This window comes from Chitinophaga sp., assembly GCF_039596135.1.
Classification (GTDB): Bacteria; Bacteroidota; Bacteroidia; order Chitinophagales; family Chitinophagaceae; genus Chitinophaga.
This window is the reverse complement of the sequence record NZ_JBCNKH010000042.1, coordinates 1-57,671: the sequence shown is the minus strand read 5'-3', so window position 1 is coordinate 57,671 and position 57,671 is coordinate 1. Positions and strand designations below refer to the sequence as shown.

50 protein-coding genes (1 of these 50 running past the window's edge) are annotated in these 57,671 nt (G+C 45.7%); 16 read left to right on the top strand and 34 right to left on the bottom strand.

The genetic code is table 11. The features are described from left to right. From ABDW16_RS21580 to ABDW16_RS21555, 6 genes are all read right to left on the bottom strand, one after another. Positions 1-565: the 5' portion of a biotin/lipoyl-binding protein gene (locus ABDW16_RS21580; protein WP_343672603.1), read on the bottom strand. 380 nt of this gene lie to the left of the window's left edge; 565 of the gene's 945 nt are visible here — the first part of the coding sequence; its start codon is at positions 563-565; the stop codon falls past the left edge of the window. A 15-nt stretch (positions 566-580) separates the two neighbouring features. Further along, positions 581-1,960 (bottom strand): TolC family protein, encoded by a 1,380-nt coding sequence (locus ABDW16_RS21575; protein WP_343672601.1) that lies wholly within the window; start codon positions 1,958-1,960, stop codon positions 581-583. Positions 1,961-2,047: 87 nt separating this feature from the next. After that, a complete protein-coding gene (locus tag ABDW16_RS21570; RefSeq protein WP_343672599.1) occupies positions 2,048-2,818 on the bottom strand; it encodes a rhamnogalacturonan acetylesterase in 771 nt (256 codons plus the stop codon). After that, positions 2,818-3,450: a DUF6250 domain-containing protein gene (locus ABDW16_RS21565; RefSeq protein ID WP_343672597.1), complete on the bottom strand. Its 633-nt coding sequence runs from the start codon at positions 3,448-3,450 to the stop codon at positions 2,818-2,820. The genes ABDW16_RS21570 and ABDW16_RS21565 overlap by 1 nt, the downstream gene beginning before the upstream one ends. A gap of 4 nt (positions 3,451-3,454) precedes the next feature. After that, on the bottom strand, positions 3,455-6,136 hold the full coding sequence (locus ABDW16_RS21560; protein ID WP_343672596.1) for a hypothetical protein: 2,682 nt from the start codon (positions 6,134-6,136) through the stop codon (positions 3,455-3,457). Then, positions 6,123-7,985 carry a rhamnogalacturonan lyase gene (locus ABDW16_RS21555; protein WP_343672595.1) on the bottom strand — a complete coding sequence of 621 codons (1,863 nt, stop codon included), beginning with the start codon at positions 7,983-7,985 and terminating at the stop codon, positions 6,123-6,125. The genes ABDW16_RS21560 and ABDW16_RS21555 overlap by 14 nt, the downstream gene beginning before the upstream one ends. Before the next feature lie 302 nt (positions 7,986-8,287). Between ABDW16_RS21555 and cysC the strand changes: the two genes are divergently transcribed. From cysC to ABDW16_RS21540, 3 genes are read left to right on the top strand one after another with little or no spacing between them, the layout of a single operon-like run. Next, positions 8,288-8,845 carry an adenylyl-sulfate kinase gene (gene cysC, locus ABDW16_RS21550; protein WP_343672594.1) on the top strand — a complete coding sequence of 186 codons (558 nt, stop codon included), beginning with the start codon at positions 8,288-8,290 and terminating at the stop codon, positions 8,843-8,845. Positions 8,846-8,851: 6 nt separating this feature from the next. Further along, complete coding sequence (locus ABDW16_RS21545) at positions 8,852-9,682, top strand: hypothetical protein (protein WP_343672593.1); 831 nt, start codon at positions 8,852-8,854, stop codon at positions 9,680-9,682. Positions 9,683-9,710: 28 nt separating this feature from the next. Next, complete coding sequence (locus ABDW16_RS21540; protein ID WP_343672592.1) at positions 9,711-10,973, top strand: Na+/H+ antiporter; 1,263 nt, start codon at positions 9,711-9,713, stop codon at positions 10,971-10,973. 1 nt (position 10,974) lies between these two features. Here ABDW16_RS21540 and ABDW16_RS21535 read toward each other — a convergent pair whose 3' ends face one another. The 5 genes from ABDW16_RS21535 to ABDW16_RS21515 form a co-directional block, all read right to left on the bottom strand. Beyond that, positions 10,975-11,817 (bottom strand): glycoside hydrolase, encoded by an 843-nt coding sequence (locus tag ABDW16_RS21535; RefSeq protein WP_343672590.1) that lies wholly within the window; start codon positions 11,815-11,817, stop codon positions 10,975-10,977. A gap of 168 nt (positions 11,818-11,985) precedes the next feature. Beyond that, on the bottom strand, positions 11,986-13,002 hold the full coding sequence (locus ABDW16_RS21530; protein WP_343672589.1) for an MBL fold metallo-hydrolase: 1,017 nt from the start codon (positions 13,000-13,002) through the stop codon (positions 11,986-11,988). A 30-nt stretch (positions 13,003-13,032) separates the two neighbouring features. Further along, positions 13,033-14,262 carry a sigma-70 family RNA polymerase sigma factor gene (locus tag ABDW16_RS21525; protein WP_343672588.1) on the bottom strand — a complete coding sequence of 410 codons (1,230 nt, stop codon included), beginning with the start codon at positions 14,260-14,262 and terminating at the stop codon, positions 13,033-13,035. Further along, the gene (locus tag ABDW16_RS21520) at positions 14,255-14,611 is read right to left on the bottom strand and encodes a YciI family protein (protein WP_343672586.1); all 357 of its coding nucleotides are present in this window, start codon (positions 14,609-14,611) and stop codon (positions 14,255-14,257) included. The genes ABDW16_RS21525 and ABDW16_RS21520 overlap by 8 nt, the downstream gene beginning before the upstream one ends. 208 nt (positions 14,612-14,819) lie before the next feature. Continuing rightward, positions 14,820-15,530 carry a thioredoxin family protein gene (locus ABDW16_RS21515; protein WP_343672584.1) on the bottom strand — a complete coding sequence of 237 codons (711 nt, stop codon included), beginning with the start codon at positions 15,528-15,530 and terminating at the stop codon, positions 14,820-14,822. Between the two features lie 71 nt (positions 15,531-15,601). On the opposite strand from ABDW16_RS21515, the gene ABDW16_RS21510 reads away from it, so the two are divergent. Beyond that, positions 15,602-15,817 carry a YwbE family protein gene (locus tag ABDW16_RS21510; protein ID WP_072357996.1) on the top strand — a complete coding sequence of 72 codons (216 nt, stop codon included), beginning with the start codon at positions 15,602-15,604 and terminating at the stop codon, positions 15,815-15,817. A 99-nt stretch (positions 15,818-15,916) separates the two neighbouring features. On the opposite strand, the gene ABDW16_RS21505 is transcribed toward ABDW16_RS21510, so the two are convergent. From ABDW16_RS21505 to ABDW16_RS21470, 8 genes are all read right to left on the bottom strand, one after another. After that, on the bottom strand, positions 15,917-17,437 hold the full coding sequence (locus tag ABDW16_RS21505) for an alpha-L-arabinofuranosidase C-terminal domain-containing protein (protein WP_343672576.1): 1,521 nt from the start codon (positions 17,435-17,437) through the stop codon (positions 15,917-15,919). Between the two features lie 32 nt (positions 17,438-17,469). Then, the gene (locus ABDW16_RS21500; RefSeq protein ID WP_343672574.1) at positions 17,470-18,300 is read right to left on the bottom strand and encodes a universal stress protein; all 831 of its coding nucleotides are present in this window, start codon (positions 18,298-18,300) and stop codon (positions 17,470-17,472) included. Position 18,301: 1 nt separating this feature from the next. Then, positions 18,302-20,062 (bottom strand): DNA polymerase III, encoded by a 1,761-nt coding sequence (locus tag ABDW16_RS21495; protein ID WP_343672572.1) that lies wholly within the window; start codon positions 20,060-20,062, stop codon positions 18,302-18,304. Between the two features lie 81 nt (positions 20,063-20,143). Further along, positions 20,144-22,057, bottom strand: coding sequence for an amylo-alpha-1,6-glucosidase (locus ABDW16_RS21490; RefSeq protein ID WP_343672571.1), 1,914 nt, complete (start codon positions 22,055-22,057; stop codon positions 20,144-20,146). A gap of 103 nt (positions 22,058-22,160) precedes the next feature. Continuing rightward, positions 22,161-23,207, bottom strand: a complete 1,047-nt coding sequence (locus ABDW16_RS21485; RefSeq protein WP_343672570.1) for a class I fructose-bisphosphate aldolase — start codon at positions 23,205-23,207, stop codon at positions 22,161-22,163. 176 nt (positions 23,208-23,383) lie between these two features. After that, entirely contained in the window at positions 23,384-24,661 is a 1,278-nt protein-coding gene (locus tag ABDW16_RS21480) for a TlpA disulfide reductase family protein (protein WP_343672569.1), read from the bottom strand. Between the two features lie 500 nt (positions 24,662-25,161). Then, positions 25,162-25,635, bottom strand: a complete 474-nt coding sequence (locus ABDW16_RS21475; RefSeq protein ID WP_343672568.1) for a molybdopterin-dependent oxidoreductase — start codon at positions 25,633-25,635, stop codon at positions 25,162-25,164. 227 nt (positions 25,636-25,862) lie between these two features. Beyond that, complete coding sequence (locus ABDW16_RS21470; RefSeq protein ID WP_343672567.1) at positions 25,863-26,453, bottom strand: nucleotidyltransferase family protein; 591 nt, start codon at positions 26,451-26,453, stop codon at positions 25,863-25,865. 581 nt (positions 26,454-27,034) lie between these two features. On the opposite strand from ABDW16_RS21470, the gene ABDW16_RS21465 reads away from it, so the two are divergent. From ABDW16_RS21465 to ABDW16_RS21455, 3 genes are all read left to right on the top strand, one after another. Beyond that, positions 27,035-27,199 carry a hypothetical protein gene (locus tag ABDW16_RS21465; protein ID WP_343672566.1) on the top strand — a complete coding sequence of 55 codons (165 nt, stop codon included), beginning with the start codon at positions 27,035-27,037 and terminating at the stop codon, positions 27,197-27,199. 74 nt (positions 27,200-27,273) lie between these two features. Then, positions 27,274-28,209, top strand: a complete 936-nt coding sequence (locus ABDW16_RS21460) for a hypothetical protein (RefSeq protein ID WP_343672565.1) — start codon at positions 27,274-27,276, stop codon at positions 28,207-28,209. A 25-nt stretch (positions 28,210-28,234) separates the two neighbouring features. Further along, positions 28,235-28,654, top strand: coding sequence for a MauE/DoxX family redox-associated membrane protein (locus ABDW16_RS21455; RefSeq protein WP_343672564.1), 420 nt, complete (start codon positions 28,235-28,237; stop codon positions 28,652-28,654). Positions 28,655-28,831: 177 nt separating this feature from the next. Here ABDW16_RS21455 and ABDW16_RS21450 read toward each other — a convergent pair whose 3' ends face one another. Next, a complete protein-coding gene (locus tag ABDW16_RS21450; RefSeq protein WP_343672562.1) occupies positions 28,832-29,188 on the bottom strand; it encodes a DUF779 domain-containing protein in 357 nt (118 codons plus the stop codon). Positions 29,189-29,251: 63 nt separating this feature from the next. Then, positions 29,252-30,784 carry an aldehyde dehydrogenase family protein gene (locus ABDW16_RS21445; RefSeq protein ID WP_343672561.1) on the bottom strand — a complete coding sequence of 511 codons (1,533 nt, stop codon included), beginning with the start codon at positions 30,782-30,784 and terminating at the stop codon, positions 29,252-29,254. Between the two features lie 293 nt (positions 30,785-31,077). Here ABDW16_RS21445 and ABDW16_RS21440 point away from each other — a divergent pair, with 293 nt between their 5' ends. Next, on the top strand, positions 31,078-32,001 hold the full coding sequence (locus ABDW16_RS21440) for an AraC family transcriptional regulator (RefSeq protein WP_343672559.1): 924 nt from the start codon (positions 31,078-31,080) through the stop codon (positions 31,999-32,001). A gap of 118 nt (positions 32,002-32,119) precedes the next feature. Here the strand turns inward: ABDW16_RS21440 and ABDW16_RS21435 are convergent, their stop codons facing one another. Together ABDW16_RS21435 and ABDW16_RS21430 are read right to left on the bottom strand one after the other, a co-directional pair. Next, on the bottom strand, positions 32,120-32,890 hold the full coding sequence (locus ABDW16_RS21435) for a hypothetical protein (RefSeq protein ID WP_343672557.1): 771 nt from the start codon (positions 32,888-32,890) through the stop codon (positions 32,120-32,122). Between the two features lie 22 nt (positions 32,891-32,912). Beyond that, the gene (locus ABDW16_RS21430) at positions 32,913-33,206 is read right to left on the bottom strand and encodes a hypothetical protein (protein ID WP_343672555.1); all 294 of its coding nucleotides are present in this window, start codon (positions 33,204-33,206) and stop codon (positions 32,913-32,915) included. Positions 33,207-33,309: 103 nt separating this feature from the next. Here ABDW16_RS21430 and bla point away from each other — a divergent pair, with 103 nt between their 5' ends. Continuing rightward, a complete protein-coding gene (gene bla / locus ABDW16_RS21425; RefSeq protein WP_343672554.1) occupies positions 33,310-34,020 on the top strand; it encodes a BlaB/IND/MUS family subclass B1 metallo-beta-lactamase in 711 nt (236 codons plus the stop codon). A 269-nt stretch (positions 34,021-34,289) separates the two neighbouring features. Here bla and ABDW16_RS21420 read toward each other — a convergent pair whose 3' ends face one another. Further along, entirely contained in the window at positions 34,290-34,748 is a 459-nt protein-coding gene (locus ABDW16_RS21420; RefSeq protein WP_343672553.1) for a YhcH/YjgK/YiaL family protein, read from the bottom strand. A gap of 155 nt (positions 34,749-34,903) precedes the next feature. Here ABDW16_RS21420 and ABDW16_RS21415 point away from each other — a divergent pair, with 155 nt between their 5' ends. Both ABDW16_RS21415 and ABDW16_RS21410 read left to right on the top strand, forming a co-directional pair. Next, positions 34,904-37,309 (top strand): ABC transporter permease, encoded by a 2,406-nt coding sequence (locus ABDW16_RS21415; RefSeq protein ID WP_343672551.1) that lies wholly within the window; start codon positions 34,904-34,906, stop codon positions 37,307-37,309. Positions 37,310-37,496: 187 nt separating this feature from the next. Further along, the gene (locus ABDW16_RS21410; protein ID WP_343672549.1) at positions 37,497-37,994 is read left to right on the top strand and encodes a cytochrome P460 family protein; all 498 of its coding nucleotides are present in this window, start codon (positions 37,497-37,499) and stop codon (positions 37,992-37,994) included. Here the strand turns inward: ABDW16_RS21410 and ABDW16_RS21405 are convergent. Together ABDW16_RS21405 and ABDW16_RS21400 are read right to left on the bottom strand one after the other, a co-directional pair. Continuing rightward, on the bottom strand, positions 37,984-39,108 hold the full coding sequence (locus ABDW16_RS21405; protein ID WP_343672548.1) for a DUF5009 domain-containing protein: 1,125 nt from the start codon (positions 39,106-39,108) through the stop codon (positions 37,984-37,986). The genes ABDW16_RS21410 and ABDW16_RS21405 overlap by 11 nt on opposite strands. Before the next feature lie 334 nt (positions 39,109-39,442). Next, positions 39,443-40,969 (bottom strand): AAA family ATPase, encoded by a 1,527-nt coding sequence (locus ABDW16_RS21400; protein WP_343672547.1) that lies wholly within the window; start codon positions 40,967-40,969, stop codon positions 39,443-39,445. 269 nt (positions 40,970-41,238) lie between these two features. Between ABDW16_RS21400 and ABDW16_RS21395 the strand changes: the two genes are divergently transcribed. Together ABDW16_RS21395 and ABDW16_RS21390 are read left to right on the top strand one after the other, a co-directional pair. Continuing rightward, complete coding sequence (locus ABDW16_RS21395) at positions 41,239-42,714, top strand: family 43 glycosylhydrolase (RefSeq protein ID WP_343672545.1); 1,476 nt, start codon at positions 41,239-41,241, stop codon at positions 42,712-42,714. A gap of 210 nt (positions 42,715-42,924) precedes the next feature. Further along, the gene (locus ABDW16_RS21390) at positions 42,925-44,433 is read left to right on the top strand and encodes a serine hydrolase (protein WP_343672544.1); all 1,509 of its coding nucleotides are present in this window, start codon (positions 42,925-42,927) and stop codon (positions 44,431-44,433) included. A gap of 34 nt (positions 44,434-44,467) precedes the next feature. Here ABDW16_RS21390 and ABDW16_RS21385 read toward each other — a convergent pair whose 3' ends face one another. From ABDW16_RS21385 to ABDW16_RS21375, 3 genes are all read right to left on the bottom strand, one after another. Then, positions 44,468-45,007, bottom strand: a complete 540-nt coding sequence (locus tag ABDW16_RS21385; protein WP_343672542.1) for a hypothetical protein — start codon at positions 45,005-45,007, stop codon at positions 44,468-44,470. Between the two features lie 419 nt (positions 45,008-45,426). Continuing rightward, positions 45,427-46,149, bottom strand: a complete 723-nt coding sequence (locus tag ABDW16_RS21380; RefSeq protein ID WP_343672541.1) for an SDR family NAD(P)-dependent oxidoreductase — start codon at positions 46,147-46,149, stop codon at positions 45,427-45,429. 131 nt (positions 46,150-46,280) lie between these two features. After that, positions 46,281-46,580, bottom strand: coding sequence for an immunity 53 family protein (locus ABDW16_RS21375; protein ID WP_343672539.1), 300 nt, complete (start codon positions 46,578-46,580; stop codon positions 46,281-46,283). A 300-nt stretch (positions 46,581-46,880) separates the two neighbouring features. Here ABDW16_RS21375 and ABDW16_RS21370 point away from each other — a divergent pair, with 300 nt between their 5' ends. Both ABDW16_RS21370 and ABDW16_RS21365 read left to right on the top strand, forming a co-directional pair. Then, entirely contained in the window at positions 46,881-47,060 is a 180-nt protein-coding gene (locus ABDW16_RS21370) for a hypothetical protein (protein ID WP_343672538.1), read from the top strand. 296 nt (positions 47,061-47,356) lie between these two features. Further along, on the top strand, positions 47,357-48,097 hold the full coding sequence (locus ABDW16_RS21365; protein ID WP_343672537.1) for an SDR family NAD(P)-dependent oxidoreductase: 741 nt from the start codon (positions 47,357-47,359) through the stop codon (positions 48,095-48,097). Between the two features lie 46 nt (positions 48,098-48,143). Here the strand turns inward: ABDW16_RS21365 and ABDW16_RS21360 are convergent, their stop codons facing one another. The 5 genes from ABDW16_RS21360 to adhE all read right to left on the bottom strand — a co-directional run bounded on the left by ABDW16_RS21360 (position 48,144) and on the right by adhE (position 56,219). After that, positions 48,144-50,114: a beta-N-acetylglucosaminidase domain-containing protein gene (locus tag ABDW16_RS21360; protein ID WP_343672535.1), complete on the bottom strand. Its 1,971-nt coding sequence runs from the start codon at positions 50,112-50,114 to the stop codon at positions 48,144-48,146. Positions 50,115-50,216: 102 nt separating this feature from the next. Beyond that, positions 50,217-51,251 carry a histidinol-phosphate transaminase gene (locus tag ABDW16_RS21355; RefSeq protein WP_343672533.1) on the bottom strand — a complete coding sequence of 345 codons (1,035 nt, stop codon included), beginning with the start codon at positions 51,249-51,251 and terminating at the stop codon, positions 50,217-50,219. A gap of 48 nt (positions 51,252-51,299) precedes the next feature. Further along, complete coding sequence (locus ABDW16_RS21350) at positions 51,300-52,496, bottom strand: OFA family MFS transporter (protein WP_343672531.1); 1,197 nt, start codon at positions 52,494-52,496, stop codon at positions 51,300-51,302. A gap of 12 nt (positions 52,497-52,508) precedes the next feature. After that, positions 52,509-53,528 carry a hypothetical protein gene (locus ABDW16_RS21345; protein ID WP_343672530.1) on the bottom strand — a complete coding sequence of 340 codons (1,020 nt, stop codon included), beginning with the start codon at positions 53,526-53,528 and terminating at the stop codon, positions 52,509-52,511. Positions 53,529-53,588: 60 nt separating this feature from the next. Next, entirely contained in the window at positions 53,589-56,219 is a 2,631-nt protein-coding gene (gene adhE / locus ABDW16_RS21340) for a bifunctional acetaldehyde-CoA/alcohol dehydrogenase (protein ID WP_343672528.1), read from the bottom strand. Positions 56,220-56,407: 188 nt separating this feature from the next. Here adhE and ABDW16_RS21335 point away from each other — a divergent pair, with 188 nt between their 5' ends. Further along, the gene (locus tag ABDW16_RS21335; RefSeq protein WP_343672526.1) at positions 56,408-57,298 is read left to right on the top strand and encodes a phosphatase PAP2 family protein; all 891 of its coding nucleotides are present in this window, start codon (positions 56,408-56,410) and stop codon (positions 57,296-57,298) included. The last annotated feature ends 373 nt before the right edge of the window (positions 57,299-57,671 follow it).

Sequence of the window (57,671 nt, the reverse complement as noted above, 5' to 3'; positions counted from 1 at the left end):
AATAGGCTACTTCCACTTCCTGTAGTATACCGCCTGCCTGTTCCTGCTGACCACTGGTGGCAATCTTCGTTTCGTACCGGGTGCCTGTTTCCGCTTCATTCAATTCTGCTGCTACTGCATCCAGCTGTGCTTTTGCACTCTGATACCGGGCATAGGCTTCATCATGCGCCTGCGGAGACAGCAGGCTGTCTGCAAACATCGCATTGGCCCTTTTGTATGACTTACTGGCAAAATCAAACTGTTCCTGCATCATTGCATATTTAGCCCGCAGCTGTTTCAGCTGGTTTTGTGTAGGTCCGTTATCTGCCAGTAAGTGCTGTGCTGACACGGCTTTGTATGCCCCTTTTGCCTGCGCAATTTTGGCGCTTACTTCCGGCACATCCAGCATGGCCAGTGTATCGCCGGGTTTTACCTGCTGCCCTTCCTGCACATATATTTTCAGGATCCGGCCGGTCACTTTCGGTGAAAAACTAATGGTCTCCCGTTTTATCTTCCCGGGTAAGGTCGTTATCTTTTTATGATTGCAGGCGCACAATACCAGCATACACACTATAAGTATCCTCATACGATTATGATTATTTTATTGCAACGATTGAATGGTGAGATGACCAGATGCTTTCAATAAAGAGATGGCAGCCCTGCGCTGATCGTAGATAGCCTGTATGTAGCCAAGGGCAGCCTGTTCATAATCTTCCTCCGCATCTATGAGCTGACCGGATTTGATTAACCCGGTACGGTATTCGCTGGTAGCCTGTTTCAGCGCGTTGTATGCCGTCTCCTGCTGAGATTGACTTAATTGCAACTGTGCTTCGGCTACGATGTACTCTGTACGACACTTCTCCTGGTTGAGCTCCAGTTTTTCTATGACTTCGTTTTTATTATTAACTGTTTTTTTCAATTCAATGGTGGCACGCTGCACTTCCCGGCGGCCTTCCTTACCGTCAAACAGATCCCACTTCAAACCAATGCCGATGTTATACATGGGCAGGACATTGAAATTGGGAAGACTGGAAGAAAGTTTACTGCCACCGGGCAATAAAGGGTCGCTACTGCTGATATGGCCTGCCAGCAGACCGATATACCCCAACGAGGAAGCCAGTTGTACTTTGGGCACAAACCAGGTATTGGCGGCTTTGATTTTGTATTGATTCGCAACGATTGCTGCATCCAGTGCTTTTATTTCTGCCCGGTCTTCTATGCCTGTTTGCGCTGTAATTGCAGGCAGGACTTTTAATGGCACCATGATGGTGGCCAGTCGTTCTCTCGATATATTTGTAAGTTGAAATAAACGGGTAAGCAGTAATTCATGCTTACCATCATAAGCGACTACCTTAGCCTGTAGTTGCGCCTGGGCAACGGCTATCTTCTGGTGTTCATAAGGTGTGATGAGACCGTAACCGAGGGCTTTATCTGCCGTTTTCATATTCTCCGCCAGCCGGCGGGTACTTTCATCCAGTACAGCCCTGACCTGCCTCAGTAAGGCTAACTGGTCGAATGCTGTGACAACGTCGCTGATTATTTCCTGCCTGTCTTTTTCGAGCAGGGCTGTCTGTCCCCTTTCCTTTGCCGCCAGGGCACGTTTCAATTGCGGCACCTTGCCACCCGAATAGAGTAACATATGTGCCCCGATATCAGCCGTCACCAGGTTCCCGGTAGTAGTAAAACGGTTATGCCCTTCTTTAATATCGATATTGAGTTGGGGGATGCTGATAGCTGGCGATTTGATACCAAAAGAAGAAAGTATAAAAGCGTCTTTAGCGGTAAAGTCTACACGTGGAAGATAAGCTTCCTTTAATTGCTGCTGATCGGTTTGCGTGAGGGAAATTTCAAGCTGCTGATCGATCAGCCCATAGTCTTTGTGAAGCGCACTGTCAATCAGCTCCTCCAGTGTAGGAGAAGCCGATTGTCCAATCGCGCAAAGAGGAAGAAAGAAGATAATGAATAACCAGTTTTTGACCATCTGAATGCCAATTGCTTACAGGGCCAAAGGTCAATCATTTCAGGAGGTAAGGGAATTGACAAATGATGATAAAACTTGTACAATTCATTAATTCAGGTATTTATTCAAAGAGAGTTTTTTGGCGCCTTTTATCCCTGCTACCACTTCTGCCGCATTCAGCTTCGCCCCCGCTGCTATCGTATGCGTATGATCTTTTGTACCAAAATAAGTACCTGCTACTTTCGCCTCACCTTCCTGGTCATATACATCCGCAATCAATGTATTCAGATCGATGAAAGCAACACCTTCTTTCTCTGCCACCTGCTTTGCCCACAGTCCATAATCATTGTTGTTCCGCGCTACTTTACCATCCTTCCATACATTGCGTGGAATAGGTGAGCATACTACCGGAACAGCACCCTTTGCCTTCGCTTCCCTGATAATCTGTGTCAGGTACCAGCCGTAGCTATGCACCACTTCCCGCTGCTTTGTAATAGGATTATAGATCTCCTTCTGATCATCGCCGATACCTTTGATTGTACCCCTGGCCCGGGCCGTATCATCCAATGGTGCGCCGTCGTTGTGCCCAAATTGCATGATCACATAATCACCAGGTTGTATTTTTGCCAATACAGAATCCCAGAGACCTTTCGTTCTGTAAGTGCGGCTGCTGGTGCCACCCAGGGCACGATTGACCACCTTGATCTTTGTGGTATCAAAATAGTCGCCTATAAAATGGCCCCATCCCCAAAGGTCTCCATCTCCTTTATCCTTCCCGTTTTTGACAGTACTATCACCTATCAGGTACAGGGTAGGTTTATGCGGCGCGGCGCTCATTAAAAAAGCAGCTGTGATGACAGTTAACAACAGTTTGTACATTATTGATAAATTTTAAAATCACTAATTTCCTGCCGGGACCAGGTAGACCTGAACCCGAAATAACCTTTGCGTAATGGCTGAGGATCAGCATATACAAAATACTGCACCCCATCTACAAAAAAACTGGTAGTACCGTCTTTTACCACAATCCTGATGGTGTAAGTATGATTGGGTTGCAGCAGATGCGCGCTGTCGGAATATTCCTGTATAAGCCTTCTTTCTCCCGTGCCTTCATATTTTCTAAACCGGGTGGTACTATTAGTATTGCCACCCATGCCTACATAATACAATTGCAGGGAATCGTATTCTTCCAGTACCCCATGGCGGTGAAAACCCGGGTGTTGTACCATCCAAAACATGTTCAGGTCAGAGAGACGATCATTGGCACCACCCTCTACAACCACCCTTCTTTTGTATTCAATGGTGAAGTTGCCACTCAGCTCTTTATTGAGCCAGACCGTCACACCACCTTTGGTGTCCAATACCAGTTTGCCGTGTGATGTGTACACGCGGGAACCTGGCTTGGGTGCTATTTCTGCTTTCCACAAAGTAGTATCCAGTGGCGATGTAAAGTTAATTTTCTGCGCTACGGCTATTTGAGAAAAGCAGAGTAAAATCAGTAGTTCCTTCATTGTTTTAATCATTGTAAGCATTACCTGCCAGGTCTAACATTGCCATGGCCGTTAAGCCCCATTGTGCCACCGCATTTGTACTTACACCGGGGGCTTCTTCAATAGGGTTTAATACAGCCGGGCCATTTACAGGGTCCATTTTTACGGACATCTTTTTAATCCCGGCTTCGCCCCCCAGGAATTCTTCCCATGCCCGGGCTGCCAGTTTTTTATCCTGTTTTACACGGGCTGCAAATGCCGTAAGGCGGGCATGTCCCTGTCTCAGGTTTAGTTTGCCCAGTGATTTACCTAATGCAGCTGTTTGCTCCTCAGGAGTAGCATTGTATAAGGTACAATAATCTAACCATGCTTTTTCAAATGAAGGCATTTTGATCAATGCCACCAGTTCCATACAAATTTCAGGTAAACCAAATACGGCGCTCAGGTGAGAAACAGAAATTTTACCTGCCGGTGCGAGTTGGAATTTGCCGGTAGCGAGTTCCATATCGCCAGACCCGGTAAAGAATCCATGTGGCTGTGCGGCGATGGTCTGCATACTATTGAGCAACCGTTCCTTTGCCACAGGTGTACCATGCCGTTCCCATTCTGTAAGCCATGCAGCCGCCAGTGAGCCCCAGTCAGTACCAAATGAAACACCTGCATACTTACCATCCGGATCGCCAACGGGCTGGCCTATTTTACGACCAGGCACAATGGTGCGCAGTGTGTAGGCAGCATCTACTTCTGCCTGCATCAGGTCTCCTACCCTTTCGTCTGCCGTGAGGTAATAGTAGAAACGGCGATTGGCAACAGTGGAGATGCGCAATTGCTTCGCACTACATCCCCAGTGCTGTACATTATGGCGGGAGCCCAAAGGCGCAAACCGGCCTATGTGGTGAACATCTACTTCGCCGGTATGCCGGGTCATGGCTTCTGCCATGCGGAAGGCGTCTTTGCGGCCGGAATGCAGGTAATAATACCAGAGCCAGAGGTCAGTAGACAGCTCGGAGTTATCCCAGGCAAAACCGCCTACATCATAGCGCCATACATGCCTGTCGCTATCGTAGGAATGCATTACATCGCCGTAGTTCCAGAAGCCATACCAATGCCTGTCTTCTACCTGCTGGTGATAGTAGTCGAAATAAAAATCCAGTTGTTTCAGCATCTGCTCTTTGGTGGGAGACGGTGTAAGGGCCTGGCTCCAGCTGCCACCAAATACGCCGGCCAGCTGCCATTGATTCGTGGCGCAGGTAATGGTATCCGGATCCTGGATGTAGCTGGCGATCTGGCTTAAATATGCATTACCGGGTGTAGCTGATAATACCCATACCTGTGCTTCACTGGTGCGGGCTACCCCCATCGGCGTACCAAAGCCCGGCTCATAATCTTCGTAGGTAATGTCTAAACCTTCCCGTTGTTTTTCGAAAGTATCCTGCCCCATGCCATCGTGGTAAAAACGCAGGTCCATGGGGTTTGCTTTGGGTGCCCATAACCACATGGTAATCGTTGCTTCGGGGGTATGCGCATTGCGGATATCCAGCTGTGCAGGATGGCTTTGCCAGAAATTGCGGATGCCAAAAGCAAGTCCCCCGGCAGGTGTGCCTATATAGCCCGTGCCGGAAGCACGGCGGCCGTAGGCAGATTGAATCCAGCCATAGCCTTCCCGGGTACGTTTCTGAATTTCAAACGCATCGGGCGTGGGCTGGAATAAGGTATAATCCCCGAAATCGGGAATGTATTGCAGCCTATCGCTGATGGCGGATACATCTGTTACCATTTTCCCGGCAATTTGAGCCTGTCTGGCGGCTTCTCCCGGGTCACGGCGTAGACCTGTCAGTCCTTTGATTGCCTCGGCAAATACGCCTTCTTTTTCGCCTGTAAAACGAATATGGCGGTTGTATGTTTCGCCCTCTAAAGGAAGGCTGAACCGGATGCCTAATCCACTGATAAAATCTTTCTGTTCATCTCCATCATAAATAATCGTGTGCAATATGCGGATCGCCTCACTACCTTCATAGAAATACAGCCGCACAACAAAGGGGAGTAAATTGCGTTGGGTGGCATTGACATGATGACCGGTGATTTTAATAACTGCTCTTACAGGCCCGGATTGTTCCACCACCACTTCTGTGACCTGCGACTCATAGTGATCATGGATCGTGGCTGCTTCCGGTGCATTTTGTACCTGCAATACCAGCTTACCATTCGTGGCAGCTATCTTTCCGTTCCTGCGAATACTACTCATTAACACCGCGCCACTTTTTCGGATTGTGCATTGCAACAGGCCATTGTCTACGATATATTGATCCGCTTCTTCTTTTACAAATGCGCTTCCACTTACCTGCTTCACCACGCTTTTCAATACCAGCTGATCTGTCAATCCCTTATTCGCTCCTATCGCGTGGCCCGTCCACTTCAGGGATCCATCCGGCCAGTAAGCCAGCGGCCAGGATTGCAGGTTCACGGGTTGTCCGTTACTTTCCAGTATAAAACCATTCTCTTTTTTCACCGCACCCTGTGGCCATGGCACGCCCCAGGTAGCCCCTATACTCATTTGGGGCACCTTATCTCCCAGCCAGTGCAAAGGCATATTATCCTGCACCCCGCCTGGCATCCACGATTGCAAGGATGCTGCCACGGGAAGACCTGCACTTATAATCATCGATTGTTTCATAAATTCCCTGCGGGAAAGATTACCTTGTTCCATTTATTATAATATTCGGTCTGACGGGTGTATGCATACCAGCTCCAAAATAAAATCCGGGATGGGGAGGCTGGTTGTAACTAACATTCTGCCAGGCTATCGCCAGGCGGTATTGGGGATCCTGCATCCAGGTAATATACCTGTAAGATGTAGGAATCGTGGTAGTATAAATACGTAATGCACTATTATCTTCCGTACGCCAGATCACCTCCTCCCGCCAATCTCCCAAAAGATCAGCACTCAGGCAGGGTGTTGCTTTCGTGCCATTATTGGCTACACAACCTGCAGCTGTTAATAAGTTAATCGTTGTATCGTTTTTCCAGTCCCATTTATCAATCCGGTTCTTATCCAATAGCTCACGTGTCAGATCGCCATCCCACCAGATCACAAAGTTGGTAGAAGAAGGTGTTTTCGCTGTAATGGTTTTACCATGTACATCTCTTAACCCACCGGGACCGCCCCAGTTTTCAAAACCGGGATGTGTGGGATCAATATCAGCTGCTACACCACGGCCTACATCCGCACCGGGTCCAAGGCTCCACAATATTTTCCCTGTAGCAGCGTCAAACATGGCTACACCGGGCGTTTGCAAAGCAATAGTCCTGTCTTCATTTTCATGAATCCCGAATACTTCCATACCGGGGTGTTCAGGATCCATGTCAGTTAAATGGAGCGCATCACCATGTCGCAAACCTGTTGTATACAATCCTTTGCCATTATCATCCACCGTCATTGCACCGATACAGATTTCATCCTTCCCATCTCCGTCTACATCTGCCACACTCAGGCTATGATTGCCCATGCCTGAATAAGGATTGTTGCCATCATGGGTATCGAATACCCAACGACTGCTTAGTTGTCCATTGCGATAATCCCATGCAGCAAGTACAGAACGGCCATACCAACCTCTTACAAAAACCACACTCGGATGCACCCCATCCAGGTAGGCAATACCCGCGGTAAACCTGTCTGCCCGGCCACCGGTGCTGTCATTGCCACCATTACCGCCTATACCACCCCAGCCATCCAGTGGGTAACGGTCAGGAATAAAGGTAGTAGTTGCCGTCGCAGCCCCCGTTTGTCCGTTGAATACGGTAAGGTATTCAGGTCCATCCAGGATCTTTCCATATTGTGCACCATGTTCATCGGTGAGCCGGCGCCAGTCTTTAGTGACATCACCAATCACGGTGCCCTTTCCGTCAATAGTGCCATCGGCCGTCTTGCATACCAGTTCTGCTTTTCCATCGCCGTCCAGGTCATACACCAGCATTTGTGTATACGCGGCACCAGACCTGATATTTTTACCCAGGTCTATGCGCCAGAGAAATTTTCCATCCAGTGTATAGGCATCTATCAGCTGATTGTCTGTCAGTCCTGGCTGCGGCGGATTCTTTGCATTGGCAGGATCCCATTTCAATATAATCTCATAACGGCCATCGCCATCCAGGTCGCCTACTGTCGCATCATTTGCACTATACTTACCGGCAGGGCGTTGCAAAGGTATATTGAGGTATTGCTGCACCGGGGTATGTGCTTTTAACAAAAAATTATCGTTCTCAGCAAGCTCACGCCCATTGATCACAGGCACAATCGTCCATTTACTATCTGTGGCAGTATCTGCCAGCGGCGTCGCAAAACAGGTTGCCTTGCGTAAAGGCTGCCTGTTCTGTAACTGATGATCACGATAAATATTAAAGGCTACCTGCTCAGGGTCCGTCGCTAACAGGCGCCAGCTGAGGAATACGCTATCCCGCTGATGACGTACTACCACTATCCCCCTGTCCAGGAATTCCATTCTTCTTTGCCCCAAAACCGTGGAACACAGGCATAACAATACAATAAGCTTATACATCTAAGTAAAAATTACCGGAAGTGGTGGTGGTAAATCGGGCGTAAATGTATAAAAAATGTGCCAGTGACACTATACCATAGAGCATTTCTAATTACCGTTTGTCGATACTTTTTAAAAATCTATCGTATCCAAGAATGATTTATGAAGAATTTTATTAATTTACATGACCATATCCAATATAGCTGAAGGATATTGATTGCGAACTATCATCTATCTGTCCCCTACCATCTGCTATTTACCCGCCATGTAACCTTTTATTCCATTATCTGCGGCTTATTGTCAACCTGTAAATTCAATATGCGATGATTATTCAACTATGCGGACTTTCCGGAGCGGGAAAAACTACAATTGCCACCAGTGTTAAAAGGAAGGCAATGGCGTATGGCACACCCATTGAAATCATTGACGGAGACAACTACCGGGAATTCTTATGCAAAGACCTGGGCTTTTCCAAAGCAGACCGTTGCGAAAATATACGCAGACTGGGGTTTGTGGCCAGCCGCCTCTCCGGGCACGGCATTATTTGTATTATCAGTGCGATCAATCCATACCGCACTATGCGCGAGGAACTGACTAACGCTTATGAACAAGTGAAAACGGTGTTTGTGGATTGCCCTGTGGCAGAACTCGTACAACGGGATACCAAGGGACTCTACAAACGGGCCATGCTGCCGGATAACCATCCTGACAAACTGCGAAACCTGACCGGTGTAAACGATCCTTTCGAAGCACCGCTATCGCCAGACCTGCACTTAAAAACCAACGAAAAAACAGTGGCAGCCTGCACCAATGAACTGTTCAATTTTATCCAGGCATCTATTCAAACACAAACCAGACGTTACCAGGCAGTAACAGTATAAGCAAAGATGAATAATAAAGTTTTAGTGATTACCGGTATGCACCGGTCCGGTACCTCATTGATTACCCATTGGCTGTACAAGTGTGGCCTGCACCTGGGTGAGCAGTTTTTAGGCGCCGGCATCGGCAATACAGACGGGCATTTTGAGGATCTTGATTTTGTAGAAGCACACCGGCACATCCTGCTGGATCTATTTGGATCCGGAGACGGAACTATCGACACCCCTATTTGTTCTATCAGTGAAGAGCAGCTGGATTCATTACGCACACTGGTCCAGAAAAAACAACAGGCACAACCACAATGGAGCTGGAAAGATCCCCGTACCTGTCTGTTCCTGCGTACTTACAGGGAATTGCTACCCGGGGCAAAATACCTTGTCATACTCAGGGATTACCGGAGTGTAGTGAGCTCACTCATAAGCCGGCACCATAAAAGTACAGCTCTGAAATATGCTGCCATAGGCGGCATTCGGCAACTCATCTGGAAATACTACAGGAGCGATATCCGCAAAAAGAAATTACTGCAACAGTATAGTGAATCCTATCTGAAAACATGGATTCTCTATAACCGGGAAATACAACAGCATTTACTGATACAACCAGCGGGCACTTGCCTGGTCGTAGATCAATCCCGTTTATCCGCTACCAGTCAGGAAGTTTTTGATCACCTCACCAGCCAATGGCAACTGGACTTAACCTACCATGATTTCGCTAAGGTGTACAAGGAAAAATTGCTGAGTGAAGTATGGGATGTGGCTACGTATGTGAAAGATAAAAGGCTGCTGGAAGAGGCAACAGCCCTGCAGGCCAAGTTATTATTACATGCCTTATTAAAATAAATTGTTATTTTGCCGGCTTTAGCGCCACATGGAAAATTACAGTATCGTCATGCTTATCCTGGGTGTCATGATGGCACTCTCAGCATTTGCAGATAAACTCAAGAGACCTTATCCCGTATTGCTCGTCACGGCTGGTATTGCACTGGGTTTTGTACCCGGCATGCCACAGATCACGATCAGCCCGGAAATCGTATTCCTGATCTTCCTCCCTCCTATGCTGTATGATGCAGCATGTAATATCTCCATGCAGGAGTTTAAGAACAATGGCAAAACTATCAATACGCTGGCTTTTACAGTGGTGTTCATCACGACCGGGGGCATTGCATTACTGGCACACTATCTCATGGGTATGCCATGGCCACTGGCATTCGTGCTGGGAGCCGTTTTATCTGCTACAGATGCGGTAGCTGCTACCAGTATTACCAAAGGGCTGGGGTTGAACCACAAGACATTGACCATACTGGAAGGCGAAAGCCTGATCAATGATGCCTCCGGTCTGATTACTTACCGCTTTGCTGTAGCGGCAGTAGCAGGGAGTTCTTTTATCTGGTACAAGGCGGGCGGACAGTTTATCCTGCTCATTGCCGGTGGGGTACTATTAGGCTTTTTAGCCGGAAAGTTGCTACAATTTATCCTGCATCATACCAGGCAAAATGGCATTGTATCCATCAGCTTTACATTACTGTTTCCTTTTGTGACTTATTCACTGGCAGAAGACCTGCATGTATCTGGTGTGATCGCAGTTGTGGTATTAGGCGTCTTTACGGCCCGCCTCACCTCCATGTACTTCCCTGCAGCTACCAAAGCCCAGTCCAAAGCCTTCTGGGATATCATCGTCTTTATCCTGAATGGGCTGGTGTTTATCCTGATAGGATTGGAATTTCCCTACGTTATTCATAATGTAAAGAGTATACAGATCCTGCCGCTCATCGGGTACAGTTTCCTCATTGTATTTGTGACCATAGCTATCCGGGTGCTACGCATCTTTATAGAAAGCCGCAGGCACTATCTCACTTTCCGTAAAACCGGTACGGACAAGCATAAAAAGGCATTGCTGGACTGGAAAACCTGTCTCATACTGGGCTGGTCTGGTATGCGCGGTATCGTATCGCTGGCCACCGCACTGGCGCTGCCGGAGAAACTGGATAGCGGGGAGCCTTTCCCACAGCGGGATACCATTATTTTCATTGCGGTCCTGGTGGTAGTGATCTCACTCGTTATGCAGGGGCTCACGCTCCCGCTGTTAGTAAAATGGCTGAATGGGCATAAGCACAGGTCACAGGTAGCGTGAATTAATAAGTACGGGTTCGTCCTATATAAATATTCTTTGCATACAGGTACGTATCTGCCGTAGGGCCGGGTGTTCCACTGGATCCTTCCATTTGCATGTTAATGATCACATACAGTGGTTTGCCTACAAAGTTGGCATTGTGTACAGCCTTCCATACACCATCTATATAGTAGTGAATGTCTACATTGGTATCACTTACCTTCGTAATCCATGCCCGGTAAGTATGCCAGCTACCCGGCGAAGACACCGTGGTCAAAGTACTGGATACATCGGAGGATGTTCTGAAAGTATTCTGCCAGTTGGTAGCGCTGCCCTTGAACTCCATGATGTCGCTTTCGGGTGGCCAGCTGTTCACACCGGTGAGCCAGAACGCTGGCCAGGAACCGGTAACAGTAGGTACCTGGAAATCGCATTTTACTTCCCAGTTGGGAAACTGGTCATTGACCAGTATATGTTCCTTTGTATTGACAGCACCTGAGTGATAGTGAATAGCCAGGTGGGGAGTGGAAGTGCTGGTGCCCTCGTCCCAGGTGATCTTTGTCGCCTTGATGGTGAGCACACCATTGTTCAGGTAAATGTGGTTGTGATCCGTACTGCTGCCATACATACGTGCAGTACCGTTATGATCAGAGCCCCATGGATACAGGTAGTTCCATGCGGCTTCAAAAGCAGTGTAACTGGCAAATGAATTGCCATCTAATACCGTTTCCCATGTTTCGGCAGCTTCGGCAGCGGCAATGGATTTGGCGCTGACGGCGGCAGGGACTTTCTCCTGCCATTGCTTACCACAGAAAGAAAAAAGAGGGATGCCGATGGCTAGCAGTGCTACAGTTAAGAGTTTCATAGAGTGGAAAGGTTTATGGATGAACAAAATGCTCCTGTGACCTGTACCATTCAATGATACGGCATTTTCCCCGGGTGGGATAGCAGTATTATAACCCTGATTACTTAAATATGAACCAAATGAAAGCGGCTTACAACACCGGGGATTCGCTACTTCCCTTCTGATTACTTAAATATGAACCAATTGAAGGGCTTCCCCAATGCGGAGCGGCTTAATACGTTTTTCCAGCCCATGCTCCGTAGCTATCTGTTTAAACACTTTCAGCGGCAGGTCCAGCGGCTCGTCAGACAAGTCGAAGGTACCAAAATGCATAGGAATGGCATAACTGGCATTCAGCTCTTCCGTGGCTTTGATAGCCAGTGCCGGCGACTGATGTACCGGATGCATGAACCATTCCGGCTCGAAAGCACCAATGCCCAGCAAGGCATAATCAAACCCACCAAATACTTCCTGTAACTGCTGATAATGGGTATCGTATCCACTGTCGCCACCAAAGTAAATGCGCCGGTGAGCCGACTCTATTACAAAGCCCCCCCATAATCGGCGGTTGGTATCGAAAGCCCCCCGCTTACCCCAGTGACGTGCAGGCACGTACGTGATCTTTATACCTCCGGTAAGGTATTGCTGGTACCAGCCAGCTTCCTGGATCAGCTCAGAACCGGTAAACTCTTTCAATAAAGGCTCCATGCCCAGGCCGGCGAGATAGGTGGCTTTGGGATTGTTTCTCGCTAATCTTTGCAAAGTAGGTTTATCACAATGATCACGGTGATCGTGCGAGAGCAGGATGTAATCCAGCTTGGTTAATAAGATCGGGTTGACAGGAAACGGGGTGACTCTTTTTACAGCGAGGATATCGCCAAATACCGGATCGGTCAGCAGGCGAACACCGCCTATACGAATGAAAAAGGTACAATGCCCCAGCCATGCAATCACATCATCATCTCCATTCAGCCAGGCAGCATCTGTAAGCACGTCTGGCCTCCAGCGCAGTTTTTCCTTTTCCGCTTTGAAGGGGTTATCTTTCATTTTCCAGCGGATGACTTCCATAAATGATGGGGAGTATGGATGCTGCAGATTTACAAAACGTCCACGCGCATCAACCGGAGTTCCTTTCCAGTTTTCATCTTTGATAATAGTTTCCAATGCTGCATTGTTCACGTAACCAGCTGCCATGATTGCTTCCATAAATCTTAGTAATATCCCTAAAGATAATATCTACAAATTTAACTTTGACAACATCTTCCTGATATAATTTACTTCTGCTGAAGACCTTGCCTGTGTAAGGGTCCTGGAAAAGTATACAGCGGCCTGTGCATGATCGCCCTCCTGCATGTACAGTTTGCCAAGTGTGGCATTCAGCAGGTAATAACTATTCATAAATGGGGAGCGCTGCAGGCCGGCCAGCAATTCAAAAGCACTGTCCACCTCGCCGGCATAATACAATGCAATGGCATAATTTAATTCTACAAATGGATTTGGCAATAACTGTTTATATAACTGCGCGATCTTCTTCCAGTCTGTCGTTGCGAAAGAAGTTGCCGTACTGTGCAGGTAGGCAATGTATGCTTCCACATGATAGGCAGACAGCTGTGTACCTTTTGACTGATTAAAATAATAATAACCGAGCCTGATCAGGTCCTGGTTCCACAATGAACGATCCTGCTGTTCCAGGTCTATTAATTCTCCATTTTCGTCAAAACGAGCCTTAAAACGGGCCGAATTGAACAACATGAGACTATATAAGGCACAGGTATCAATATTGCCCATATGGCTATCCAGAATCGCTTTATTGAGAATCAGCGCTTCTTCACACAACTCCTCCCTTAAGAGTGTTTTCCCTTCGGCAGAAGTATGGCCTTCATTAAAAATGAGATAAATTATTTTATGAACGATGGGCAGGCGTTGTTGCATAGCATCGGGGGCGGGTGTAATGAGCAGGATCTTTTCTTCCTTTATTTTCTGTCTTGCCCGCAGTAATAATTTATCTACCCCATCGATGGTCATACCCAGCAGACTGGCGATAGTTGCTACTTTGAAGTTAATAACATATTTCAGGGTAATCACCACCTGTACCTTTGGGGCCAGGTCCGGATGTGCGCAGGCAAATAGTAAACGGAGTTGTTCATCGTCCGGGAAATCAGCAGAAAACGTCATGGCCGGCGATGCTGGTTCCGGTGCATGATGCAGGCGGAGGAACTTTTTATCGTCTCTCAGTTTGTTCAATGCCTTGTTTCTGCATACACTGAAGATCCAGCCTGCCGGGTTATCCGGCAGCTGTACCTCCCAGTGGCACAATGCAGCGGCAAAGGCATCCTGCACCAGGTCTTCTGCCGTTTCCAGGTCTATTTCTTTTGAAAAGCGCAACAGGGAAGCGACCATTTTGCCATAGTGTTGCTTGTACAATTGGTCTATTTCCTGTTGCACTTTATTATGTAGATCAGCCATTCGGGAAATCTGTTACCATGATGGGTCTTACTTCTATTTCCAGCTCCCCGCGCTGCAATATGGGGCAGGTCTGTGCCAGGGCGGCAGCCTGCTCCAGGTTCTCTGCACTGATCATAATATAACCGCTTACCCCTTCTTTCGCTTCTATGAAAGGCCCGTCAGACACTATTTCGTTTTTGGTCACATACCGGCCCTCTGACCATAAAGGCTCACCGCCTATAAAGTTGCCGGTCACGGCGAGCCCTTCCACCCATTCCGTCATTTCCTTTATACCATGGTTTCTGTCTTTGTCTGTATATTCTTTCAATTTTTGCAGGTCTTCCCTGATGAGGAGCATGAATTTTTCCATAACTGAACTGTACTTTTAAATATAAGATAACAAAGGGAAACAACACATATTGCAATCAATCCCCAGCGAAGCCAGGCAGCCACAGTAAACGAAATACCAATACCGGTACCGAGGGCGATCCAGGCAGCCAGGCAAAGGGGGCACTTGGGGATTAATAAGAGCAGTATGCCTGGCAGTAGCATACGGGCGGGGCGGCAATTACACTTCATCAGTGACAGCATTTATGTTCGCTCACTACCTCGTATTTATCATGATGCCGTACCCAGTCCTGCAGGCCATTCTCTTCGTTCCGGCCCTTAGGCATGAGGTCCAGGATCACATAAGTGCCCAACAGGTTTTCGTTACCCCTTGCATAAGAGGAATAGGTATGAAAGATCTGCCCGCTTTCATCCTTGTAAAAAACACTGATACCCGGCAATTCCTCACCCCCAAATTTACTGTTCTCGTAATTGTAATATACGGTATCCTCTTTTTTAAATGATACATGGTAGTCAAAATTAAAGCTGTTCTCACCGGAAGACACCCATGTAAAATTCCAGCCCATCCGTTTTCTGAAGGCTTCAATGGCGGCTATCGGAGCCCTGGATACGGCGGCAAATGAAACATCGTGGTTGTTCAGGTGCGGCAGTGTTCCGGGTACATGGTCCGCCATAAAAGAACAACCAACACAGCCTTCTTTCCAGTCCGGTCCCATCATAAAATGCTGGAGCAGGAGCTGGCTACGACCTTCAAACAGGTCTGAGAGGGTAACTTTACCGTTGGGGCCGTCGAATACATAGTTTGTTGTTACTTTTTCCCAGGGGAGCGCCTGCCGCTCCTTTGCCAGCTGATCGCCCAGGTGGGTATATTCTTTTTCTCTGGCCAGGAAGGCTTTGCGGGCTTCGACCCATTCAGCATGCGATACGATACGATTTTCCATATTGTGTGGGTTTTATTTGCTTAATGACACGGGGGAATGGAAAATCCGGACAAAGGATTTAATTTTATTTTATGAAATCAGAAGGACAATATAGAAAAGACATTTATCCGGGGTTGGAAGTGGGTATTATTCTCAAGAAAGACCAGCGGAGTGGGAAAATTACTTATGGGATTGTACAGGATTTGCTGACATCGGCGGCTTTTCATTCGAGAGGGATCAAGGTAAGGCTGGAAGATGGACAGGTGGGGAGAGTACAGGTGTTGGATACCGATCCGGATCTGGATTGATATAATTTGATATTAAATTGAATAAACCTTTAACGAAAACACTTTTGCCGACGGCAAAAGTGTTTTCGTTAAAGGTTTTTGCGTAGGCCTGCGGCCAGCTTATAATTTTATTTGCAGGAAGGAAATGCTGTGTGCCGGAGCTATATAATTACCGCCTTTAAAAGTAGTTTCTTTATGTGACACTACATCCTTCTCAAACGTATTCTCCACCTCTATCCCCGGCGCATTCAACACATATACTTTCCAGTTCCCATTCTTATTCAATGCAATATCAATATCCTGCTTAGGGTCCCTGTTCACAACCGCAATCGTTAATACACCGTCATCAATCGTAGCAGAAACATCGAGAGAAGAAATTCCATCATTTACAGGCCCCTCTACCTTCACGCCCACACTCTTTCCCCCACACAATTTCCTATACATCACCATCGGATAATAAATAGTCTGGCAATACACCCTCTCCTTATCCGTCATCACCGGCGCCAGCACATTCACCGTCTGTGCCCAGGTAGCCATACCAATCACATCTGCATGCCTGTGAAAAATATTAAAGAACGTAGCCACACCCAGCGCATGGTTCCAGTTATATTTCACCTCCAGCCCATAATCACCCGTACCACCAGATTCCCATATCCCCCACTCATCCAGTGCTATCTTTACTGGCTTTTGCCTGCCCGGAAACCGGTACCACTTATTAAAGTTCTCTACCTTTTCCGGCGCAATTTCTTTGATCAGCTTCGCTGTCTCCGCAATCCTTTTCTCCATCGAAGCAATAGAAGCAAACAACGTAGCCGGCCTGCCCGGCTGTGTACCGGCATACAGGTGCAGTGATATATAATCGCAGATAGGATGCATCTCCTGCAGGACCTTCCTGTTCCATTCATCATTGTCCCCCACCAGTACCAAACTGATCTCCGGGTCCTGCAATTTCATCAACTTTGCGAAGTACCAGGCCTTTTTAATATAGTCGTCAGGGTTTTGTAACAACCCTGCATCCTCTTTGGCTGCTTCTTCATTTCCAAGCCCCCAGTATTTAACCTTATAGGGTGCTGCATGTCCATTCGTTTTACGTAGGGTGGCAAAGTAGCTGTTGCCATTAGCATTGCAATACTCCACCCAGTCTGACGCCTCCTCTGCTGTACCGGTATTCATATTTACCGTGAGGAATGGTGCTGCGCCTATTTCAGCGCTATATTGCATAAATTCGTCCGTACCAAAATGATTGCTGTCTTCCCCGCCCCATATCAGGTTGCGCCTCACAGGCCGCTTATCTACGGGTCCGATCCCGTCTTTCCAGTGATAAATCTTTGTCACCGTACCACCGGGATAGCGCATCAGGGGGGCTTTGAGTGGCTTCACTTTTTCCAGTACATCTTTGCGAAAACTGTTGTTGGATTCATCAAAGATACCTCCATAAATAGCCCTGCCCAGGTGCTCTATAAACTGTCCGTATATTTCCGGGGCCACTATGCCCCTGATCTCATTCACATCCACGCTGATACTCGCCTTCTCTTTGGCAAACAAGCCTTTCACGGGTGCCGGAATCATTAACCCGGCCACTAATCCACTGCCTGATTTGAGAAAACGCCTGCGGGAAAAACGGGTGACATCATTATTCATTTCACTAAAATAATAATGCTTTTCGTATTTTCTTAATGGTGTGTAATAAATAACGGGAATGACAGGCGTTGAATCAGCTTATCTGCCTTGCTTTCCTGGAAGAAACGGGAAAGGATACTCCTGCCATAAGCACCCATCACTACCAGTGTATTCTTTTTAGGCGCCAGGTAATGGAATAATTCTTCTGCCGGTTTACCATTGACAATTACAAACTCTGTATAGCTATAATGCCTGCTCAACCAGTCGGACACCTGCAGCTGTTCATTCTCTTCAATGGCTTGTCCGCTGTTTACTTCCAGCACCGTCGCTTTCACTTCATCCAGTTCCGGCAGCAGGTACACCAGCTGCTTCATGGCAAAGAAAGATTCTTCACTACCGTCATAGCAGAATACAATCTCTTCGATAGGTGTAGGTTTGTAAGGGGTGATCAGCACAGGACATTCGGCACCGGCCAGCAATATTCTCAGCATATTGTCAGGCAGGCCTTCCCTGGACTGATCTGTATTGAACACACTGTCTGTTACGATCAGGTCTACAAAGCGGCTTTCTGACAGTACTTCTTTTAAAGTAACCCGTTGATTAGAATACATAGTGGCATTGATCCCTTTCTTGCGGCAGGTTTCCTTGAACAGGCCAATCTGTTGTTCCATTCTCTCATGGGTGCGTTCCGGCAGGTCTTCGGCCAGTATGGATTCTACATAGGTAAAACCATACATCTGTTTCAGTGCAGAAGTCGTTTCACTGATCTTATCACACAGGAATACCCCAACCAGTCTGGCCCTGGTAATACCTGACAGATAACAGCCAAAAGCAATGGTGTTTGCGATGTTTGGACCGTTCAGCACCAATAAAATCGTTTTCATATCACACGTGTTTTATATTTGTGAGCGATAATGCATTTTCACGGGATAGCTTGAATTCTTCGATAGCATCCCAATGCATGGTATTCAGAATATTTTCGCATTTGCACCAGCCTCTCCTGGCCAGTGTAACCCCCAGCTGCATATAGTCCACCTGGCGCATAATAGCGGCACAACTGCCTATAGCCAGGTATACTTTTTTCTCTACTGCCCGCCGCACCCATTCATCACGCAGGTCCATCCGGCAGGGCTGCGCATTTATTTCCAGCGCGGTGCTGGTGGCAGCCGCTTTTTCAAACAGCAGTTCCCAGTTCACGGTAGAAGGTTTCTTCTTACCAATGATCCTGTTAGATGGATTGCCGATGCAGTGGATAAATGGATGCTCACAGGCGGTGAGCAGGCGCTGGGTGATTTCTTTGTCGGTATCTTTCAGTACGATACCGGTCACCCAGTCAAATTGTTGCAACAGGGAAGCGGGCAGCGCAGGCGTTCCATCCTGCAAAATTTCTACGGTGAGACCTTTCTTCAGGAAGGGAAATCCTATCTGTTCATTAATGCGGTCTATATTGCTGATCCATGCAGCTAATCCTTTCTTATCCTGTGTATCGCCGTGTGCAGCCGCTACAATGTATTCATAATGTGGAAAGGCATTCATGACGTAGTGGGCAGTGGTCGCAATGCTGTCGTGCAGGTGCTCATCCACATGCATGCGCAGGTCGCCTTTCACCTGGTGATGTGCCAGCAGGTTTGGCAACATAAAACGTGCAGCCCGGCGAATTTCTTTGCCGCTCTCCCGCAGTTCCGCAGGAATAAAGGCAATGTCCAGGTGCTGGTAAATACTTTCTTCGCTGGCCCCGGCTATATGGTTCCCCATGGTGTCAAACAGCCCTTCGGGTGAAAGCGTAAAACCTTTTTGTTCTGCCAGATCACTCAGGTGGAGCAGGTGCTCGCGACTACCTGTATAATACAGCCAGCTTGCCCCAAAGGCTGTAGCACCGGCCATCCTGATGTCTAGTTGTGTATGATTGTAGAGTACTACACAGATTCTGTTTCTGCCATATAGTACTACGTTTTCAACGTGTGGCAACTGCACAATCTGCGCCGTTACCTGTTCGCGGTCGGGTTCTTCCACCTGCAATACCATGTCCAGATCGCCGATCGTTTCACAACCACGGCGCAGGCTACCGGCTATTTCAGCATGTGCCACCCCTTTGACGAGGCGCAGTACACGCAGTATTTCATTGCCCTGCAGCATAGCATCCCAAAGCAGTAAACGATTGGTGGAATTTTTATGTAATTTGAAACTACGTTTGAGCAGATCGAGTTTGGCAGGACTGATTTCTCCTACATCATCCAGCCGGCCATATTGCAGTGCGGTGATGAGTTGGTCCCTGTTCTGAATCCCGCAGGTTTCATGCAGTAATTTTACAATAGAAGGTCCGAAACCCTTTATTTCCAGGAGGTCCAGCAGCTCCAGGGGAACTTTATTTTTAAAGCGCTGGTAGTGTTGAATACAACCAGCTTCCAGGTATTCTGTAATTTCACCCCTGATCACATCTGTCAGGCCAGTCACTTCCCGGAGGCGGGTTCTGAACACTTCAATATCTACAGGCAGTCTGCGCAGGCAGGTAGCCGCGCGGTCATAAGCCTGTACCTGATCGTAATGGTCCTTACCCATATACCTGTAACAGGCAGCTATGTGGTGGAAGATATCCGCAATTGCGACATTATTTGGTGGCGAAGGCTGATAAACATCGGTGTACATAACAAGGAGGGTTTATACACAAAGGTTCGCATATAAACACCGCCCGGCAATGAGTACGGTCAAAGGTAAAAATGATAGTTGTCAGGAAGCGGAAAGCAGCCTTTCAAAACGGATAAATTCCGCCACACTCCATGCCTGGGCCACAGTACCTCCCGCTGCATGCGGGGCATCGCCCTGGTACACTTCGGAAATGGAGTACAGGCAACACTCTTCGAGTGCAGTTTCTACGTTGTTAAATAATTCCTGTAATGCGGGTTTGCCGGCCGCCCCTTCTGTTTTTAAAACGGCAGCGGCATAGTGCCCCAGCAGCCAGGGCCAGACAGTTCCCTGGTGATAGGCGTGGTCACGCTCCAGCTGGCTGCCACCATAATGCCCGACATAATTGGGATCCTGGGGAGCCAGGGTACGCAATCCTCTCGGGGTTAATAAATCTCTTTTTACAATAGCGACTACGGCTTGCTGTTGCGCCTCATCCAAAGGTGAATAGGGTAAGGCTACAGCAAAGATCTGATTGGGTCTTACAGACCAGTCAGCTACATTTTCATGTACTACATCTGCCAGGTACCGGCGGCTATCATCCCAAAAGCAGTTTACAAAACCAGTTGCAATCAGTGCAGGGAATCCACTCCATTCTTCTACAAAGGTACTATCGCCTGCATCCCGGGCGGCATTCACACAAAAGCAAACGGCATTGTACCAGAGGGCGTTGACTTCAACAGGTTTTCCGGGTCTTGGGGTAATGGGGGTATTAGTCATCACGGCATCCATCCATGTCAGCGCTTTGCCGGGATAAGCTGCACTGATCAGGCCATCTGGTTCCATGTGAATGTTGAATGCCGTACCATACCGGTAATGGTACAGGATATCTTTGAGCATATCGCCGTATAGGTTCCATACGGCAGCGGCGCCAATCTCGTGAATGGCATACTGCTGTATGGCCCATACGAACCACATAGCGGCATCGACGGTGGCATACTTGCTATCATCCCGCAGGTTGCCTGTGTTGGGCAATAAGCCGTCTTTTAAGAGCACGCGCAGCAGGGACAGGATACTTGTAAAGGCGGGGGCATTTCCGGCCAGGAATGTCAGCCCGGGCAGCGAAATACAGGTGTCTCTGCCCCAGCTGCCAAACCAGTAATAACCTGCTTTGATGCTTAAGCCTCCTGGTGTATGAATGATAAACTGTGAGGCAGCGTGCAACAGGTATTCTTTCGTAGTTTGTGGTACGGGTTTCGGCTCCCTGCATACCAGTTGCTGGCGCTCGGTGATGGCACCGGAGAAAATTACGGATTGGCCAGGTTGTAAGGTAACTTCAAAATAACCGGGGCCATACAGGTCTTCCTGGTATTCGTATCCGCGTTCCCGTTCTATGGGGTATTCTATATTGTAGTACCAGTAGCCGGCTTCTTTGAATACGGCATCACCGGTCATTTGCAAAAAGAGGGATGAATATTGGGGATAGAGCTGTATGCGGATGCCGTTATTTACATAGTGCACGGTTTTATCTGCCTGTTCATTGGCCCTGCGTATCCAGTGCATGTTTCTGAAAGCCAGTAAAGGGTGCAGGCGTAAAATAACGGGGTTGTTTCCTTTGGTAAGGGTATACCTGATGGTAAGACTTCCTTCATCATCCATTTGTAACTCTTTCGATAGTTCGGCATTACCGCATTCATAGGTCCAGCGGGGTACCGGCAATGGTGTGAAGGATGTCATATACCGGGGGCCGTCAGGTGCATACACGTTGGGGTATTTATGAATACCCAGGTCAAAAGAGGTGTCACCGTCAATGATGGTTTCATCCAGGCTTGCCAGCAGTATGTGATGGTCTTCATCCAGCTGCGGCTGGAGGGTAACTACCAGTCCGTGGTATTTGCGGGTATTACAACCTGAAATGGTGCCAGCTGCATAGTTTCCTTTGGGGGATACTGTGAGAAATTCCTTGCTGTTGGAAAAAGCCAGATCGGTTAGTGAAGAACGGTCGTAAATCGTACGCATGGTTTCGGTTTGTAAAAACAGGTAGTTGAGATGGATGTGTTTAGGTATGTTTCCTGATAAGTCAGGCGATCGTGATTGACTTGTCTGGGTACTTCCCGGTAAGTCAGGCGATCGTGATCGTCTCATCCAGGTATACATCCTGTACGTTCCGGATTAACTCCACTCCCTCTGCAAAGGGCCGTTGAAAAGCTTTCCGTCCCATAATCAGTCCCGTACCTCCTGCACGTTTATTAATAACAGCCGTCTTAATCGCTTCTGCTATATCAGACTCACCGGCAGATCCACCACCAGAATTAATCAACCCAATTTTGCCCATATAGCAGTTAGCCACCTGGAACCGGCACAGATCTATCGGGTGCGCTGTTGTCAGCGCATTATACATATCCTCGTTGTATACACCGAACTTCAGGTCTCTGAACCCATAGTTGGTATCCGGTAACTTTTGTTTGATAATATCTGCCTGAATAGTAACACCAATATGATTCGCCTGACCAGTGAGGTCAGCGGCGGTATGATAATCTCTTTCCGGGGTTTTAAATGCAGCATTCCGGGTATAACACCAAAGAATGGTGGCCATACCCAAAGCATGTGCTTCCTCAAACGCGGCAGCAATTTCCTCAATCTGCCGGTCACCCTGTTCAGAACCGAAGTAGATAGTGGCGCCTACAGCTGCCGCTCCCATATTCCAGGCTTCCCGTACACCTCCGAAAAGGATCTGATCGTACTTGGTGGGATAGGTCAACAGCTCATTGTGATTCAGCTTCACGATGTAAGGGATCTTGTGGGCGTACTTACGTGCATGCAGGCCCAGTGCGCCGATGGTAGAAGCCACGGCATTACACCCTGCTTCCAGCGCCAGTTTCACAATATTCTCCGGATCAAAGTAAATGGGATTCTTATAAAACGAATAGGCTGCTGTATGCTCGATGCCCTGGTCTACGGGGAGTATGCTTACATATCCCGTATTGGCCAATCGGCCATGGCCATAAATCCGGGCCAGGCTATTGAGCACGGGGGCAGGCCGGTTGCTTTCAATAAAAATCTGCTGCCAGTTGCCGGGGTGGACAATATCCTGCGCAGTGATTTTTCCGCAGATGTGGTCTAGCAGGGAGGCGGCATCTGCACCCAGGTATTTGGAAATAGTTAACATGGAGTAGTTGATTTATAATTGTCGGAAATGCACAATTACCATGCCCACGGTATTAAAACTGTAAGATGTACAAATGCAACGATACAATGTTCACCATTTGTCAATATTAACAAAAATAAAAGACCGTCTCAAAACTGAGACGGTCCTCCTTTACAATCAAACTACTTATTCAAATCTTATAGTACGCTTTGCATTCCCTTTTCTGCCATACCAATCATCTGTACAATTTCTTCTGCTTCTACATCATCATCCTCATCCAGGTCGCTCAGTGAGAATCGAATATTACCCTTACCATCGATAATAAATTTGGAAGGCAGACCATTTACTTCAAACAGTTTTGCCACGCGGCTATCAGTAGTACTTCTCAGGTCCATCAGGGCTCTGAAAGGATAGTTATTTTCCATCATGTACTTAGCAGCTTCAGAAGTTGCCTTTTTAGGATCTTTTTCTGTTTCGAAGCTATGAACGAACAGGAATACAACGCTGGTATCGTGTCTGAACTTGTTGAACACTTTCTGCATTACAGGGAAGGATTTCTTACAAGGCGTACACCAGGTAGACCAGAAGTCCAGCATCACTACTTTACCTTTGAAACTATTCAGAGATACTTCACGACCTTTTACATCGGTGAGCACGAAATCAGGAGCAGGTCTTTCCATCAGCTTGGAAGCGATAGACTCCTTCATGCGGCGCTTAGCCACAGTGCTGGTAGAATCTACGAACATCGCATAGTCACCTTCGTTACCATACAGGTCCAGGTAGATTTCCTTTGCCTGTTCTCTCAGTGCTACGGTGCTGGAAGATTTCAGCATAGCATGCTTGATCAGCTCGAAAGCTTCAGCTTTCTTACCCAGGCCGGAGAGGGCAATGATATAAGGTTCCTGTACACGGCTGAAGGAACTGGGATCATGCTGCTCATACAGCGGTTTTACCAGTTCGAGCGCTTCCCTGTACGAACCTTTTTTGTTCAGCACCTTAGCTTTTGCAATAGTATAATTGGTATAGTTAGCAATAAATTCAGGGGTAAACGCCTGTGAATCACCTTGTTTCTGAATGAACTCCATAGTGTCGATGTTCGGCTTCAAAAGCGCCAGGGCATCGTCGTACATACCTGCATCAGCCAGTTTCACAGCAGCACCTGTAGTTGCTGCATTCTTGTAGCCTTTGGAGGTCATGGACTTAATCATTTCCTTCACTTTCGCAGGCTGTTGTGCTTCTGCCATGCTCATAGTAATAGAATATCTGGCCTGATCATACAAAGCTGTATTCAAACCGGTATCGCTATTAGGATAGTCAGCACGTACCTTGTTAAATGCAGAAATCTTTTTTGATAAATAGGTTTCTTCCAGTACACCACTGCTCAATTTTTCGCCAATCGGATTGTTCAACAGAGACTGCGCATTTACCTGGAAAAACGCAGCACCAAGAAGGCCCATCAGGAATAAAACTTTCATCTTCATGAGTTTTTATCTGTTTAAATTAACATTCAATTTTTCCAGGCAATAAATTGCCGGGCCCCTTTTTAACGAGGCTATCGTTAGTTAATCAGTAAACGTGTTTGATTATAATATAATAACAGGGGTAGATCGCCGCCTGTTACTTTTCCATCAGTCTCCACATTTCGTTCATTCAGAAAAGCGACGCAAAGTTACAACCTCTTCCATTCAAAACAAGCAAAATAGTACTACTTCTTGTCCCCAAAATCATTGTTAACAAGCTAACTATCTATTAAATATTAACCCAAATAGTTACTTTTCAATATATTATATTATTTGCATTAGCAACCACTAATATTAAAAATTAACAAATATTAACAGATTTTTAGTTATTCGATTTAGCAAATATGAGAGGATAGTATCAGGGTAGGGAATAATAGTATCTAAACCACCCACCTTTGGGGGATGGGCGGTTGAAAAAGGTATATTCAGGTAATAAGTGATTGGTAATCCAGTTATTATTTTGCAAAACCCACATTTAGGGTGGTTACTCTGTAGCAACTTCTTGCTGGTTTTTTTTCACCGGGTACGACGATGCGCCAGGGGCCTTTGTCGACGGGCAGGGGTTGGCCGTCACTTTCGTCGGCGAGGATGACTACCCGGTCAGTAAAGGCAGCATCCAGTTCTGCCAGGGAGAATACGACTGCGTATCCGTCTGCGCAGGTAACTAATAAGTATTTGGAAAGGTTTTCGCCCCGCAGCTGGGGGCCGGTGGTCACGCCAGCCTGGGTCAGGATTTCGGTTATGGGCACGCCTTTGTAGGTGTGATCCTTGCCTTCTTTGTCTTTGGCGGTGACGGTGGTTCTGTTCATCTTTGCAAGGTCGTCTTTGGTGAGGTTTAGTTTTTTGGTGACTTCACCGGTGACCTGGATGGTTTGGGCGTTTAGGTGTTGGAGGCAAAAGAATGCAAAGAGGAAACAAATGGTTCTCATGTTTATCTATCGTTTTAATAATTGCTGGTAGTCGTTTGCCAGATCGATAGGTTGTATACCCAAAGGGAATGTTACTTTAGCTATCGTTTTAATAATTGCCGGTAGTCATTTGTCTGATCGATAGGCTGTGTACCCAAAGGAACGTTACTTTAGCTATCCATTTTAATAATTGCCGGTAGTCATTTGCCTGATCGATAGGCTGTATACCCAAAGGAACGTTACTTTAGCTATCGTTTTAATAATTGCCGGTAGTCATCCGCTGTATCGATATCCAATGCTCCCAAAGGGAATGACACGATGGCAATATCCCCCGTTGAATGCCGTAAAATCTGTTTGACACCTTCCGGACCTTGCAGTTCCTTTAAAGCCGGAAAATAAGAACTGCCAAATAGAACGGGCGTACCAATCGTATTTTCATAACTGGCCCCCACAATCCCCTTCCCTGTCACTTTCTGGTGTTGAATTAACTTTTTGAGCAAACTGGCATTTACAAAAGGCTGGTCACAAACCATGATAATAATACTGGAGAGTTCCGGATGCAACAGTTGCAGTTCTGACACGCCGATACCGATAGAACTACCCATACCTTCCTCCCAATGATCATTCTCCACAACTTCGATGGGGAGCTCACGCAGGGCTTCTTCCACAAGGTCCGCATTAGCCCCGGTCACAACCATTACCGGTGCATCCACTGCTGCTATCGCCTCCTCACCCATGTGCCGGATCAGGCTCCTGCCCTGGTAGCGCAGGAGTTGCTTTGGCTCTCCCAGGCGGGATGAATTTCCCGCACCCAGTATCAATACACCATAAGTATTCATGACTTAAAGATTTTTTAAGTGACAGGGGGAAAGGACCACACAATTTAAGGAAAAAAAACAGGAGACCATAATCACCTCAAAAGGGTTACAGCCTGCTGGCAAGCTGAAGGCTGATAGTCCAAATGCTGCGTATGATCTCCTAGAAAGTTTATGAAAAACGCTATGTACTATAGTTAATGCATAGCACATGCCAATTAAGACAACTAATTAATATTCAGTAATTTATCTAGTGCTCTGTCTGCTCAATAATTCCAGATTCAGGAAATTCTGTGTAAATAATGGAACGGGGATCCGGCTCAAATGCCCGCTCAGTCTGGTGAGTAGCTGATTTACTCTATTAAATATAACGCGTTTCGAGCAAAAACATTTTTGATTCACGTAAAAAATAATACTCACAAAAAATATTGTTACTCTCAAAAAACTTTATTAGCTTCAATATACTGTAAACGCACTGTGAGCCCTGTCATCAAAGTCAAAACCCTATAATCTTTTATACATAACCCTTTCATCAAAATGTCAACCAGAGAAGACCTGTAATTTTTCATTTCTCATACCAATTATCAAAACCCAAAACGAAAACGATGAAAAAGTTAGCGTTCCTTCTATTAGTGCTTGCTGCAGGCACCACCATCGCTGTTGCCGTAAAGGCCGGCCAGTCTAAAAGAGTAGCATACTGCCATTGTGAACCTGACCTGACCTGTAACTCTACCGGTGCATGGGGTATCAAAACCCAGATCTGCCCCTGATCTACGTTTCACACTCATCTATGCTGTTGTTAAGAGGGTGTAATCAGCACCCTCTTACTACTTATCCTATTTTTATGAAAAAAAATCTCTGGATACTATCTGCACTCTTTTGCAGTGCGTTTATCATCATGTACATACTGGTCCGCGGTGCCGAACCGGATAGAATTGTTTCGGATGTGAGCCGGGTGTATGATCATTACCAGTTGAAAACACTGGATACAATTGTGTTTCCTGGCAGAGTGAGTATTATGCGGGCTGCGGGTGATAACATATACGGGTATGTATATAGTCAAAAAGCAATCTTTCGGTATAATACGTTACAGCATCAGCTGGATACGTTTTTTAATGACGGGATAAAAGCATTACCTATTGTTACAAGGATAGAGATCTCTGATGATAGCAAAGCCTTCTATTTGTTTGATGAAACGCAGGAGCATATTACAGTTTACCAACCGTCTGTTAAGAAACTTGACAGTTTGAGGATTGGGGGATTTTTAACAAGACACGGTACTCAACTCCATTTTAAAGATAGTACTATCCAGGAATTCACGCACTTTGAAGATGGAGGGTTATCTGCTGATGGGTTCTTTGTAAATGATGCCCGGTACCAGTTTTACATTCCATTTTATAATTCGGGTATTGTAAAATATGATGTATCAAAAAACGCTGTTTTCTCTTTTCAAACCATCGACCAGTCACCACCTATCAATATTGCCGTTCCTACTGGTAATATCTATGCCCGCTCGCCAAAAGCGATCATCATCAACTCTACTGCTACTGCAGATGCCAACCATCTCTACGTGCTCTCTTATGTGCTCTCCCAGGATGCTATCCAAAGTGGCTATAGAGGGCCTGCTGTAGATGTTTATAATATCAACAACGGAAAATATGCCGGCAGCTTCCGCCTGCCCGGATTCCAAAATAAACCGGTATTGCAATTAGCCAAATGCGGAGATACACTTATCGCCGCTTATGAGAGAAACATCTTACGCTTTAAATTGTCTGATTGATGAAAGAAAATGAAAGAAACGAATTATGAAAAAAGAATACCCAATATTTGCCATCGTAGGTCTCCTTGGCTTGCTCTTCATGTACGCCGCTGTTGTAAAAGCAATGGACTATAACCTCTTCCTCGCCGATATGAGCAAGTCTCCCCTATTAGTGAAATATGATAAACAATTACTAGGTCCAGCTGTACTGGGTGTAGAATTTCTCATCGTAGCCTTACTCAGTTTTACCACCACCCGCAAATCCGGCCTGTTCCTCTCTTTCTTCGTCATGCTACTGTTTACCCTGTACCTGGGTACGCTGTACTTCTTCTATACAAACATCCCCTGCTCCTGTGGAGGTATCTTAGGTAAAATGTCTTACCCGACTCATATCGCATTTAATGCCGGGTTCACCCTATTAGCAGCCACCGGCGTAATGTTGTATAAAACGAACAATGCAAAATGAAATCAGTTGGTCGGTACCTTTATCTCTTACTTTGTAATACCCATGACCGGATGGGAAACGAAATCCTACTCTCCCAATAAGAAATGAAATCAATTGGCCAGCGCCTTTATTTCCTCCTCTGTAAATACCCATAACCGGATGGGAAACGAAATCCAGCTCTCCCAACCAGCAATGAAATCAGTTCGCCAGCGCCTTTATTTCCTCCTCTGTAAATACCCGCGACCGGATATGAAACCTAACCCCCAATGGTATCTCCAACGAAAAACTACTCCCCCTTCCCGGAATGACATCCAGTGTCAACTGCGTATGTTTCCAGTATCCAAACTGGTCCGCACTCATATAAAAATTACAACCTGCTACCTTGCCCAATAATACATCTGATTGCCCTACCTTAAACTCTCCATCCGGAAAGCACATAGGCTGGGAGCCATCGCAGCATCCCCCGCTCAGGTGAAACATCAAAGGGCCATGTTGTGCCCTGAGCCTTTCAATCAGTTCTATCGCGGCCGGCGAGGCTAAAATCCTTGCTATCATAACGATAAAAATTTGAGGCTGCTACCCTAATGGGCAGCAGCCCTCCTGTCCACATGATCCCATTTAGAAAAATCCTAGCTTTTGCTTGCTATAAGATATGAGCATATTTTTGGTCTGACGGTAGTGATTCAGCATCATCTTATGCGTTTCACGACCAAAACCAGACTTCTTGTAACCTCCGAACGGTGCATGTGCCGGATAAGCATGGTAACAGTTTACCCAAACACGACCCGCCTGTATGGCTCTTGGCACCTGGTACAGCTCATGTGCATCACGGGTCCATACACCCGCTCCTAATCCGTATAATGAATCATTGGCGATCGCAATCGCCTCTTCTGTTGTTTTGAAAGTCGTCACACAACTTACCGGTCCGAAAATTTCTTCCTGGAATACCCGCATTTTATTAGTACCTCTCAGCAAAGTAGGCTGTATGTAATACCCGTTTTCCAAACCACTGTTCTGTTTAAAAACATCGCCACCTACCAGCACTTCCGCTCCTTCCTTTTTGCCAATATCCAGGTAGCTCAGTATCTTCTGATACTGGTCTTCACTGGCCTGGGCGCCCATCATAACAGTCGGATCCAGCGGATTACCCATCTTAATTGCCCTGGTACGTTCTACCACTCTTTTGATAAAGGCATCATAGATATGCTCGTGCACCAGAATGCGGCTGGGGCAGGTACATACTTCACCCTGGTTCAGTGCAAACATCACCGCACCTTCAACAGCTTTATCCAGGAACTCATCATCTGCATCCATCACACTTTCAAAGAAGATGTTCGGACTCTTGCCACCCAGTTCCATCGTCACAGGAATCAGGTTTTCTGAAGCATATTGCATGATCAGGCGTCCGGTGGTGGTTTCCCCTGTAAAGGCCACCTTGTTTATTTTTGGAGAAGAGGCCAGCGGTTTACCTGCTTCTACCCCAAAACCGGTCACGACATTCAATACTCCTTTTGGCAGCACATGTCCGATCAATTCCATCAGGACCATGATGCTGGTAGGTGTCTGTTCTGCTGGTTTTACCACTACACAGCAACCTGCAGCCAATGCGGGGGCTATTTTCCAGGCAGCCATCAGGAGTGGGAAATTCCAGGGGATGATTTGCCCTACTACACCGATTGGTTCATGCAGGTTGAGACTTACAGTTGTGTCATCATGTTCACTGACGGTACCTTCTTCACTCCTGATTACACCGGCAAAGTAGCGGAAATGATCCACTACCAGTGGCAGATCAGCAGCTTTGGTTTCACGGATGGGTTTACCATTGTCGATAGTTTCTACGATGGCCAGGTAGTCGAGATTGTCTTCAACGATCTGGGCGATCTTAAGCAATAAATTACTGCGATAGGCTGCGGCAGTTTTGCCCCAGGTTTCAAATGCTTTATGTGCTGCGTCGATAGCTTTGTCAATATCCTGGGCATTGCCACGGGCTGCCTGGGTAAAGGGCTTGCCATCTATCGGAGAAATATTGTCGAAGTATTCTCCGCCCGACGGTGCGACCCATTCACCATTGATAAAATGATCGTATTTCGATTTAAAGGTTGGGCGTTCTGCCACGTTTGGTGTGGGAGCCACGGCGACTGTGTTGCTCATACGGTGGAATTTATTTCGTGAATTAATATTGCTAATATCAGGTATGTGAAACTCAGATAAGAAGATTTTTGTACTTATTTATAGCACGATCGTACCTTAAATTTACTGATGAAGACGAAATTGCTGCCTTCAGGCGGGAAAGACATAACTGCTGAAATCGAAATTGCTGCATTTGGATAGAAAAACATAACTGCTGAAACCGAAATTGCTCATCCCCCCAAAAACAGGTTTAACAAATTCTTCCGGAAAATAAATCTTATCTTACTTATAGTAATAACAAAAATGATTTTGTCATGCAGGTTAAAAATCATTTAAACCACGTTGCACTTTCCTCGTCGCGCGAGCTCCAGACTTTGATAGAAAACAGAAGGATCTTTAATCTCAAAAATTGTGAGCTAAACATCTTCGAAAGCTATGAGCAGGCTCAACACGTGCCCCTCACCTTCCACGACCTCGTCATCACCTCTATGGTACGCGGTCATAAAGTGATGCACCTCATGGACCGGCCCTCGTTCCACTACCTACCCGGCGAAACCGTGATCGTACCTCCTAACGAGACCATGATCATCGACTTTCCGGAAGCCAGCCTGGACAATCCTACACAATGCATTGCCCTCGCCGTAGACGATGCCTACCTCAAAGATACCATCGAATACCTTCACTCCTATTACAACATAGGTGAAGATAAGACCCACTGGGAACTCACCTTCAACAAATACCACTTCGAAAACGACGACGACATCACTGCCCTTATCAATAAGCTTATCAACGTATGCAGCAGCGGTGATAAAGCCAAAAATATCTACGCAGACCTGCACCTGAAAGAACTGCTGATTCGTCTTATTCAAAGCCAGCACCTGGAACAGGCCCATGCCTCGATACATAGCTCGAACAACCAGAACCGGCTGCAATACGTACTACACTATATACAGGAACACCTTACAGAAAAAATCGCCGTAGACGCCCTTAGCCGCAAAGCCTACCTGAGCCGTAATCTCTTCTTTAAATGGTTCCGCGAACAATTCGGTATTACGCCTTTGGAATATATTAACAGGGAAAGAGTAAAACTTGCGAAACAATTACTGTCGCAGCCCTCGCAAAATGTAAATACTGTGAGTAAACAATGTGGATTCAGTGATGTGAATTATTTTGTAAGGGTATTCAAACAGATAGAAGGTATTACTCCAAAAGCTTATCAATCCTGTATTATTATTTAATACTAATTGCCAACCAAACAGGTAAAGCTATCACTTCAAAAGCTTATCAAGCCTGTATTATTATTTACTATCAAACAGGTAAAGGCCATCACTCCAAATGCCTATCAAGCCTGCATCATTATTTAATACAAATAGCCGTTTCAACTCCTACAGGAAAAATCGTAGCCAGTTGTGCATATATATCCTTTACTTTTGCATCTGTCAACTGCCGGCTAATATCTGCCAGCCGGGGTACATTAAACCCATTTTCCTTTAATACCCGGTTAATCTCCTGCAGACTCCACCCTTTCGCCCCCGCACACTTCCCCGTAATTTCCAGCGCCAACGTATGTTGTAATAAACGACAGGCAATATCACTAACCATCTCTGTTTCATAAATATTCAATGAATCAGGATCCAGCCCATTATACAAGGCAAAAATCCGGATGGCATCATCGATACTCACTTCCTGCAACTCATACGGAATTGTTTCTACTATCCGCTCCCGTGAAGTCACTATCACCGTCCATTTATGTTCAGTAAGGTAAGCCAGTTGTACAGGATCAGCAGGTGCATTGTCCATACACAGCAACTTATCACCTCCCATATTTGCCAGCTTTACCAACACATCATGTACACTGGCCAATTGCCACTTATCCATCAGCGCCCTAAAATCATTTTCCAGCCACAACGCATGCTGATAATGCAGCTGCCCCATAATATTGTGCCGCCGGATGGCTGCATTGAAAAACTGCTTCAATAAAGCCGTTTTACCGATACCCGTCACACCGCTGATACATACTACCCGATTCGCAACACCCGCAAAGGTATTGATCGCATCCAGGTCAGTTCTCCTTCCTTCAAACAGGGTTTCGATAGGAGCAGCAGTTAATAGAGAAGGTAACGACATCTTGTGCTGTTAGATAAGAAAATTATATTTTGCCATCCTGTGGCATCACAATACCATTGTGCGACATCCGCATCAGGCCGGCTAACTGCTGAATCAACGCAGGCTGCGCTGTTAACAAGGCCACTAATTCCTGTTCTGCATCTTGCAGTAAGGCAGGATCTGTCGGAGATTTACGAAGCGCGGCTATAATCGTTGCAGATAATCTGCTGCTAATCCATCTTGACAAAGGAGTTTCCATTGCGCCACCTGTATTCAGATTAGCACTAAGTGCACTAACGGCACCGGCAGCGAGTTCTGAGATAGCTTGTTTATCCATGACAAACGAATTAATGATACTACAGATGTTAAAAGTAGACTATCTATTCTCACAAACGAGTTAATGAGACGTTAACAAACAAATAAACTACATTTGCAGTCCCATGAAAAGATTCATCCTCATCATTATCTCCCTGTTGCCGTGCTGTGCGTTCGCACAAAAAGGCCTTACCATCCAACACCTCAGCGGTAACCTGTATACTTACGTCACCTGGCATGAAAACGACGGTGAACAGTACCCGGCTACCGGTATGTACCTGGTAACAGGCAAAGGCGCGGTCATTATCGATACTCCCTGGGATACAACCCAGATCAGACCGCTGAATGACAGTATTCTACTCAGGCATCACCAGCCGGTATTGATGGTGATTGCCACCCATCATCATGGCGACCGGGCCGGAGGATTTGATGTGTACAAAAGGATGGGGATTAAAACGTACTCTACTCAATTGACATACGAACTCTGTGAGGAATATAAAGAGCCGAAAGCAGCCTATACTTTCAGGAAGGATACGACTTTCAATATCGGGGGATATAAATTCCAGGCCTTTTACCCCGGGAAAGGGCATACCAAAGACAATATTGTGATCTGGTTTGGACGTGACAAAGTACTCTTTGGCGGATGTTTTGTAAAAAGCCTGGAAACAGAGGAAATAGGGTATATTAAAGAAGCCAGCCTGGCAGACTGGCCGGCGAGTATCGAACGGGTGAAAAAGGCATTTCCGGATGCCCGGTATGTTATTCCCGGGCACCTGGGTGGTACGAACCCTGCAGCATTAGATCATACCAGTGAGCTGGCAAAGCATGCCCATTGAATTAGGATCATGCCAGTGAACTGACCAAACATGCCCGCTCAATCAGGATCATACCAGTGAACTGGCAAAGCATGCCCACTGAATTAGGATCATGCCAGTGAACTGACCAAACATGCTCGCTCAATCAGGATCATGCCAGTGAACTGGCAAAGCATGCCCTCTGAATCAGGATCATGCCAGTGAACTGACCAAACATGCCCGCTCAATCAGGATCATACCAGTGAACTGGCAAAGCATGCCCACTGAATCAGGTCATACCAATGAATTGCTTAAGCATCCACACTAATCTTAATCACCACCTTCCTCACCGCTACCGGCTGATCAATTTTAATATTCGGCATATGCAGATCTGTAGGAAAGAAAATAGCAAACATCCCCTCCTTCAATACAGAAAAGAACAACGGCTTTTCTGCAAATAACATATAATCCGCCTCCGGATCATACGCCCTGGAAGGCTGATGCCGCAACAAAAAATCATGTCCTACCCGCTCCTCTCCCTTCACCATATATTGGATATCAATATACTTTTTGTGCGATTCCATCTGCTCTTCCGCCGCATCCACGGTGTCATATTCATTCACCATGGCAAAAATATCCTTCCCCTCTATTTCATACTTTCCCTTCTCTACCTTGCTGAAATCAGTAGAGAGTAAATATTCAAACGCACGGGCAAACTTAGGCCCTAAAAACGCATATCTTGAATAATGTGCTAATGTATCCAGTATCATAATTTAAATTTCCGCCGGGAAGATAATCAAAACCGTACAGCATTCGTATCAAAACCGGACACTTACATCCGATTATTTATTACAATCAATTGATTTACAAAGTATATTAATTTTGGCATTTTCTTAGTACGCCACCTGAACAAATAAAGATCTGCATGCTAAAGAATTATTTTAAAATCGCCCTCCGCAACCTATGGAAGCATAAAGGCTTTTCGGCCATCACCATCTTTGGTCTGGCTATCGGACTGGCTACCTGTCTGCTGATCACCCTCTTCGTGACGGATGAACTGAGTTATGATAAATTCAATGCAAATGTTGACAGGATCTATCGCCTGGATGCAGATTTCCTCATCAATGGCACCGTCTTTCATGAAAGAAGTACCCCTGCTGCATTCGGACCGTCCCTGAAAAGAGATTTCCCACAAATAGAAGAGTTTGTCCGCTTTGACAACCAGGGCAAGGCCCTGGTCAAAAAAGGAGAAGAAACTGTCATAGAAGAGAATACCTGCTTTGCAGATCCGGGCATATTCAAAATCTTCTCCCTGCCTTTTATTGTAGGCGATCCCGTTACTGCGCTCTCACAACCCAATACGGTCGTTATTTCTGAACAGGTGGCCCGCAAGTACTTCCAAAGTACCGATGTACTGGGAAAGACCCTGAAAATGGACAATACGACCTACTATACCATTACCGGGGTGATCAAAAATACACCAACCCAGTCTCACCTGCATTTTGATTTGATCCGCTCTATGGGTCACCGTACTGATGAGATGATGGACAGGTGGCTCAGCAATAGTTATATTACCTATATACTGGCCAAACCGGGTGTGCCCGCATCCCGGATACAACAGATCATCAATGAAGGCACCAAACGGTACATGGAACCGGGCCTTACGAGTTACCTGGGAGAAAATATCGCCCAGCTGGAAAAGCATGGTGGCTTTTTCCGCTATAATGCCATCCCTCTAAAAGATATTCATCTCCGTTCTACCAACAATGACGAAGTAGAACCGGGTGGTAATATCACCTACGTGTACATCTTCATCATCACAGGTGTACTGATCTTACTCATTGCCTGTGTCAACTTTATGAACCTGAGCACCGCCCGTTCTGCAGGCAGGGCCAGGGAAGTTGGGGTCCGCAAAGTATTAGGGTCCGAGAAGCGACACCTGGTCTTCCAGTTTATCAGCGAATCGGTATTGACAGCATTTTTTGCATTACTCATCGCTGTCATTATCGCTGCTTCGCTGTTGCCCTACCTCAATAACCTTTCTGATAAATCTATCACACTACACTGGTCCAACCTCACCTGGATTCTGCCCGTCCTCATAGTTACCTGCATATTCGTGGGCCTGCTGGCGGGGAGTTATCCGGCTTTCTTCCTCTCTTCTTTTGAGCCGGTGAAAGTATTGAAGGGTAAGTATTCCAAAGGCATGAAAGGCAGCTGGCTGCGCAATGGACTGGTAGTGTTTCAGTTTACGGCTACTATACTGATGCTGGTGGGTACACTGGTGGTCTATAAACAATTGCAATATATCCGCAACAGTAATGCCGGTTATAACAGGGAGCAGGTACTCGTGCTCCAAAATATAGGGGCCCTCTGGAACCATGCAAAGAGTTTTCAGCAGGAAGTAAAACAAATTCCGGGTATAGTCAATGCCTCCATGACCGGTTCACTGCCTACATCTGAATTCAAAAATACCAATTCCTATTCCAAAACACCTATGGCGGGCGATGGCAAATTAATGGCGCTGGTGGAGTGGTATGTAGATGCTGATTATATCCCCACCATGGATATGACGGTAGTGGGTGGCAGAAATTTCTCCCCACAAATGCCAAGTGATACGAATGCTGTGTTGCTGAATGAAACGGCTGCGAAGATATTGGGCTATGAAGATCTTAAAGACCGGTATTTGTACAATGATGGTAAATTTAATGTAATTGGTATTGTGAAAGATTTCAATGCCGGCACCATGAAGAGCAAAATTCCTCCAATAATTTTCAGACTGGGTGAGTATCGTCAATACATGGTTATTCGTATCAAAAGCAGTGACCTGACGGGCGTGGTGGCACAGATTAAAGATAAATACCAGAGCCAGCAGGACATGGCAGGGCAACCGTTCCGGTATACCTTTATGGATGAGGATTTTGATCACATGTACAAGGCGGAAGAACGTACCGGGCAGGTCTTCACTATTTTTGCGGTACTGGCGATTATCATTGCAGCCATGGGGGTATTTGGTTTAGTGACCTATGCCGCCGAACAGCGGGCCAAGGAGATTGGTATCCGCAAAGTATTGGGGGCAAGTATTACAGGTATCGTCACCCTGTTGTCAAAGGAGTTTTTAAGGCTGGTGATTGTCGCTATCCTGATTGCAACACCACTTTCGTATATACTGATGAACCGCTGGCTGCAGGATTTCTCTTATCGCACGAATATTGGCTGGCTGGTGTTTGTGATTGCGGCACTGGTAGCGATAAGTATTACCTTGCTGACGATTAGTTTCAGGGTGATAAAAGCTGCGCTGGCTAACCCGGTGCATAGTCTTAAAGCTGAATGATAATTATCCCGGTATACGGTCTTAAAGCCAAACGATAGCTATCCCGGTGCGTAGTCTTAAAGCCGAATGATATTATCCCAACTACATTTAGTCTTAAACCAACATAATGTCTATCCCACCCCCTGATTCGTCCGAATCGGGGGTTCCATCCTTCTGAGGTTCGCCAGCACCATATAATTTTATCTTCATGAACAAGATCATTATATGGTGCCTGCCGGCCTTTTTTCTTTGCCTGCAGTTTTGCCACACCAGCACCAAAGTGGCTCCTTCTCCAAACGGAATTGAATACATGCCCGAATATAAAAACTGGCAGGTCATCCAGGTGGAGCACCGCACAGACAACAAAACCATGCGGATTATTTATGGAAACCCCATTGCTGTCGATGCTATCCGGTCCAAACATACACATCCCTGGCCGGATGGTGCGATATTGGCAAAAGCAGTTTTTGATGCGGCAGTAGATAGTACAGGAATGTACACACCCGGTGCTTTCCAGCAGGTAATGTTTATGGTCAAAGACAGCCAGCAATATATGCTTACTTTAGGCTGGGGCTGGGCAAGATGGAAAGGCGCGGACCTGAAACCTTATGGCAGGAACGCAACGTTTACAAATGAGTGTACCAGCTGTCACCGGCCACAAAAGAATAAGGATTATGTATTTACTGATCCGAAGCTTATATTTTAAGTCTTACATTCACCTTTTCCATTCTGCCTGTAATCCAGATCACAATAAAGGCTACTGCTATGCTTCGCAAAATCCCGCCTGATCCGGTACCTAAAAATCCAGGATAATGGAAATGTGCCAACAGCATCAGTGAATATAACAGGTATGGGACCAGGTAGCAGGTCAATGTACTGGTACCTGCAGGTTTGATAAATGAAAACCAGTGCATTTTCCCTTTCAGATCTACTAACCAGATCATACCTGCAAATACAACTGTACTGATGCCTGCGCAAATCAGTACCCATGAAGGGGTAGACCTGATTTTTGAAATGCCTTCGGTGTAAGGCCGCACTACCAGACCTGTTACAATTGCGGCAGCTCCTATTCCAACTAATAGTGGAATGGATTTCTTAGGCATACTGGAAATAACTACTCCTGCCATGATTAATGAAACAGACGATGCGTCTCCTATCACAGGTATATTCAAAGACAACACGCCGCTATGCTTTGCAAAATTGATCCCCAGGAAAATAAAAAGCAGCACTACCAATGCAGGAAATTTTCCCTTCACCAACAAAAACACTGTCGCACTCACTAAATAAGCCCAGCCAATAATACCCAGTATGCCCCACCAGGATGGCCGCATCCATTGTCCGCCTTCGCCTTTATACAGGGCCGCCATGGCAATGAGCAATACAATGCCCATTCCCTGCAGGAGGTATTGTTGTTGCTTATAATCCATCCAGATCAAAAAGAATCCAACAGTAATGAGTATCTCCCATATCGCATACGGCAATATTGCCGCTTCACTGTTATAACTTTCCAGGTTCACATGAAAAAAGCCCATTACAATCAGGGCCAGGGAACGGGTGAGAATATGTTTCTCTGTTTTGAAAAATGACTCCTGTCTGGCAATTCGCTTACCAATGGCAAATGGGATCGATAACCCGACAATAAATAAAAATGCCGGGAATACGGTATCGGCAAACCCCATTCCATCTTCAGCTGCTTTGGTATGTTCTATCCAGGCAGGGATGTTAGAAACGCCGCTGACATCATTGACAAAAATCATGGTCAGCATGGTAAGGGCACGAAAGGCATCGATAGATAAGAGACGTTGAGACAAGTTTTTCATAAGCGAACATTAGATACAAAATAGGGAATTTTTTATATAATTCGCAATAAACAAATGGGCTCATATTGGAATTGAATAAACCAAATATCAATTAATCACGTTTATCCCCACCTGACTGCGAGGCATCATAATATCCTTTTATTGGGTCTAAAATAAAGTGGGGTGGTCATACAGATGTGGCCTGATGAAAGTAAATCTAAGGGATACAGTCCAAATACCCTTTTATTGGGTTTAAAATATAGCGGGGGACAATATAGATGTAACCTGATGATACTAAATCTAAGGGATACAGTCTACAAACCGAATGGTTTGTGATAAATCTTTTTACAGGAATTTACTCCGCTTCTTTAACAAGATATTCTTCAACACCTCTCTTCACGGAAGAAAAATTAATCCCTATAGCTATTTTCTTTCTCGCATCTAATTGGTAAGGGCGCAGATAATCTTTTTCAAAAATCTGGTTAAGGGCTGCCTGCGCAGTTCCATTCAGTTTCAATTCTAAAGCAAAAATATACTGCTCGGTAAATACAAGGACATCACATCTGCCAATAGAGCTATGTACTTCACTTCGTACATCAAAACCCAAATGCTTAAATGAAAGATGTACAATGATATGAAATATTGATTCACTTTCTGCCTTCCAATGATCATAGGGAATAGTTGACAGAAGTACATCCAGCGCTTTCATCATTTGAGAAATATTATTATTCTTCAACGCCTCCCCCAAATCATTTGTGACGGACATTGAGTCATTACTGGGAAATACATTTCTGTAAGCGCTCAATAGCGCATCCGTCAAACTTTCTTCTACTTCCCAATTTGGGTATCCCAGCTCAAACAACCTATTATTGAATCCTTTAATAGTCAGATAACCTGTTTGAAACAAAACCGGAACAACCGCCATATTTTCCCCATTAAAGCTACTCAGAGCATTCTCGCCAATATGTACATTTTCCAGATCAAACTCTCTTTTTTGTTTAATAAGGTTCACCAACCATGTAGGCGTTCCCGTTTGAAACCAGTAATTCCTAAAGTCGCGGCCGTCCATATATTTCAATATAGAAAATGGATTGTACACTCGTTCGGCCTCTTCATGCCAGGCATAACCATTATACCATAACTTCAGGTTGGCTAACAAATCAGGCTGCCGCTGTTGCATTTCAGCTATCTCATCCTTAAAATCCCTCTCAAGTTCCTGCTGGGTAATACCGGTAATTGTGGCATATTTTCGATGGATTGTAATATCATTGAGGTTATTTAAATCAGAAAAAATACTCAGCTTCGGGAACCTACTTACCCCTGTAAGTATCAAAAAACGAATATATTCATCTGCATCTTTTAGTACAGAATAAAAACTCTTAAACACTGACCGATTCTCCTCCACCTGCCCTAAATCTTCAAGGAAATCCGTAATGGGTTTGTCATATTCATCTATCAGGATGACCACCCGACCTTTCTTAGCTACCTTTCTGATCAATTCCCGGAATTTCAAAGCAAGACTTTCTTCATTTAATTGAACACCAAATTCTTCTGCTAAAAAATCAAGTTCCTGGCTAATAGCTTTTATTAGCCCAAGCTCTTTATAGGCAATTTGACTAAACCTAAGATGTATCACTGGATGTTTCTGCTCCCAATTCCATCGATCATAGATCCAAAGGCCCTCGAATAGTTCTTTATTGCCTTTAAAAATCTCCTTAATGGTAGAAAGTAATAAAGATTTGCCAAAACGCCTTGGACGGCTCAGGAAATAATAATTACCAGAGTCAATCAATTGATGGATTGATTGAGTTTTATCAATGTATAAAAAACCCTCCTTTCTTATTTTCCCAAAATCCTGTAAGCCTATTGGATATTTCTTCATATAAACAAAGATAAAATAAAATTTACAACAAACGTCCTGCAATACCCTGATAATCACAATAGGAGAGCATACATTGTTAAATCTGCTCTTCCCCTGATCAAAGTGGTACTAACTATTTCATATACCCCCAGCTTTCATCATTTCTCTCCGACATTTTCCCAATCCGCGGAAGGTCATGCCCCCATTAACATTTTATACCCTACATCTAAACATCCGGACCACCTTCTCCACTCAACCTCCATTTATATTTGCGTTTAATATACCTCGTTATGAAAAAGATCATAATTCTATTACTGATTTCACTCAGCCTTTTAGTACATGGTCAAAAAATTACTGTACCGGCTGATGCTTTTCCTCATAGAATTTTTGCTGGCGACTATCCCGACCCCAGCATTTTAGTGGATGGGGATGATTATTATATTGTGCATTCGTCGTTCGATTACTATCCGGGCCTGCTCATCTGGCATTCGAAAGACCTGTTAAACTGGCAACCACTTGTAAATGCATTGCATAAGTACGTAGGTTCCGTATGGGCACCTGACCTGGTTAAATATGGCAATAAGTATTACATCTATTTCCCGGCAAACAACACAAATTACGTAGTCACGGCAGACAAAATTACCGGTCCGTGGAGCGATCCCGTTGACCTGAAAATCGGGAACATAGACCCCGGCCATATTGCAGATGCAGCCGGTAAAAGGTACCTGTACTTTAGTAGTGGAGGCTATGTCCCTTTATCAGATGATGGCCTGTCTGTGCAGGGCAAAGAATTTCACTCCTACGATGGCTGGCCGGTTCCCCGGAGCTGGACAATAGAATGCTTTTGCCTGGAAGGCCCGAAAATCGTAAAACACGGCGACTATTACTACCTAACCGTAGCTGAAGGTGGCACCGCCGGTCCAGCCACCGGCCACATGATTATTTCAGCCAGATCCAGGTCACCCCTCGGTCCATGGGAAAACTCACCCTACAATCCCATCATCAGGACAAAATCGGCCGCTGAAACCTGGTGGTCTAAAGGTCATGGCACACCCTTCCAGGATGCAAACGGCAATTGGTGGATCGTTTTTCATGCTTATGAAAATGGCCACTATAATATGGGCAGACAAACACTGATCCAGGCTATCGAATGGTCCAGTGACGGTTGGTTTAAGGCAAAGACGCCCCAGGCATCTCCCCGACAAAACAATCCGCACACCACCAGCGATAGTAATGATAATTTCTATGGCAATACATTGAGCCCGCGCTGGAGGTTCTTTGGAGAATATGATACCACCAGGTTTCATATGACCGGAAATGGAATCCGGATCAATGCCAAAGGAAATACTGCAGGCAACAGCGCGCCGTTACTATTCATCCCTTCTGACCATTCCTATGCTGCCGAAGTGGAGTTAGAGATAACAGGAGCTGCCATTGGCGGATTGGTACTTTTTTATAACAACAATTCCTATTACGGAATATTATCTGATAAAGAAGACATTCTGGCAAACCTGAGAGGATACCAGTTTCCTACAGTACGTAAAGCAATTGACAAACACTTTTTCCTGAAAGTTGAAAACCACAATCATATAGTGAACATGTTTTATAGTCTGGACGGGCAGCAATGGTTGAAAATAGAAAACTCCGCCGAGGTTTCAGGATTGCATCATAATGCGCTGGGTGGTTTTCTGAGTTTGCGGATAGGATTGTGTAGCATCGGTAATGGAAGTGTGTTATACCGTCATTTTAAATATCAGCCATTATAAGGATTTTAGCATTTCCCATTCCCGGAACATGATAGAAAAAAGGTTGCTTCCAATACCACCTGGAAGCAACCTTGTACTTTACATTGTCAATACACCTTCGTACCGAGCCACGGATGCATATGCAATCTGCCATCAGGATGTATCGAATGACCTTAACCAGCTGTCCGGAAAAATTTTTACCTTCACCCATATCTACATAAATATCCATTTATGCGCCACCTCCATTATAAAAGGATTATTTTATTGTTGCTGCTGCTGTTTAAAACAGCGCTGCTTTTTTCTCAAATAACAACGCCCACCGATGAAACATTTTCTTTCTCCGTGCCAGAAGACGAAGGATTTTCCTCCAAAGGCTTAAGTGAAATATTTACTTATGTGAAAGAAAACAAATTAAATATTCACAGCCTCTTAATCGTACGGAATAAGAAGATCATACTTGATGCCTATTTTTATCCTTTTCGTTCAGATTTACGGCATGACATAGCATCCTGCACAAAATCAGTAACCTCCCTACTTATTGGCATAGCCATAGATAAAGGCTATATAAAGAGTGAAGACCAATTGGTTTCCTCATTTTTTCCTGAGCTCAAACTAACAGCTAAGGGTTTTGAAACATTATCCATCAAAGACCTGCTCACCATGACCTCGGGTTTTAACTGCGGCTCTTCAAATGAAGATAGCCTGTTCAATGAATTATTTCCATCAAACAATTGGCCCCAATTTATTTTCGATATTCCTTTTGTAGCTAATCCCGGCCAGCAATTCTCTTATTGTAGTTGCAATTATTACCTGCTGGCCGAAATTATTTACCGGGCAACCAGGTTATCCCCTGAAGATTTTGCAAAAAAATACCTCTTTAATGATTTAGGGATAAAGTCCTTTTATTGGTCGAAAAATAATCATGGTATTAATTTCGGTTGGGGCGACCTTGCGCTACAACCACGTGATCTTGCTAAAATTGGCCAGCTATTGTTAGACAGTGGCAAATGGAATAATAAATCCATTATCTCTGCAGACTGGGTAAAAAAAGCCAAATCAATGAATACGGTATTTCCAAACGGGAATGGCTATGGTTATGGTTTCTGGATCGATGAGGATCATTCCTTCAATGCCGAGGGCAGGGGCACACAAAGGATACATATCGATTCCATACACAATGCAATTATCGTAGTTACGGCAGGAGGACTTGATGGGGATAAGAAGGAACGAATTGGTGATATTATTGGTAATTCGCTCCACCCTGATCAAAAACTGAAACGTGATCCTGTAGCCTTTAATAGCTTAAAAAAAATGGAACTTCAGGCGGCAGAAACGTTGATCGATACGCCCCGGTATATTTCCAACGCTACTGAAAAAGGGAAGTTGTTTAATAAGACGATCATTTTTCCAACAAACAGTTTGGCTATTAAAAGCGCCAAAATTATATGGAAAAAAGGGAAATTATCCCTTCTGTTAAAGCAATCCGGGGAACAAACCGTCATCTATCCTTTAGGAATTGACGCCGCATATAAATTTTATCAGGATGCCGGTTCTGGTCATCTATATGCGTTAAGGGGATATTGGAAAGCTTCTAATGAATTTGAAATCGAGTTTAATATGCTATCAAAGATTAATAAATACCTGATTAATTTCAAAATTGGTAGCAATGGAAATGAGGTTTCCATTAAGGAAAGGACCCATAAAATTAATGAAGTTTTTCCAGTGTCAATAGTGGATTAAAAAATATACTGCACACTTCCGGGGAATAAACATCTCATTCTAATCTCACTTCCCGCACCGTTTCATTTCCCGGCAGGTCTACCGCCACAATTATCACACTACCACCAGCCGGCAGACTGGCTGCCTTATAATACCAATCCACACCGTTTCTACCTAACACTGCCTTGCCTTTTTCCAGTATGCTACCTGCGGCGTCAACCACCCGTACCTGCACTTCTGCTACCCTGAATTCGTCCTTTGCTGTCACTACTACAGTTTCTTCTTCGAACTGAATATTCTGCACTTCAGGAGACCGATAAGCATCCTTCACCGCCATATTATACGCATTCTGCCCCGGGCCGGCCAGCGACTTATAATAAGCCTTTATCTCCGGATCCTGTAGGATCTCCCTGGCATATGCCGCCGCCACCTGCATTTTATACCGGGCTTCCAGCTGCTTCTTCGTCGGCTTTTTCTTTGACGGGCCGCGTTTCTTCGCCATAATTATCTGCCCGTTCCTTTCGTAAATCGTGATCTGATCGCCCAGCGAACCCCGGACGAGTTGGAGGAGTATATTGTCTTTAACAATAGCCATAAAAATCAGTTTTGGGATTACAAGATCAATATTAATGATCTTACCGAAACTATAGTCAAGCTTTAACACTAAATGAGTACTAATACGTCATTTAAAGTACACCTCAATATCCAATCGATATAGAAATGTAGTTATGATGTACTTATGGTCTGCTTATAGAAGTATAGTTATGCTATAGATAAATACATCGTTTCCACTCCTATCGGGGTGTCCGGGTAAAAATGCGTATAGCTTCATTTCATGATGATGAAGATATTTCTGACAATCAAATAAAAGTTACAAGTGAGATCAGGGAATTTAGAGAGGGTAGGTTAAGTGAATCGGTATAAAACCGCAATATGAGAGAGTTACGAGGCAGGAGTCTTCCCTGGAAGACTCCGTTTTTCAGGGAAGAAATCATCTTTACCACCGGGAGGTTACTACGGCAATCTTGCCGCCAACTTTTCAGGCATCAACCTTAATACCTGGTAAATAAATTTCCATTTAATTCCCGGTACAATCGTAAAACCATTACCAGCATTTACAATAGCCTGTGCTATAAACGAAGGTTCCATTAATAAAGATTCCGGAAGGTCTAATCCGGCAGTCATCTTGCTGCGGATGTATCCTGCTACTATCACATTGACCACTACTTTCCTGGCAAACAAATATTGTCTCAGCCCCGCAAGGTATTGCGTAAATGCGGCCTTTGTGCTGCCATAAATAAAGTTACTTTTACGCCCCCGTACACCGGATAGGGAGGATAGCCCGATGATCCGTTCCAGATGATCATTGCCCCTGTCATTTACAATGATATTAATGATAGATACTGCGCCGGCATAGTGTACCTGCATCATACGATAACTACCTTCCCAGTCGGTCAGTGCCTGTTCATTGGTGACCTGAAATCCTGCAGCATATACTACAATATGGGGTTTGGCTGGCAATGATGCGTAAAATGCAGCATGGGTTTCAAATGCAGTGGCATCAAAGTAACAAATGGTCAGCCGGTTAACAGAGGCGTTTTTCGCCTGCATAAACGATGATATTTCTGCAGTGCTGCGGGAGGCGGCTATCACCAGGTAGCCTTTTTCAAGGTATAATAAGATAGCTTCTTTTGCTACATCGGAATTGGCACCGAGTACCAGGACGGTTTTGGACATATGGAGTCATTAATATTACTTTGACAAGTTAAGCTAATTTAATTAACGGGTTAATATTCATAACAGATCCATCTAACGGGCCTCAACATGGGCTTTATCATTTCTATTTTATTCTATCTATTCGTAATTACCTATATCCTATGCTTCTCTACTAATCCTTTGAATGCATAAAGTAAAAATTCTAATTTGTTTAAATCTCCAGCACCAAAATATTGCTTATCCCTTACCTTATAGAAAAACCAATCATCTTCAGCATTTTCGGTTACATCTGTTTCCATTTCGAGGTCTTCCAGCTCAGTATCAACCAAATCAATTGTAATGTACCAGCCAGGATTATCAGTTGTACCAATTTTTATTCCGTACATATGTTCCCAATCTCCATTACATTGAGCATTCATCCATTGTGATATCCAGGCAAGTATTTCCGACATATAAGAGTTTAATTTTGTTTTGAACCAGGAATATTAATATACACCTTTATAATTTCGTTTTTAATCAGCATTCTTCGGGTAAAATAAACCAATAAGCGACAAAAAAAGGGGCCGAAACCCCATAGTTCCTATGTTTGAGTTGCGATACCTAAAGTTACCTGAATAAAGATAGAAAATTTACCAAATAGCCGATATTGTCTCAAATATTATCAGAGATATCGGCAGAAATTATTTTGGCACGGAGCTTTCTTATGAAAGTGGAATTACCACGGGTTAATTTTTGGTGATTAAATTGAATTTATGACAAAGAACATAGAATTATTACATTCAGCGTTTCCTGACTGGAAAGCCAATGAGATCGGTTTTATTAAATCGTTGAACTGGTCTGCTGGAGCGCTTACCCTTGTAGGGCTTTGCAGAGAAAGAGGGCAAGAAATTTCATTTCCGGATCTCAGTGGATTTTTTATGAAGTTTCAATAACGTTTGAGGGAGTGAGTGACCTTGATGTGAAATTCAGGAATGATGGATTGCATCAGGTGACAGGATTTGATATCATTGATATTTCAGAGAATAAATGGGAGCATGCAAAATTTCAAATCGAGGATTATGGGAAAGGAACGATTGGTTTCTATTGCAGAAATATTAAAGTGAATAGCGTCTCAGAGATTACTTATTTTGATCTTAAATAAGTATTATTTTACCTTCAATAGCATCCACCATTTTTCTTCCAGCAAAAAGTAAAATCCTAGCTTAGCATCACGAAGAAAATCTAAACTATGTCTAAAATATTCATAACAGGTTCAGCTGACGGGCTTGGACATCTCGCCGCAAAAACGCTGATAAACATGGGCCATGATGTAGCCTTGCATGCCCGCAATAGTGCACGTGCTGATGAAACGGTTAAAAAAACACCCGGCGCAATGGCTGTTCTTACTGCTGACCTGTCCAGCATGGAAGAAACAAAACATCTTGCTGAACAGGTGAATGAAATTGGGCAGTTTGATGTCATCATACACAATGCCGGCGTCTACCAGGTGCCTGCACGACAGCTATTTGCCGTCAATACACTGGCTCCTTATATTTTAACCTGTATGATAAAAAAGCCACAACGCCTTATTTATTTAAGTTCCGGTATGCATAAAGGCGGAAGTGCAAAACTGGATTTGCTTAAAACCGATGTTAAGCGTATCACCTACTCCGATACTAAGTTACACGTAATGATGTTTACAAAAGCTGTAGCGGAGTTTTGGCCAGATGTATTGGTCAATGCTGTCGATCCAGGCTGGGTGCCTACAAAAATGGGCGGTGCAGGCGCTCCTGACGATTTACAAAAAGGATATGAAACGCAAGTTTGGTTAGCGACAAGTAATGATGTGAAAGCACAGGTAAGCGGGCGATACTTTTTTCATAAACAGGAGCAGCGATATAATCAGAACGCTGATGTTAAAGCAGATCGGGATAGGTTACTGGCAATTTGCGGGGATATTACCGGGGTGTCGTTCTTTGAAGGTAAATAAAATCGCCCACCAGCTGGTGGGCGATTACACGCTAAATATAATATTGCTATTCCTGTTCAAAAGCAATCAGCTTCGGCGCATCCCCCACAAATACATCCAACACCCCATCGGCTATCTTAATCCCCCCTTCAAATCGTGTCGCCCCCGGAATTGTCCGGATCGCAGCTGCTGCTGCAGCCAATCGCTTTGCACTGGCAAAATAACGCCCTGCGGCTATGCTTCCTTTATCTGCTGCATCCAGTCCTGCTACGGTTAACTGAAGTGCTCGCCCCCACAGCTGCATGGCATCCAGCCATGGACGCGACTCCTGGGCAAAGGCTGTATCAACCGTTCCAGCCCGGATAATATCAGGTGCACCTGCAAACCTGTCTGCATATAAAACCAGGTCAGCAATCGCCTGATGCCGGGTAGCATCGTCCCCATTCGCAATTGCTTCACGCACGCCATCGAGCACCGCCTTCAGTCGTGGCGCCTGCTCCTGCCAGGGCTGACTGCCAAAAGTCGGGGCCATATGCTGGGTATCAAAGAAAGTAAGCAATGCCTCCGTTGTCCGCTCATCACCACCCGCCAGTTCGCGCGCTGCTGCATGCCAGGTACGCACGGCGTCGTAGGCTTTGTCATTCCAGCCAAAGGCCGCCACTCCTGTCACAGCAACACGACTGGGTGCTTCCTGGTTCATCGGGTTAGACAGGATGCCGGTCAGTTCTGCCGACAAACCAGCTTCGCGCCGCACATAGGGTGCCAGCAGGAGCCGTCCGGTCGTTTGCGCATAGTCATTTACCGGGTAGTTATCCCACAGCAATGTCTTCCGTCCGAATGCCTTTGTCGCTGCACGCGCATCGGGAATAGAGATAGCTGGTGGTACGACGTCGGTGCCAGTCCACTGCACTACGATCTTCGGGTTCAGATTTTTCCGTAGCGCTGCCTTATATGGGCTCTCTTTGGCATCATAATATTCTGTCGGCACCATAATAAGTGGCGGCGCGGCCGGATCGACGGTATTGAGATCCGCCTGAATTGCATTCAGCAATTGCGCCTGTGCTATGCCTGCCGCTTCTGCACTGGATGGTCCAAAGGTCGTGGAATCCAGAGCACAATTCCATTTGGTATATTCTATATCGTCGAGGGCTACATAAAAGCTATGTACCCCGATTGAACGCAGTGCACTAAACTTACGTTCCAGCGCCTGACGGTCAGCAGGATTCGAGAAGCATACGGATGGCCCGGGTGAAATGGCGTAGACAAAATTAATATGGTTTTGCCGGGCTGTAGTTACCAGCGTACTGAGTTCTTTCAGGATTGCCGGTGAATAAGCTTCGCGCCAGCGATCACGGGCATATGGATCGTCTTTGGGACTGTAGACATAAGTATTTGCCTTAACAGTGGCGAGGAAGTGCAGGTGTTTTGCCCGATCTGTCATCGACCAGGGTGCACCATAAAACCCTTCAATTGTGCCGCGGATTGCCATGGCAGGATGATCCTGGATGACAAGGGCAGGGATGGTGGAACGCTGTGCCAGCTGACGAAAAGTTTGCGCAGCGTGAAACAAGCCATCTGCATCATGACCGGCAAGTGTAATGAGCGCACCATTGCCTGCCGCAACACTGGCGATCGTATAGCCTTCAGCATTACTATCAGGTACGGCAGCACTCCGCGCCAGTGCAGAACGCACGATCTCCGCATCTCCTGTGCCGAGAATGATGTATGGACGATCGGGGACAGATGGCAGTTGCCGCGCTGTAGTGATAGTCTCCACTCCTGCTGCTGTCAGGGTGTTGCGAACCAGCGCCTCAGCTTCAGGATCTGCACCCGGGGCTACTACCAGGACAATAGATTTACCCAACATTACTGACCCTTTTCCGGGGGTGATCGATACCGGTGTAGGAAATATTGCCGGCAGGGTAACTGGCCGGGCCAATATCGGATTGTAGGTTTGCGGCGGATTTTGCGCCGTTTGAGCAAAAGTTGGGATGGTACCCAGAATGACTGCGGTTAGACCTGTAAATAACATTCTCATTGATCAATCTTATTATGCAAGCTGTAAATATAGTAACAGGTTGTGAAGAGGGGAAGTGAATAGGATAAACGGTCAGAATTATAAATAAGCATTGCAGTAACTTCATAATTTTCTAACTACCTCCTGTGCTTTCTTATTTTCATCGGGCAACCCGATGGTAATACGTATCCAGGTATTATAAGGTGAAAACAACCGCCCGATCTGAATGCCCTGTGCTTTGAAAGCAGCCGCCACCTGTTCATAAGGTTTACCGGTATTGAAATAAATAAAGTTAGCCTGAGAAGTAGTGTGTTCCAAATGAAGGCTATCAAGCAGCTGGTTCCACTTTTCCCTTTCTGCTGTGATAGTTTTATTAAGTGCAGCAATATAATTTTTATCTGCTAATGCAGCTTTGGCAGCAACAACAGAGAGCCTGTTTAAGTCATGTACATTTCCCAGCCCTTTCTCCTTCAGGAATTTTGCAGTAGCAGGTGAGGCCACGCAATAGCCGATAGATAAGCCTGCAAGTCCGTAGGCTTTGGCAAAAGTGCGGAAGACGATAATGTTGTCTCCTTCTTTGATATTATTAACGGCAGTTCTGCCCCCAAAATCATCGGTATATTCGAGGTAGGCTTCATCTACCAATATGATTGCCTGTTTGGACGCAGTGTGGAGAAAGTCGTGAAAGGCCCGCCTTTCGCTTACCGTACCGGATGGATTGTGAGGGTTGACAAGGAAGATGGCAGTGGTATGTGCGTTGATGCTTTTTGATATTTGATCGAGATCGTTTTCTTTTTTTTCATTCAGCGGTACGGCTATCACTTTTCCGCCTACACTCGCAGCAGCATCTGTAAAAACAGGATACCCCGGTACGGAATAAATGAATTCCCCGCCTTTTAAGCCCAGGTAGACCCCTAGCTGACCTAATACCTCACCCGGAATGATCTGGTCCTCCCCTACGCCTTCTTTTTGGGCAATAGCTGTAATGAGTGCATTTGCATCAGGACCCGGGTAACGGGCAATGTTGGCAATTTCCTTTTTAATGGCTTCCTGCACGTCAATAGCAGGTGGATATGGGTTCTCATTCAGCGACAGCTGTTGTGCCTTACCACTCAGGTATATAAAAAAGAAAATAGTGGGAATATAAAAGCGATACATAACCGACATTTTATTATCCCACTAAAATACTAGAGTTATTGCAAAAAATCAACTAGTCTTACTTACCAACCGTTTCAGCAGTATGGCAAATACCAGCGCAATCACCAACAGCACACTAAAGCAGTACAATGTACCATTGTAGCTATCACTCGCACTTCTGGCTATTGCGGCGAACAATGGCCCCGCCATACCAGCCGCAGCCCATGCTGTAAGCATATAACCTACGATAGCACCCAGTTCCTTTGTACCAAACAGGTCACTGATATACGCAGTGGTAGTGGAGAATCCCGCACCATAACAAGAAACAATCAGGAAAATCATAAGCTGGAATACCAGTGCATTGTGCACCGCAGGCAATACCAGGAAGGCTGCAATTTCAATACAGAGGAAAGTAATATAAGTATTGGGTCTGCCCAGGAAGTCAGACGCCGCTGACCAGCCAATACGGCCCCCACCATTGAAGATACCCATGATGCCTACCATCGCTGCTGCAGCTGCTGTAGTCAACCCTGCAGACTCCTGCGCCATTGGGGAAGCTGCTGAAATGATGGCAATACCACAACTGATATTGAGAAAGAACATGATCCACAGGTACCAGAATTTCTTAGTGCGGATGGCTTCTTTCGCTGTCATACCTGTAATCTCTTTTACCTTTGCAGGGCCGCCATAACCTTCAGGAGGTGGGGCAATGTAGGAAGAGGCGGCGAGGATAACTACGAAATAGCTACCTCCCATAATAAAAAATGTAGTAGGAATGCTGGTGTGTGCAATCAGGTACACGATCAGCGGACTACTGATCAATGCAGCAAAACCAAAGCCCATGATTGCCAGACCGGTCGCCAGCCCCTTCTTGTCAGGGAACCATTTTACCAGTGAGGTAATAGGTGTGATATAGCCCAATCCCAGGCCAACACCACCAATAACGCCATAAGACAGGTACAGCCCCCACAGTGAGTGCGCATATACTGCCAATCCTGAACCTGCTATGCCTGCACCGAAGAAAAGCGCCGCAAGTCGCCCGGATTTTCGCGGGCCCAGCTTTTCAACATAACTGCCCAGAAAGGCAGCAGACATACCAAGGAAGAAAATAGCCAGGCTGAAGGTAAACTGTGTCTCTTTCAGTCCCCATCCCAGTTGTGCTATTAATGGTTTTGTGTACACACTCCAGGCGTACACAGAGCCAATGGAGAGATGGATCCCAACTGCGGAGGCTGCAATGAGCCACCTGTTCTTAAGTTTGTTCATGGTTGTGATGAATTATGCATATATTTTCAACTGTTCAGCAATCAGCGCTCCCATATTCCGGCACCTGCTAAAACCATCATGATGATGGAAAGCGGCCAGTTCCCCGGCCAGCTGGTCTACCTTCTTTTGTGGAGAGATCTGATCGTTTTTCATACAGTCCAGCAGATCATCCAGTCTGTAACGCACCAGGCGGATACGGTTATTGATTAAGCTCCGCTCTTCCTCCTGGTACTGCCGCATGGTCCGGCTGTCCATATGTTTGATACCAAGGCTCACCAGTTGATTGTTATCCTTAAAAAAGTGTGGCAGGTAAAACTGTCTTCTGCCTTCATAAGATTGCTGGTCAAAGTCGATGGCACGGATCCGGTATTGGTTTCCTTCTATATCAGGTGTAATATGTACTACATAGTTATAGGCACGCATATCCCCCAACAGGCGGATAAAACAGCGTTCGTTGAACTTCACGAATTCTTTACAGATCCTGATCTGGTTGAATTTGGAGGTGTTCAGCCGGTTTTTGATAAATACATCTCCGGGCAGACCTGAGATGTGTTCTTCTATCAGGGTCTCCCCATCTGTGAGATAGGCGATCCTGTTAGGTGATAATATATGTTCGAGTTCCAGGCCATATACGCGGGAGGCATCAGATACTTTTACATAGAAGTAATCGTAGTTATCATTGAGGGTATTCATGATGCGCACCCGGAAGGGTTTGGAATTGCCAAAGGTGCAGTAGTCGATCTGGGATACTTGTAAGTGTTCAGTAAAAGCGGTATCGCCAGAGGTGTTCATAATGGCATAGATGAGGGTGAGCGCAGGGAATAAGGATTCCATATGTGCAGGATCGTAATAAACGGTTTCCCAGAGTGTGTCTTTCCCATCCTTGTCCAGCAGTGGTATGCTCACATGAAAACGGAGCAGGTCACTGTAGTTCACCAATACTTTCAGGTCACGGTTATATTTACGCAGGTAATCCATCAGGGGTTTCCTGACGGGATAAACCAGTTTCTTGCGGGATTGAACGTCCATCATACAATTAATAATAAAAATGTAGCTGGCCGGGTCAGCAGCCAGCTACATATGTATAGCAGATTAAGCTCCCACAGGTGCTTTGATCTTAGCAGTGGTGGCCTCAGCTTTCTTTGGCCCTTCAAATGCATTGATGTAGAGTTTCTTCATTTCACTGATCAGTGGGTAGCGGGGGTTAGCCGGTGTACACTGGTCATCGAATGCCTGTTCTGACATCGTATCAAGAGATGCATAGAATTTGCTTTCTGACACACCGAATTCCTTAATGCTCTTAGGAATAGCCACAGCAGCTTTCAGTTTTTCGATGGCTTCACACAGCAGTTCTACTTTTTCTGCATCGTTCTTACCGCCCAGCTGCAGGTAGTCAGCGATACGTGCATATCTCCAACGTGCGTTAGGATATTTGTACTGAGGGAAGGCAGCCTGTTTGCGTGGGTTTTCTACAGCATTGAAGCGGATCACTTCAGTGATGAGCATACCATTCGCAACACCGTGAGGCACGTGGTGGGTAGCACCCAGTTTGTGTGCCAGGGAGTGGCAGATACCGAGGAAAGCATTGGCGAAGGCCATACCAGCGATGGTAGAAGCGTGTGCCATTTTTTCTCTTGCTTTCACATTGGTCTTGCCTTCGTTGTAAGCAGCAGGCAGGTATTTGAAGATGAGGCGGATCGCTTCGAGTGCCAGACCGTTGGTGTATTCACTTGCCATTACGGAAACATAAGATTCCAGTGCGTGGGTCAATGCGTCGATACCGGAAGCGGATGTGAGGCTCTTAGGCATGTTCATCATCAGTTCGGCATCTACAATTGCCATATCAGGAGTCAGTTCGTAGTCAGCCAGTGGATACTTGATACCAGTGTTTTCGTCAGTGATCACCGCGAATGGAGTCACTTCAGAACCTGTACCGGCAGAAGTAGGAATGGCAATGAAGCTGGATTTGATACCCATTTTAGGGAAGTGATACACGCGTTTGCGGATATCCATGAAACGCATAGCCAGGTCTTCGAATCTTTCTTCCGGATGTTCGTACAGCACCCACATGATCTTAGCAGCATCCATTGGAGAACCACCACCTAAAGCGATCACGGTATCAGGCTGGAAGCTGGCCATTTCTTCAGCACCTTTTCTTGCGCAGATCAGGGTTGGATCAGGTTCCACGTCGAAGAACACGGTATGTTCAATACCCAGTTCATCCAGGATTTTGGTTACCTTTTCAGCATAACCCAGGCCATAGAGTACTTTATCTGTTACGAGGAATACTCTCTTCTTGCCTTCGTCTTTCAGTTCTTTGAGAGCTACGGGCAGACAGCCGTATTTGAAATATACTTTTTCAGGTACTTTGAACCAAAGCATGTTTTCTCTTCTTGCAGCTACGCTCTTAATGTTCAATAAATGTTTAACACCTACGTTTTCAGAAACGGAGTTACCACCCCATGAACCACAACCGAGGGTCAGTGATGGAGACAACTTAAAGTTGAAGATATCACCAATAGCACCTTGTGAAGAAGGCATGTTGATGATGGTACGGCCGGTCTTCATGGCAGCGCCGAAACGGTTTATCCTGTCCTGGGAGATGGTAGGATCGGTATACAGCACGGAGGTGTGACCGAAACCACCCAGTTTAACGAGGCGGGTAGCTTTGCTCAGGGCTTCGTCGAAGTCTTTGGCTTTGTACATAGCCAGAACGGTAGACAGCTTTTCATGGCTGAATGGTTCGTCCAGTTCTACAGAAGTCACTTCACCAATCAGGATCTTGGTGTCTTCAGGAACGGTGATACCAGCCAGGGCAGCGATCTTAACAGCAGGCTGACCTACGATGTTGGCATTGAGCACGCCATTGATCAGGAGCAGCTGACCTACTTTGCTTGTTTCAGCTTTGCTGAGGATGTAAGCACCGCGGTCGATGAATTCTCTCTTTACTTCTTCGTATACTTTTTCAACTACGATCACGCTCTGTTCGGATGCGCAGATCATACCGTTGTCAAAGGTTTTGGAGAGCAGGATGGAATTCACGGCCATCTTGAGGTGAGCGGTTTCGTCGATGATGGCGGGTGTATTACCGGCGCCTACACCGATGGCAGGTTTACCGGAAGAATAAGCGGCTTTGACCATACCGGGGCCGCCGGTTGCCAGGATGAGATCTGCTTCTGCCATTACCATCTGGGAAGATTCAACGGAAGGTTCTTCGATCCAACCGATGATATCTTTGGGTGCCCCAGCTTTTACGGCTGCATCCAGTATGATCCGTGCCGCTGCTATCGTGGAATTTTTAGCTCTTGGGTGAGGTGAGAAAATAATGCCATTGCGGGTCTTGAGTGCAATCAGTGCTTTAAAGATCGCGGTGGAAGTTGGATTTGTAGTAGGTACTACAGCCGCAATCACACCGATTGGCTCAGCGATTTTGGTGATGCCAAAGGCTTCATCAGTTTCGATGACGCCGCATGTCTTTTCATCTTTGTACTGATTATAGATATACTCAGATGCAAAATGGTTCTTTATCACTTTATCTTCCACCAGGCCCATGCCGGTCTCTTCCACTGCCATCTTGGCGAGGGTGATACGGGCATTATTGGCCGCTATAGCCGACTGGCGAAAGATCTCATCAACCTGTTCCTGGGTAAAGGTAGAAAACTGGGTTTGCGCCTTCCGTATCCTTTCAATCTTGTCGATTAAATTTTTTGAATTAGGTTCCATGTTAGAGGAGTTGATATTGATAAATAATTCCAATACAAAGGTGGGTAGAAGCGGAATTATAACCGATGACGGGTTTGGCATAAACCATTGATACAAATCAGTGACGATGGGCAGGATGACGCCGGTCAGAAAAAACAGATTTTCTACAGAATTATTTTACTATTTTGTAGATATTACTATTATACCTGATGAGATTTTACGGCCTACAACTGTTATTGCTACTGGTAGCAACGGAGTGCTCGTATGGGCAAACTATAGCTCCTGTTAAAGAAGATACCTCCGATAAGGGAAGCTTGTATGGGCAGACTGATACCTCCTATAAGGTAAGGGCAATGGGAGGTTCCTATGGGCAGACCATCACTCCTGTTAAAGAAGATACTTCCGCACTGGGAGGTTCGTATGGGCAGACCACAGCTTCCTATAAGGTAAATCCTGTACCTGTACTGGCTTCCGCTATTATGATCGGCTATGGTGCCGCCACCTTCCATGTACGACCTTTACATGACCTGGATCTTTCTACCAGGCATGAGATCCGCGAGGACAATTCCCGGTTTCACACTTCTATTGACAACTATTTGCAGTATTCGCCCATTTTTGGGGTGTATGCACTGAATGCCATGGGCATTCATGGGGCGCACAACTTCAAAGACCGGACAATTATACTGGGGATATCGTCATTGCTGGTAACCGGCACGGTAACGGGGTTAAAAAACCTGACCCACAGGGAAAGACCTGATGGCAGTGCGGCAAACTCCTTCCCTTCCGGGCATACGGCAACGGCGTTTATGAGTGCGGAGTTTATGCGGATGGAATACAAAGATGTAAGTTCCTGGTATGGTGTAGGGGGGTATATAGCGGCTACAGCAACGGGGGTATTGAGGATGTATAACAACCGTCACTGGCTGAGTGATGTGGTGGCAGGTGCCGGTGTGGGGATATTAAGTACGCAGGCTGCGTTCTGGTTGTATCCGAAGATTGAGAAGGGGTTGACAGGGAAAGCAAATACCAGCACCATGGTGATGCCTACCTATGATGCTGGTACGAGATCAGCGGGGATTAGCCTGGTGTATATTCATTGATGAAAAGCAGCACTTTTTAGCGACAGGCTACTTTGCATGGAATAGGCCAGGCTTTGTCTTTTTTGTATTCATTGATGGAACTCGGCACACACTCAACCTGCAGAACTTAATCATTTATATATTCATTGATATAAGTTAGCACACACTCAACCTGTAGAACTTAATCGTTTATATATTCATTGATATAAGTTAACACGCACTCAACCTGCAGAACTTAATCATTTATGTATTCATTGATATAAGTTAGCACACACTCAACCTGCAGAACTTAATCATTTATATATTCATTGATGTAAGCAACTGCCTTTGGATAACCACCAGCATCTTTGAAAGATTCGCTGATCTTTTGCATATTCATTGCATATGAAGGATC

What these genes read in the sequence shown, in the direction of transcription:
- ABDW16_RS21500 (WP_343672574.1), bottom strand. Translation starts at nt 18,300, where the DNA reads ATGAAAACGATTTTATTGGTGCTGAACGGTCCAAACATCGCAAACACC.
- ABDW16_RS21505 (WP_343672576.1), bottom strand. Translation starts at nt 17,437, where the DNA reads ATGAATAATGATGTCACCCGTTTTTCCCGCAGGCGTTTTCTCAAATCA.
- ABDW16_RS21335 (WP_343672526.1), top strand. Translation starts at nt 56,408, where the DNA reads ATGAGATTTTACGGCCTACAACTGTTATTGCTACTGGTAGCAACGGAG.
- ABDW16_RS21525 (WP_343672588.1), bottom strand. Translation starts at nt 14,262, where the DNA reads ATGGCTGATCTACATAATAAAGTGCAACAGGAAATAGACCAATTGTAC.
- ABDW16_RS21390 (WP_343672544.1), top strand. Translation starts at nt 42,925, where the DNA reads ATGCGCCACCTCCATTATAAAAGGATTATTTTATTGTTGCTGCTGCTG.
- ABDW16_RS21485 (WP_343672570.1), bottom strand. Translation starts at nt 23,207, where the DNA reads ATGTTAACTATTTCCAAATACCTGGGTGCAGATGCCGCCTCCCTGCTA.
- ABDW16_RS21465 (WP_343672566.1), top strand. Translation starts at nt 27,035, where the DNA reads ATGAAAAAGTTAGCGTTCCTTCTATTAGTGCTTGCTGCAGGCACCACC.
- ABDW16_RS21540 (WP_343672592.1), top strand. Translation starts at nt 9,711, where the DNA reads ATGGAAAATTACAGTATCGTCATGCTTATCCTGGGTGTCATGATGGCA.
- ABDW16_RS21560 (WP_343672596.1), bottom strand. Translation starts at nt 6,136, where the DNA reads ATGGAACAAGGTAATCTTTCCCGCAGGGAATTTATGAAACAATCGATG.
- ABDW16_RS21455 (WP_343672564.1), top strand. Translation starts at nt 28,235, where the DNA reads ATGAAAAAAGAATACCCAATATTTGCCATCGTAGGTCTCCTTGGCTTG.
- cysC (WP_343672594.1), top strand. Translation starts at nt 8,288, where the DNA reads ATGATTATTCAACTATGCGGACTTTCCGGAGCGGGAAAAACTACAATT.
- ABDW16_RS21400 (WP_343672547.1), bottom strand. Translation starts at nt 40,969, where the DNA reads ATGAAGAAATATCCAATAGGCTTACAGGATTTTGGGAAAATAAGAAAG.
- ABDW16_RS21415 (WP_343672551.1), top strand. Translation starts at nt 34,904, where the DNA reads ATGCTAAAGAATTATTTTAAAATCGCCCTCCGCAACCTATGGAAGCAT.
- ABDW16_RS21375 (WP_343672539.1), bottom strand. Translation starts at nt 46,580, where the DNA reads ATGTCGGAAATACTTGCCTGGATATCACAATGGATGAATGCTCAATGT.
- ABDW16_RS21350 (WP_343672531.1), bottom strand. Translation starts at nt 52,496, where the DNA reads ATGAACAAACTTAAGAACAGGTGGCTCATTGCAGCCTCCGCAGTTGGG.
- ABDW16_RS21380 (WP_343672541.1), bottom strand. Translation starts at nt 46,149, where the DNA reads ATGTCCAAAACCGTCCTGGTACTCGGTGCCAATTCCGATGTAGCAAAA.
- ABDW16_RS21355 (WP_343672533.1), bottom strand. Translation starts at nt 51,251, where the DNA reads ATGTATCGCTTTTATATTCCCACTATTTTCTTTTTTATATACCTGAGT.
- ABDW16_RS21365 (WP_343672537.1), top strand. Translation starts at nt 47,357, where the DNA reads ATGTCTAAAATATTCATAACAGGTTCAGCTGACGGGCTTGGACATCTC.
- ABDW16_RS21480 (WP_343672569.1), bottom strand. Translation starts at nt 24,661, where the DNA reads ATGAAAGTTTTATTCCTGATGGGCCTTCTTGGTGCTGCGTTTTTCCAG.
- ABDW16_RS21405 (WP_343672548.1), bottom strand. Translation starts at nt 39,108, where the DNA reads ATGAAAAACTTGTCTCAACGTCTCTTATCTATCGATGCCTTTCGTGCC.
- ABDW16_RS21535 (WP_343672590.1), bottom strand. Translation starts at nt 11,817, where the DNA reads ATGAAACTCTTAACTGTAGCACTGCTAGCCATCGGCATCCCTCTTTTT.
- ABDW16_RS21460 (WP_343672565.1), top strand. Translation starts at nt 27,274, where the DNA reads ATGAAAAAAAATCTCTGGATACTATCTGCACTCTTTTGCAGTGCGTTT.
- ABDW16_RS21520 (WP_343672586.1), bottom strand. Translation starts at nt 14,611, where the DNA reads ATGGAAAAATTCATGCTCCTCATCAGGGAAGACCTGCAAAAATTGAAA.
- ABDW16_RS21345 (WP_343672530.1), bottom strand. Translation starts at nt 53,528, where the DNA reads ATGATGGACGTTCAATCCCGCAAGAAACTGGTTTATCCCGTCAGGAAA.
- ABDW16_RS21470 (WP_343672567.1), bottom strand. Translation starts at nt 26,453, where the DNA reads ATGAATACTTATGGTGTATTGATACTGGGTGCGGGAAATTCATCCCGC.
- ABDW16_RS21565 (WP_343672597.1), bottom strand. Translation starts at nt 3,450, where the DNA reads ATGAAGGAACTACTGATTTTACTCTGCTTTTCTCAAATAGCCGTAGCG.
- ABDW16_RS21445 (WP_343672561.1), bottom strand. Translation starts at nt 30,784, where the DNA reads ATGAGCAACACAGTCGCCGTGGCTCCCACACCAAACGTGGCAGAACGC.
- ABDW16_RS21530 (WP_343672589.1), bottom strand. Translation starts at nt 13,002, where the DNA reads ATGGAAGCAATCATGGCAGCTGGTTACGTGAACAATGCAGCATTGGAA.
- ABDW16_RS21475 (WP_343672568.1), bottom strand. Translation starts at nt 25,635, where the DNA reads ATGAGAACCATTTGTTTCCTCTTTGCATTCTTTTGCCTCCAACACCTA.
- bla (WP_343672554.1), top strand. Translation starts at nt 33,310, where the DNA reads ATGAAAAGATTCATCCTCATCATTATCTCCCTGTTGCCGTGCTGTGCG.
- ABDW16_RS21360 (WP_343672535.1), bottom strand. Translation starts at nt 50,114, where the DNA reads ATGAGAATGTTATTTACAGGTCTAACCGCAGTCATTCTGGGTACCATC.
- ABDW16_RS21440 (WP_343672559.1), top strand. Translation starts at nt 31,078, where the DNA reads ATGCAGGTTAAAAATCATTTAAACCACGTTGCACTTTCCTCGTCGCGC.
- adhE (WP_343672528.1), bottom strand. Translation starts at nt 56,219, where the DNA reads ATGGAACCTAATTCAAAAAATTTAATCGACAAGATTGAAAGGATACGG.
- ABDW16_RS21510 (WP_072357996.1), top strand. Translation starts at nt 15,602, where the DNA reads ATGAAATCAGAAGGACAATATAGAAAAGACATTTATCCGGGGTTGGAA.
- ABDW16_RS21370 (WP_343672538.1), top strand. Translation starts at nt 46,881, where the DNA reads ATGACAAAGAACATAGAATTATTACATTCAGCGTTTCCTGACTGGAAA.
- ABDW16_RS21570 (WP_343672599.1), bottom strand. Translation starts at nt 2,818, where the DNA reads ATGTACAAACTGTTGTTAACTGTCATCACAGCTGCTTTTTTAATGAGC.
- ABDW16_RS21490 (WP_343672571.1), bottom strand. Translation starts at nt 22,057, where the DNA reads ATGCGTACGATTTACGACCGTTCTTCACTAACCGATCTGGCTTTTTCC.
- ABDW16_RS21545 (WP_343672593.1), top strand. Translation starts at nt 8,852, where the DNA reads ATGAATAATAAAGTTTTAGTGATTACCGGTATGCACCGGTCCGGTACC.
- ABDW16_RS21430 (WP_343672555.1), bottom strand. Translation starts at nt 33,206, where the DNA reads ATGGATAAACAAGCTATCTCAGAACTCGCTGCCGGTGCCGTTAGTGCA.
- ABDW16_RS21450 (WP_343672562.1), bottom strand. Translation starts at nt 29,188, where the DNA reads ATGATAGCAAGGATTTTAGCCTCGCCGGCCGCGATAGAACTGATTGAA.
- ABDW16_RS21555 (WP_343672595.1), bottom strand. Translation starts at nt 7,985, where the DNA reads ATGTATAAGCTTATTGTATTGTTATGCCTGTGTTCCACGGTTTTGGGG.
- ABDW16_RS21435 (WP_343672557.1), bottom strand. Translation starts at nt 32,890, where the DNA reads ATGTCGTTACCTTCTCTATTAACTGCTGCTCCTATCGAAACCCTGTTT.
- ABDW16_RS21515 (WP_343672584.1), bottom strand. Translation starts at nt 15,530, where the DNA reads ATGGAAAATCGTATCGTATCGCATGCTGAATGGGTCGAAGCCCGCAAA.
- ABDW16_RS21385 (WP_343672542.1), bottom strand. Translation starts at nt 45,007, where the DNA reads ATGGCTATTGTTAAAGACAATATACTCCTCCAACTCGTCCGGGGTTCG.
- ABDW16_RS21420 (WP_343672553.1), bottom strand. Translation starts at nt 34,748, where the DNA reads ATGATACTGGATACATTAGCACATTATTCAAGATATGCGTTTTTAGGG.
- ABDW16_RS21575 (WP_343672601.1), bottom strand. Translation starts at nt 1,960, where the DNA reads ATGGTCAAAAACTGGTTATTCATTATCTTCTTTCTTCCTCTTTGCGCG.
- ABDW16_RS21395 (WP_343672545.1), top strand. Translation starts at nt 41,239, where the DNA reads ATGAAAAAGATCATAATTCTATTACTGATTTCACTCAGCCTTTTAGTA.
- ABDW16_RS21495 (WP_343672572.1), bottom strand. Translation starts at nt 20,062, where the DNA reads ATGTACACCGATGTTTATCAGCCTTCGCCACCAAATAATGTCGCAATT.
- ABDW16_RS21410 (WP_343672549.1), top strand. Translation starts at nt 37,497, where the DNA reads ATGAACAAGATCATTATATGGTGCCTGCCGGCCTTTTTTCTTTGCCTG.